At 64.8% G+C, this 56020-nt stretch carries 55 protein-coding genes (2 of these 55 cut by a window edge); 21 read left to right on the top strand and 34 right to left on the bottom strand.

From position 1 onward, the window contains the following. The 4 genes from rpoD to PVE73_RS09960 form a co-directional block, all read right to left on the bottom strand. Window positions 1-97: the 5' portion of an RNA polymerase sigma factor RpoD gene (gene rpoD, locus PVE73_RS09975; protein WP_277366788.1), read on the bottom strand. It extends 1916 nt beyond the left edge of the window; only the first 97 of its 2013 coding nucleotides appear in the window; its start codon is at window positions 95-97; its stop codon lies beyond the left edge, outside the window. A 302-nt stretch (window positions 98-399) separates the two neighbouring features. Next, a complete protein-coding gene (dnaG, locus tag PVE73_RS09970; protein ID WP_277366787.1) occupies window positions 400-2325 on the bottom strand; it encodes a DNA primase in 1926 nt (641 codons plus the stop codon). 132 nt (window positions 2326-2457) lie between these two features. Further along, entirely contained in the window at window positions 2458-3384 is a 927-nt protein-coding gene (locus PVE73_RS09965) for an aminoglycoside phosphotransferase family protein (protein WP_277366786.1), read from the bottom strand. Between the two features lie 190 nt (window positions 3385-3574). Continuing rightward, window positions 3575-4024, bottom strand: coding sequence for a GatB/YqeY domain-containing protein (locus PVE73_RS09960; protein ID WP_277367405.1), 450 nt, complete (start codon window positions 4022-4024; stop codon window positions 3575-3577). A gap of 290 nt (window positions 4025-4314) precedes the next feature. Here PVE73_RS09960 and carA point away from each other — a divergent pair, with 290 nt between their 5' ends. Beyond that, complete coding sequence (gene carA / locus PVE73_RS09955) at window positions 4315-5514, top strand: glutamine-hydrolyzing carbamoyl-phosphate synthase small subunit (protein ID WP_277366785.1); 1200 nt, start codon at window positions 4315-4317, stop codon at window positions 5512-5514. Window positions 5515-5770: 256 nt separating this feature from the next. On the opposite strand, the gene PVE73_RS09950 is transcribed toward carA, so the two are convergent. From PVE73_RS09950 to PVE73_RS09935, 4 genes are all read right to left on the bottom strand, one after another. Further along, window positions 5771-7429, bottom strand: coding sequence for a VWA domain-containing protein (locus PVE73_RS09950; protein ID WP_277366784.1), 1659 nt, complete (start codon window positions 7427-7429; stop codon window positions 5771-5773). Window positions 7430-7519: 90 nt separating this feature from the next. Beyond that, window positions 7520-8035, bottom strand: a complete 516-nt coding sequence (locus PVE73_RS09945; protein ID WP_277366783.1) for a DUF2937 family protein — start codon at window positions 8033-8035, stop codon at window positions 7520-7522. A gap of 40 nt (window positions 8036-8075) precedes the next feature. Further along, window positions 8076-8957 (bottom strand): neutral zinc metallopeptidase, encoded by an 882-nt coding sequence (locus PVE73_RS09940; protein WP_277366782.1) that lies wholly within the window; start codon window positions 8955-8957, stop codon window positions 8076-8078. A 138-nt stretch (window positions 8958-9095) separates the two neighbouring features. Next, complete coding sequence (locus tag PVE73_RS09935) at window positions 9096-10274, bottom strand: MFS transporter (protein WP_277366781.1); 1179 nt, start codon at window positions 10272-10274, stop codon at window positions 9096-9098. Between the two features lie 198 nt (window positions 10275-10472). Here PVE73_RS09935 and PVE73_RS09930 point away from each other — a divergent pair, with 198 nt between their 5' ends. Continuing rightward, on the top strand, window positions 10473-11372 hold the full coding sequence (locus PVE73_RS09930; protein WP_277366780.1) for an NAD(P)-dependent oxidoreductase: 900 nt from the start codon (window positions 10473-10475) through the stop codon (window positions 11370-11372). 11 nt (window positions 11373-11383) lie between these two features. On the opposite strand, the gene PVE73_RS09925 is transcribed toward PVE73_RS09930, so the two are convergent. Next, on the bottom strand, window positions 11384-11740 hold the full coding sequence (locus tag PVE73_RS09925) for a hypothetical protein (protein ID WP_277366779.1): 357 nt from the start codon (window positions 11738-11740) through the stop codon (window positions 11384-11386). A 34-nt stretch (window positions 11741-11774) separates the two neighbouring features. Further along, window positions 11775-12581 carry a helix-turn-helix transcriptional regulator gene (locus PVE73_RS09920; protein WP_277366778.1) on the bottom strand — a complete coding sequence of 269 codons (807 nt, stop codon included), beginning with the start codon at window positions 12579-12581 and terminating at the stop codon, window positions 11775-11777. A gap of 89 nt (window positions 12582-12670) precedes the next feature. Here PVE73_RS09920 and PVE73_RS09915 point away from each other — a divergent pair, with 89 nt between their 5' ends. Then, a complete protein-coding gene (locus PVE73_RS09915) occupies window positions 12671-13447 on the top strand; it encodes a methyltransferase domain-containing protein (RefSeq protein WP_277366777.1) in 777 nt (258 codons plus the stop codon). Between the two features lie 57 nt (window positions 13448-13504). On the opposite strand, the gene PVE73_RS09910 is transcribed toward PVE73_RS09915, so the two are convergent. The 3 genes from PVE73_RS09910 to PVE73_RS09900 form a co-directional block, all read right to left on the bottom strand. Next, window positions 13505-14503: a squalene cyclase gene (locus tag PVE73_RS09910; RefSeq protein ID WP_277366776.1), complete on the bottom strand. Its 999-nt coding sequence runs from the start codon at window positions 14501-14503 to the stop codon at window positions 13505-13507. A 2-nt stretch (window positions 14504-14505) separates the two neighbouring features. Further along, on the bottom strand, window positions 14506-15117 hold the full coding sequence (locus tag PVE73_RS09905; RefSeq protein ID WP_277366775.1) for a LysE family translocator: 612 nt from the start codon (window positions 15115-15117) through the stop codon (window positions 14506-14508). 84 nt (window positions 15118-15201) lie between these two features. Then, a complete protein-coding gene (locus PVE73_RS09900) occupies window positions 15202-15963 on the bottom strand; it encodes a glycoside hydrolase family 108 protein (RefSeq protein WP_277366774.1) in 762 nt (253 codons plus the stop codon). Between the two features lie 224 nt (window positions 15964-16187). Between PVE73_RS09900 and PVE73_RS09895 the strand changes: the two genes are divergently transcribed. The 4 genes from PVE73_RS09895 (at window position 16188) to PVE73_RS09880 (ending at window position 22735) form a co-directional block, all read left to right on the top strand. Beyond that, window positions 16188-16538 carry a helix-turn-helix transcriptional regulator gene (locus tag PVE73_RS09895; protein WP_277367404.1) on the top strand — a complete coding sequence of 117 codons (351 nt, stop codon included), beginning with the start codon at window positions 16188-16190 and terminating at the stop codon, window positions 16536-16538. Between the two features lie 129 nt (window positions 16539-16667). Further along, window positions 16668-17486, top strand: coding sequence for a MipA/OmpV family protein (locus PVE73_RS09890; protein ID WP_277366773.1), 819 nt, complete (start codon window positions 16668-16670; stop codon window positions 17484-17486). Between the two features lie 218 nt (window positions 17487-17704). Then, window positions 17705-21199, top strand: a complete 3495-nt coding sequence (carB, locus tag PVE73_RS09885) for a carbamoyl-phosphate synthase large subunit (RefSeq protein WP_277366772.1) — start codon at window positions 17705-17707, stop codon at window positions 21197-21199. 1125 nt (window positions 21200-22324) lie between these two features. Next, the gene (locus tag PVE73_RS09880; protein WP_277366771.1) at window positions 22325-22735 is read left to right on the top strand and encodes a hypothetical protein; all 411 of its coding nucleotides are present in this window, start codon (window positions 22325-22327) and stop codon (window positions 22733-22735) included. Here PVE73_RS09880 and PVE73_RS09875 read toward each other — a convergent pair. Both PVE73_RS09875 and PVE73_RS09870 read right to left on the bottom strand, forming a co-directional pair. Beyond that, window positions 22720-23523, bottom strand: coding sequence for an ABC transporter permease (locus tag PVE73_RS09875; protein ID WP_277366770.1), 804 nt, complete (start codon window positions 23521-23523; stop codon window positions 22720-22722). The genes PVE73_RS09880 and PVE73_RS09875 overlap by 16 nt on opposite strands. Beyond that, the gene (locus PVE73_RS09870; protein WP_277366769.1) at window positions 23520-24539 is read right to left on the bottom strand and encodes an ATP-binding cassette domain-containing protein; all 1020 of its coding nucleotides are present in this window, start codon (window positions 24537-24539) and stop codon (window positions 23520-23522) included. The genes PVE73_RS09875 and PVE73_RS09870 overlap by 4 nt, the downstream gene beginning before the upstream one ends. Before the next feature lie 190 nt (window positions 24540-24729). Here PVE73_RS09870 and PVE73_RS09865 point away from each other — a divergent pair, with 190 nt between their 5' ends. Then, window positions 24730-25494 carry a hypothetical protein gene (locus PVE73_RS09865; RefSeq protein WP_277366768.1) on the top strand — a complete coding sequence of 255 codons (765 nt, stop codon included), beginning with the start codon at window positions 24730-24732 and terminating at the stop codon, window positions 25492-25494. 7 nt (window positions 25495-25501) lie between these two features. Here PVE73_RS09865 and PVE73_RS09860 read toward each other — a convergent pair whose 3' ends face one another. After that, window positions 25502-26191 carry a lytic transglycosylase domain-containing protein gene (locus PVE73_RS09860; protein WP_277366767.1) on the bottom strand — a complete coding sequence of 230 codons (690 nt, stop codon included), beginning with the start codon at window positions 26189-26191 and terminating at the stop codon, window positions 25502-25504. A 168-nt stretch (window positions 26192-26359) separates the two neighbouring features. On the opposite strand from PVE73_RS09860, the gene PVE73_RS09855 reads away from it, so the two are divergent. Together PVE73_RS09855 and PVE73_RS09850 are read left to right on the top strand one after the other, a co-directional pair. Next, the gene (locus PVE73_RS09855; protein WP_277366766.1) at window positions 26360-26908 is read left to right on the top strand and encodes a methylated-DNA--[protein]-cysteine S-methyltransferase; all 549 of its coding nucleotides are present in this window, start codon (window positions 26360-26362) and stop codon (window positions 26906-26908) included. Between the two features lie 212 nt (window positions 26909-27120). Next, a complete protein-coding gene (locus PVE73_RS09850; protein WP_277366765.1) occupies window positions 27121-27351 on the top strand; it encodes a hypothetical protein in 231 nt (76 codons plus the stop codon). Window positions 27352-27411: 60 nt separating this feature from the next. On the opposite strand, the gene PVE73_RS09845 is transcribed toward PVE73_RS09850, so the two are convergent. The 6 genes from PVE73_RS09845 to PVE73_RS09820 all read right to left on the bottom strand — a co-directional run bounded on the left by PVE73_RS09845 (window position 27412) and on the right by PVE73_RS09820 (window position 33383). Then, a complete protein-coding gene (locus tag PVE73_RS09845) occupies window positions 27412-28539 on the bottom strand; it encodes a sn-glycerol-3-phosphate import ATP-binding protein UgpC (RefSeq protein WP_277366764.1) in 1128 nt (375 codons plus the stop codon). Between the two features lie 2 nt (window positions 28540-28541). After that, a complete protein-coding gene (gene ugpE, locus PVE73_RS09840; protein WP_277366763.1) occupies window positions 28542-29390 on the bottom strand; it encodes a sn-glycerol-3-phosphate ABC transporter permease UgpE in 849 nt (282 codons plus the stop codon). A 10-nt stretch (window positions 29391-29400) separates the two neighbouring features. Next, window positions 29401-30285, bottom strand: coding sequence for a sn-glycerol-3-phosphate ABC transporter permease UgpA (gene ugpA / locus PVE73_RS09835; protein ID WP_277366762.1), 885 nt, complete (start codon window positions 30283-30285; stop codon window positions 29401-29403). Between the two features lie 63 nt (window positions 30286-30348). Next, window positions 30349-31671 carry a sn-glycerol-3-phosphate ABC transporter substrate-binding protein UgpB gene (ugpB, locus tag PVE73_RS09830; protein WP_277366761.1) on the bottom strand — a complete coding sequence of 441 codons (1323 nt, stop codon included), beginning with the start codon at window positions 31669-31671 and terminating at the stop codon, window positions 30349-30351. 133 nt (window positions 31672-31804) lie between these two features. After that, entirely contained in the window at window positions 31805-32413 is a 609-nt protein-coding gene (locus tag PVE73_RS09825) for a glutathione S-transferase family protein (RefSeq protein WP_277366760.1), read from the bottom strand. 97 nt (window positions 32414-32510) lie between these two features. Next, window positions 32511-33383 (bottom strand): EAL domain-containing protein, encoded by an 873-nt coding sequence (locus PVE73_RS09820; RefSeq protein WP_277366759.1) that lies wholly within the window; start codon window positions 33381-33383, stop codon window positions 32511-32513. A 275-nt stretch (window positions 33384-33658) separates the two neighbouring features. Between PVE73_RS09820 and PVE73_RS09815 the strand changes: the two genes are divergently transcribed. From PVE73_RS09815 to PVE73_RS09805, 3 genes are all read left to right on the top strand, one after another. Then, window positions 33659-34861, top strand: coding sequence for a pyridoxal phosphate-dependent aminotransferase (locus PVE73_RS09815; protein WP_277366758.1), 1203 nt, complete (start codon window positions 33659-33661; stop codon window positions 34859-34861). A gap of 126 nt (window positions 34862-34987) precedes the next feature. Further along, complete coding sequence (locus PVE73_RS09810; RefSeq protein ID WP_277366757.1) at window positions 34988-35923, top strand: bifunctional helix-turn-helix transcriptional regulator/GNAT family N-acetyltransferase; 936 nt, start codon at window positions 34988-34990, stop codon at window positions 35921-35923. Between the two features lie 209 nt (window positions 35924-36132). Then, a complete protein-coding gene (locus tag PVE73_RS09805; RefSeq protein WP_277366756.1) occupies window positions 36133-38139 on the top strand; it encodes an elongation factor G in 2007 nt (668 codons plus the stop codon). 351 nt (window positions 38140-38490) lie between these two features. Here PVE73_RS09805 and PVE73_RS09800 read toward each other — a convergent pair whose 3' ends face one another. Beyond that, window positions 38491-39381, bottom strand: a complete 891-nt coding sequence (locus PVE73_RS09800; protein ID WP_277366755.1) for a LysR family transcriptional regulator — start codon at window positions 39379-39381, stop codon at window positions 38491-38493. Between the two features lie 41 nt (window positions 39382-39422). Continuing rightward, on the bottom strand, window positions 39423-40397 hold the full coding sequence (gene trxB, locus PVE73_RS09795; protein WP_277366754.1) for a thioredoxin-disulfide reductase: 975 nt from the start codon (window positions 40395-40397) through the stop codon (window positions 39423-39425). Between the two features lie 259 nt (window positions 40398-40656). Between trxB and PVE73_RS09790 the strand changes: the two genes are divergently transcribed. Further along, window positions 40657-41130, top strand: coding sequence for an Lrp/AsnC family transcriptional regulator (locus tag PVE73_RS09790; RefSeq protein WP_277366753.1), 474 nt, complete (start codon window positions 40657-40659; stop codon window positions 41128-41130). 38 nt (window positions 41131-41168) lie between these two features. On the opposite strand, the gene PVE73_RS09785 is transcribed toward PVE73_RS09790, so the two are convergent. The 5 genes from PVE73_RS09785 to greA form a co-directional block, all read right to left on the bottom strand. Then, window positions 41169-41945 carry a glycosyltransferase family 25 protein gene (locus PVE73_RS09785; protein ID WP_277366752.1) on the bottom strand — a complete coding sequence of 259 codons (777 nt, stop codon included), beginning with the start codon at window positions 41943-41945 and terminating at the stop codon, window positions 41169-41171. 62 nt (window positions 41946-42007) lie between these two features. Next, complete coding sequence (locus PVE73_RS09780; protein WP_277367403.1) at window positions 42008-42709, bottom strand: glycosyltransferase; 702 nt, start codon at window positions 42707-42709, stop codon at window positions 42008-42010. Between the two features lie 661 nt (window positions 42710-43370). Continuing rightward, complete coding sequence (locus tag PVE73_RS09775) at window positions 43371-44129, bottom strand: glycosyltransferase family 25 protein (RefSeq protein ID WP_277366751.1); 759 nt, start codon at window positions 44127-44129, stop codon at window positions 43371-43373. Continuing rightward, window positions 44126-45214 (bottom strand): glycosyltransferase family 4 protein, encoded by a 1089-nt coding sequence (locus PVE73_RS09770; RefSeq protein ID WP_277366750.1) that lies wholly within the window; start codon window positions 45212-45214, stop codon window positions 44126-44128. Before PVE73_RS09770 ends, PVE73_RS09775 begins: the two co-directional genes overlap by 4 nt. An 8-nt stretch (window positions 45215-45222) precedes the next feature. After that, window positions 45223-45696: a transcription elongation factor GreA gene (gene greA, locus PVE73_RS09765; RefSeq protein WP_277366749.1), complete on the bottom strand. Its 474-nt coding sequence runs from the start codon at window positions 45694-45696 to the stop codon at window positions 45223-45225. 270 nt (window positions 45697-45966) lie between these two features. On the opposite strand from greA, the gene PVE73_RS09760 reads away from it, so the two are divergent. The 6 genes from PVE73_RS09760 to PVE73_RS09735 all read left to right on the top strand — a co-directional run bounded on the left by PVE73_RS09760 (window position 45967) and on the right by PVE73_RS09735 (window position 51621). Next, window positions 45967-47091, top strand: coding sequence for a PQQ-dependent sugar dehydrogenase (locus PVE73_RS09760; protein WP_277366748.1), 1125 nt, complete (start codon window positions 45967-45969; stop codon window positions 47089-47091). 115 nt (window positions 47092-47206) lie between these two features. Further along, a complete protein-coding gene (locus PVE73_RS09755) occupies window positions 47207-48094 on the top strand; it encodes a DMT family transporter (RefSeq protein WP_277366747.1) in 888 nt (295 codons plus the stop codon). Window positions 48095-48174: 80 nt separating this feature from the next. Beyond that, window positions 48175-48600 (top strand): DUF3775 domain-containing protein, encoded by a 426-nt coding sequence (locus PVE73_RS09750; RefSeq protein ID WP_277366746.1) that lies wholly within the window; start codon window positions 48175-48177, stop codon window positions 48598-48600. A gap of 121 nt (window positions 48601-48721) precedes the next feature. Beyond that, window positions 48722-49327, top strand: a complete 606-nt coding sequence (locus tag PVE73_RS09745) for an extensin family protein (RefSeq protein WP_277366745.1) — start codon at window positions 48722-48724, stop codon at window positions 49325-49327. Window positions 49328-49459: 132 nt separating this feature from the next. After that, on the top strand, window positions 49460-50227 hold the full coding sequence (locus PVE73_RS09740; RefSeq protein ID WP_277367402.1) for an extensin family protein: 768 nt from the start codon (window positions 49460-49462) through the stop codon (window positions 50225-50227). A gap of 77 nt (window positions 50228-50304) precedes the next feature. Further along, window positions 50305-51621: a hemolysin family protein gene (locus PVE73_RS09735; protein WP_277366744.1), complete on the top strand. Its 1317-nt coding sequence runs from the start codon at window positions 50305-50307 to the stop codon at window positions 51619-51621. 82 nt (window positions 51622-51703) lie between these two features. Here PVE73_RS09735 and PVE73_RS09730 read toward each other — a convergent pair whose 3' ends face one another. Beyond that, on the bottom strand, window positions 51704-52303 hold the full coding sequence (locus PVE73_RS09730; protein WP_277366743.1) for an NAD(P)H-dependent oxidoreductase: 600 nt from the start codon (window positions 52301-52303) through the stop codon (window positions 51704-51706). 135 nt (window positions 52304-52438) lie between these two features. On the opposite strand from PVE73_RS09730, the gene PVE73_RS09725 reads away from it, so the two are divergent. After that, on the top strand, window positions 52439-52801 hold the full coding sequence (locus PVE73_RS09725; RefSeq protein ID WP_277366742.1) for a helix-turn-helix domain-containing protein: 363 nt from the start codon (window positions 52439-52441) through the stop codon (window positions 52799-52801). Between the two features lie 9 nt (window positions 52802-52810). Here the strand turns inward: PVE73_RS09725 and PVE73_RS09720 are convergent, their stop codons facing one another. From PVE73_RS09720 to PVE73_RS09705, 4 genes are all read right to left on the bottom strand, one after another. Continuing rightward, on the bottom strand, window positions 52811-53203 hold the full coding sequence (locus PVE73_RS09720; protein ID WP_277366741.1) for an acyl-CoA thioesterase: 393 nt from the start codon (window positions 53201-53203) through the stop codon (window positions 52811-52813). A gap of 137 nt (window positions 53204-53340) precedes the next feature. Further along, on the bottom strand, window positions 53341-54264 hold the full coding sequence (locus tag PVE73_RS09715; protein ID WP_277366740.1) for an NAD(P)-dependent oxidoreductase: 924 nt from the start codon (window positions 54262-54264) through the stop codon (window positions 53341-53343). Then, a complete protein-coding gene (locus PVE73_RS09710; RefSeq protein WP_277366739.1) occupies window positions 54261-55079 on the bottom strand; it encodes a glycosyltransferase in 819 nt (272 codons plus the stop codon). The genes PVE73_RS09715 and PVE73_RS09710 overlap by 4 nt, the downstream gene beginning before the upstream one ends. 38 nt (window positions 55080-55117) lie before the next feature. Beyond that, a protein-coding gene (locus PVE73_RS09705) for an NAD-dependent epimerase/dehydratase family protein (protein WP_277366738.1) crosses the window boundary here: on the bottom strand, window positions 55118-56020 show its 3' portion. 318 nt of this gene lie beyond the right edge of the window; the window shows 903 of its 1221 coding nt (coding positions 319-1221); its start codon lies beyond the right edge, outside the window; the stop codon is at window positions 55118-55120.

Here is a 56020-nt window from a genome sequence, read left to right as displayed (position 1 = left end):
TGATCATTTTCTTGACTGCGTCGTCGGAAAGGTCGAGCAGAGGACCGTCGGTGCCCTCGCGTTCGATCTCGACCTCTTCCTTTTCCTTTGTCGCCATGCTCTGCCTTCTCCAACCGCCCTTGCAGTGGGCTCAGCCACATTCAAGCTCGGCTTTCCGCCGCCTTGCGCCTGCCCAGGCTCTATGCGCCCTGTGTTAAAGCCCGATTAACCCTGACATTTATGGCGGCCTTGCCGCCTTTCCACTTCATGTGGTGTCTTGTTTCCACCATGCGGATCCATGCGCGGGACCCGGTCGAATCGACGTGATTCCTTTAAACTCTGTCGAGGTCAAGCCGCTCTGCCATGATTCGCGCCAAAAAAGCGAATCACGGCTTTTCCGGAGTTCGCCCTGGGGACAAATCAAGACCGGCCCGCACGCCCGGAGAGGATACCGAAACCCTCGATGAGCGCCTCCGTCGCCTGCACATTGCGCAGTTGCGCCTGTATCTCCACAAGGTGGCGATAATTCTCTTCTGTCGGCTCGTTGGCCAGCGCCTGCTCGGCTGCCTTGAGCTCCCTATGTAGGGTCCCGGCACTGCGGTGCAAGTGGAGCGCCTGAAGAAACGCCTCGCGCGCGTCCTCGAAGGCGGCCTCGGGCAGAGCCGGCCAGAGATTGGCCCGCCGCACCAGCGCCTGCGCCCGCTCCAGCACCTCCCCCAGCCCCGCCGCCGCGATCGCGGCCGATAGCGCCTCGCGCTCATGCGCCACGTCATGGGCGACGGCGTCGAGCAGGGCGGCGCGCAGGCTCTTCAGGTCGGGGCTGGCGAGCGACAGCTTGTCCATCTGGTCGAACTGCTCGTCGATCAGCGCCGGGTGGTTGACGAGCGCGACGATGATCGCCGCCTCGCGCAGCGGCATCACGCCCGCCGCGCGCTTGACGAGCGCCGACCGCGCCAGGCTTTCGGAAACGGCGAAGCGGCCCGCCGCCGCGCCATGCCGCCCCTGCGCCCCGCCTGCCCTGTGCGGAAAACCGCCGCCGCGCTGCCGGCCGCCCGGCTGCCGGCTCGAGCCGAAGAAGCTCTGCACCCGCTCGCGCAGCTCCTGCGCATAATGCCGGCGCACGTTCTCGTCGCGGATGCGGTTTGCAAGCTCGCGGAAGGTCTGCTCCAGCTCCGCGCGCCGCTCCGGCGTATCGAACACGCGGCCCGAGGTCTCGCGCATCCAGAGAAGGTCGGCGAGCGGCCGCGCCGCCGCCATCAGCGCGTCGACGGCCTCCCTGCCCTCTTCCCGCACGAGATCGTCCGGGTCCTTCCCCTGCGGCAGCAGCGCGAAACGCAGCGAGCGCCCCGGCTGCACCAGCGGCAGCGCCAGGTCAGCCGCCCGCCAGGCCGCGCGCAGGCCCGCATTGTCCCCGTCGAAGCACAGCACCGGCTCGCCCGTCATGCGCCAGAGGAGTTCGAGCTGGTTCTCTGTGAGTGCGGTGCCGAGCGGCGCCACGACATTCTCGACACCCGCCTGGGCGAGCGCGATCACGTCCATATAGCCTTCGACCGCGATCACCGGCCCGTCCTTGGCCGCCCGGCGCGCCCGCGCGTGATTGTAGAGCACATTGCCTTTGTGGAAGAGCTCCGTGTCGGGCGAATTGAGGTATTTCGCGGGCACGTCGGAGGAAAGAGCCCGCCCGCCGAACGCGATCACGCGTCCCCGCGTATCCTCGATGGGGAACATCACGCGGCCGCGGAACCGATCGTAGGAGACGGGGATATCCGGCCCGACGACCACGAGCCCGCACGCCTCCATCTGCTCCTTCGCGACGCCCCTCCCCGCCAGGAATTCCTTGAGCGCGTTGCGGCTGTCCGGCGAAAAGCCGAGGCGGAACGTCTGCTGCGTCACCGAGGCGATGCCGCGACCGCGCAGATAGGCCCGCGCCTCGGCGCCCTTGGGCCCCTGCAGGCAGTCTTGGAAGAACTGCGCCGCCATCTCCATGACATCGGTGAGGCTGGCGCGCTCCTTGTCCTTCTTCTCCGCCTCGGGGTCGCGCGCGGGCATCGGCACGCCCGCCATCTCCGCCACCCGCTCCACGGCCTCGGGAAAGCTGATCCCGTCCAGTTCCGAGAGGAACCGGAAGTGATCGCCCGATACCCCGCAGCCGAAGCAGTGATATCGCCCCTTGCGGTCCTCGCAGTGGAAGCTCGGCGTCTTCTCGCCGTGAAAGGGACAGCAGGCCCAGAAGTCCCCGCGGCCCGGATTGCTCTTGCGCTTGTCGAAGGTGACGCGCGTGCCCACCACCTGGCTGATGGGCACGCGGTCCCGGATCTCGTCGAGGAAACTGTTGGAAAAGCGCATCTGGTCCGGCTCTAGAGCATATTGCAGCCAAGTGGAAGCACGTGGCACCCGCCAAATGCGGCACTCTATTGTGCTGATCCTATAGCCAACCTGCTCTCCTGTCGCACCCCGTCTTTGCCGGATGCCCGCTATTCACAGTGCGAGCCCGCTCGCGTTCTCCGCGTGATCGGCGAGCACCTCGTCGATGACCTTCCACGATTTCTCGATCTCGGGATGACCGGCTCCCGCCATGCCGGCGGCCAGGATCAGCGCCTTCCACAGCGCCCAGCCCCTTCCCCGCGCCCAGGTGTCCTCGTCGAGCCCGAGCGCGTCGCGGAAGACCGCCCTGCTCTCCCCCTCGAAAAGCGTCCAGGCGATCGTCAGGTCGCAGGCGGGATCGCCCACGCCGGACGTGCCGAAATCGATCACGGCGGAAAGCCGCCCGTCCCTCACGAGCAGGTTGCCCCAGGCGATATCGCCATGGAACCAGACCGGAGCCCGGTCCCATCGGGATGCGAGCGAGGCCTTCCACACATCCGCCGCAGCGGCCGTGTCGATCCGTCCGTCGAGAAGGTGGAGCGCCCGCCGCGTCTCCGCGTCATAGACCTCGGGCGACGCGCCGCGAAAGAAATTGTGCGGCCCCGGCAGCGGCCCGCCGACGGCGTCGATCCGTCGCAGCGCGTTCAGAAACGCCGCAAGCGCCGCCGCGAACGCCTTCAGATCACCGATTCGCTCCCTTCTGGCCGGCTCCCCCTCGATCCAGCGATAGACGGACCATGGCCAGGGGAATCCCTCGCCCGGCACGCCGCGGGCCAACGGCTCGGGGATGGAAAGAGGCAGGTGGGATGCAAGCTTCGGCAGCCAGTGCTGCTCCTTCTCCACCTGCTCCACATAGCAGGCAGCACTTGGCAGCCGCACCGTCATCTCACGGCCCAGGTGGAAGGTGCGGTTGTCCCAGCCGCCATGCTCGACCGGCCAAATGGAAAGGTCGGCCCAATGCGGGAACTGCGCGGCCACCAGCCTGCGCACGAGCGAAACGTCGATCGGGATTTCCCTGGTTTCAGCCGGCGGAAGAGACATGTCCAGCGCTCGCCCTTGCGATTGACGCGATGCTGTTGCACCAATTCACGCGCCCGGCCAGAAACCGGCGCTCACCGGGCATCGAGCATGACATACCCGAACCCCGCGGAGGAAGCCCCGAACCGCGGCGGACGAACAGGTTCCGCAGCGGTGGCTGGGCGAATCGGGCCGGCTACGCGGGGCGGAGCTTCTACTGCAGCATGCCCTTGACGATGCCGCTGGCCTTGCCGAAGTCCACCTGACCGGGGAATTTCTTCTGCAGCTCGTTCATACAGCGGCGCATGTCGCGCAAACCGCCGGCACCGACTTCCTGCACCACCTGGGCGCAGACCTTCTTCATGTCGTCCTCGCCGAGGGGCTTCGGCAGGAATTCGGCGATGATCCCGATCTCCTGGCGCTCCTGCTCGGCAAGCTCCAGCCTGTTGCCTTCCTCGAAGCTGCGGGCCGATTCTTTCCGCTGCTTCATCATGCGCAGCAGGATCTCCAGAATCTCGTCGTCGCTCACCGGATCCTTGCCGGCGGCGCGATTGGCCACATCGCGGTCCTTGAGGGCTGTCTGGATCAGCCGCAGCGTTGAGATTCGCCGCTTATCCTGTTGTTTTACTGCGTCTTTCAGAGCCTGTGCGATTTTCTCGCGCATGGCGATTATCTCCCGTCGCGTCCGCGACCATAGCGCCGGCACATTCGCGAAGCAAACCCTTTCTTCCCAGCTAAGTCGCTGGAAGAATTGCGATAAACAATCGCCATGGTTTGTCGGATGGGCAATTGACCGCATCCCGGCCATTCTCTATTGTCCGCGCCTTGCATCGACATTAAATGTGGCGCGCGGACGAAGGTTGCGGCATGGCCGTCGCAGCCGGCAATTCGTTGCGCGATATGGCCCAGCGCGGACCATTTTTCAAGTCCCGGCGAGAGTATGAGGAGAGCGACATGGCATCGACCGCGCCCTGGAGTGAAGTCAGGCCGACGGCAGTTCTGGTTCTGGCCGACGGCACGGTGATCGAGGGCCGCGGCCTTGGCGCCACCGGATCGGCGGTTGGCGAGGTGTGCTTCAACACGGCGCTGACCGGCTATCAGGAGATCCTCACCGATCCCTCCTATGCCGGGCAGATCGTCACCTTCACCTTCCCGCATATCGGCAATGTCGGCGCCAATGGCGAGGACATCGAAGACCTCAACCCCGCGGCGCGCGCGGGTGCGGTCGGGGCCATCTTCAAGGCCGACATCACCGATCCGTCCAACTACCGCGCAGGCGAACATCTCGACCAGTGGCTCAAGCGCCGCGGCATCGTGGCGCTTTCGGGCGTGGACACGCGCGCGCTCACCGCGCTCCTGCGCGACAAGGGCGCCGCCAACGCCGTCATCGCGCATGCACCGGACGGCCGCTTCGATCTCGATAGGCTGAAGGAGGAGGCGCGCGACTGGAGCGGCCTCGTCGGACTCGACCTTGCCAAGGCGGTCACGTCCGGCCAATCCTCCACCTGGACGGAGACGCCCTGGATCTGGAACGAGGGCTACGGGGAAGCCGGCGAAGCCCCGCTCCACATCGTCACCGTCGATTACGGCGTGAAGCGCAACATCCTGCGCATGCTCGCAAGCCTCGGCGCCAAAGTCACCGTAGTGCCCGCGACGGCCGCGGCCGAGGACATCCTGGCCATGCGGCCCGACGGCGTCTTCCTCTCCAACGGCCCGGGCGATCCCGCGGCGACAGGCGAATATGCCGTGCCGATGATCCGCGAACTGCTCAAGACGGACATCCCGATCTTCGGCATCTGCCTCGGTCACCAGATGCTGGCGCTGGCCCTCGGCGCCAGGACCGTGAAGATGCATCAGGGCCATCATGGCGCCAACCACCCGGTCAAGGATTTCACCACCGGCAAGGTCGAGATCGTCTCCATGAACCATGGGTTCGCCGTCGACAGCGACAGCCTGCCCGACGGCGTCGAGGAGACCCACGTCTCCCTCTTCGACGGCTCCAATTGCGGCATCAGCCTCGTCGGCCGGCCCGTCTTCTCGGTGCAGCACCACCCGGAAGCTTCCCCCGGCCCGCAGGATTCGCACTATCTTTTCCGCCGCTTCGCCAATCTGATCCGCGAGAAGAAGGGCGAACCGGCGCTGGCCGAACGCTGAGTGTGGGGTTCGACGGCCGGGTCCCCCGGGCTGTTCGACTCGGATGATTGGGGACATTGCCCCCTCTCTTGCAAATTCTAAGGACTTGGGCGTTGCCCAAGCCCAAGAATTTGCTTTCTCCCCCGGTAAGGCTGGTTCCGGCGATATCTCCCCCTGGCGGGGGAGAAAGCGATTTCAACATCTTAGCTGGAGCAAAGCGGAGGCTAAGTGTCAGAAATCGCAAGAGAGAGGGCATCCCACCCACCACTCACCTGAGTTAGAACGACAGCCTGAGCTTCGTGATCCCGTCGCGGATCTGCTCGAAGATCTTGGTCAGTTCCGTGCGCGAGGGCGAATCGAAGAACTGCCCCGGTCCGCTCGCACAATCCTTCAGCATCATGCCGGTCTTCACGTCCGGCTCCTCCAGCCGGATCGTGTAGATGGTGACGTCGTCGTCCGGGTCGCCATTGTCCTCCCGCTTGGCGTTTTCGCACACATCGAGCGTCTTTTTGTTCATCTCCTCCGTCACCGCGCTGTTGCTGCGGTACGTCGTGAGCCGGTCGCTGATCAGATAGCCGAAGCTGCTGTAGGCGGAGCGGAAATCGTTTCGGCTGCTCTGCACGCCGAAGGTGTTCGAGCCGTCGGTGAGCACGATGATGATCTTCTCCACGTCCGAGGCATAGTCCTTGCCTTGAGCGAATGGCTCCTGTGGCGAGAGAACGCGCATGCCCCAGGCCACGCCCTCCATGATGTTGGTGTTCCCATTGGCCCCGAGCGCGTTCACCCTGCTCTTCAGATCGGCATAGTCGTTGGAAAGCGGCGTGATGGGATCCATGTCGCAGCCATAGGAAGGTCCCCGCCCTCCATAGGTGCTGATGCTCACCTTCGACCATCCCTCGGGGCCGACATTGAGGCCGATCAGGTTTGTCTTTCCTTTCCTGGCTTCCGCGGCCGCGTTGTCCAGCCCGTATTTCTTGAGCTTTGCTTCCATATCCCGCGGCTCCGTCCCCAACGCCGGGGCCTGGGAGCTGATGTAGCTGTTTGGATACGAATACCACCAGTCACCGCTGGGTTCATCGATGGCGAAGGCCGGCACGAACAGGCTGTAGGGGTCGCTCGCAACCGCCGGAGTGTCCTCGACGTCGTGCTTGCTTTGGCTTGTGGAAGGCGAAAAGCGCGTCTCGACACAGCCCTTCCAGTCCTGTCCGAGATGATGAGCGATCTCGAAGCGGCTGAGGCCGCGAAGGAACTCCGTCTGAGGTATCGGGCTCACGCCCTTCAAGTCGAGCCAATCCACCCCCGTTCCGGGAATGATCTTCCCCTTGCTGTCGAAGTCCGGCCCGAACTGCGCCCCCACATTGACGAATGTCGCGAAGGGCACGAGCGCGAATTTCAGCCGCTCCTTGTCCGTGATGCGCGACGACAGGTCGTCGATCAGCGTGATCACCGCCTCTTTCATCGCCTGCAGCTTGCCGCCCCGCATGGAGCCGGTCGTGTCCAGAACCAGGGCGATCTCGTAATGGGCAAAGGCCATGTCGGCGGTGGAGGAAGCGGCAATGTTGGCCTCGTTCCAGCCGAAGATGCCGCCGAAGGAAAGCGGCGCGGGCGCTTCGGCCGTCAGCGTAACCGAGGTTCCGTTTCGCGTCACATGCATGTTGGTGAAGCTGTGCGCAAGATTCCCCGTCAGGAAGGAGGCGGCAATGGTGCGCGCCTCCGTGTCCGAGATGTTGTCGCCCCGCTGCGCGACGGCGAGCACGGCCGAATCGAGTGCGTTCTGCAGTTCCGTGTGGATTCGGCTCATATTGGCGTAATCGATGGCCAGCCCCACCGCGCCGATCAGCGGTACGGCGGAAAACGCCATCATCATTGCGAAATTGCCCCGGCGGTCGCGCCCGAAGGCGGCCAGCGTCTCACGCAGCTTTTTCAAGGATTGCATCGCCCCGCAACTCCATTGCCGCGGGCGACGCTATCAAAGCTGCCTTAAGGGCCGCTTAGCGGGACGCTTCAATTTGATTCTAATTTTCCGCTATCGGTTCACGCGCGTCGCCTTCGCAGCGCGCTTGCGCCGGAACGGAAAAGTGACGAGCCGGTAGAGGCCGAGGCCGAGGAGCAGCCCCACCGCGGTCCACACCAGGCCATGCGAGGTGAGCGGCACGGCAGGCTCGAAGTCGCGCATGGCGCCGGCGAACACTCTGCCGTCCGGATCGGCGAGCACCGCCATCGGCCGCAGCACCGGCGGCAGTTCGGCGAGCCGGGCCGACTGCCGCTCGAGATGCTCCGCGCGCGCGATGACCCTTCTCATGGATCGGGCGCGGTCGCGCACGAAAGGCTCCTGCGCATTGTCCTGCAGGGCCAATGCCTCCTCGCGATCGAGCGCGTTGCGCAGCGCATCCGCGTCGAAATCGGCCACCACATGGGTGAGTTCCTGCCGGGCCCCTTCGAGGCGCTGGCGGTATTGCTGTGCAAGCTCGGGCGCCTGTGAGGTCGCCATGCCTGCGACCAGGGAGGTCAGGACGGCGGCAATCGTGCCGGGTCTTACCATGGTGGATCTCCCGCAAGATCGGATCGCGCCGTTGCCGGGGTCAAATCGGTCCGCTGAACGTGTCGCAATCGGCGGGATTGCCGCTCTCGAACCCGCGCCTGAACCACCGGCTGCGCTGCTCGGAAGTGCCGTGGTTGAAGCTTTCCGGCACCACATAGCCCTGGGTGCGCCGCTGCAGCGTGTCGTCGCCGATCTGGAAGGCCGCGTTCAGCGCCTCCTCGATGTCGCCCTGCTCCAGAAGCCCCTTCTGCGCCGTATGATAGCCCCAGACGCCGGCATAGCAGTCCGCCTGCAGTTCAACGCGCACCGACATGGCGTTCGCCTCTCCCTGGCTCAGATTCGCGCGCATCCGGTTGAAGCGGGGCAGCACGCCGGTGAGGTTCTGCACATGGTGCCCCACCTCGTGCGCGATCACATAGGCCTGGGCGAAATCGCCCGCCGCGTCGAAGCGGCGCGCCAGCTCGTTGAAGAAGCTGAGATCCAGATAGACCTTGCGGTCGCCGGGGCAGTAGAAGGGCCCGCTCGCCGCCGAGGCGAAGCCGCAGGCCGACTGCACCTGGCCCGAGAAGAGCACCAGCGGCGGTTCCTGATAGGTGGCGCCTTCCGACTGGAAGACCTGGTGCCACACATCTTCCGTATCGGCGAGCACGACAGCGACGAACTGCCTTTCCTCGTCATTGCCGGTCTGCTGCACCGTCTGCTGCCCGGTGCCCTCGTCCAGCATCTGCAGGGGATCGATGCCGAGCGCCCTCAGACCGAAGAAGAGGATGACGAGAATGATGATCGTTCCGAGACCGCCGCCCCCCGTCCGTCCGCCGATCGGAATGCGGATGGGCCCGCCCCGCCGCATGCCGGACAGGCCTCCGCCGGCCCTCCGGCGGTCCTCGATATTGCTGCTCTCGCGGCGGCCCCTCCAGCGCATGCCTCACCTCTGCCGTTTCGCCGTTGAACCACTTCTGGCGGCATCCGGGCGGGAACGCCACCTTCCGAATGGTGTATGGCGAATGCGAGGTTAATGGAAGAGGATCATGCCGTCACGACAACTTCCCGGCACCCGGCCTCAAGTGCCCGCCGCCAGCGGCTCGGCCGAACTGCGCCGCCTCGCCGCAAGCAGGAGCAGCGCCGCCACCGTGAACACCGCGCCCACGATCCCAAGGCTCCCCACGCCCGCCACCTCCAGCGCCCTCCCGCCGATCAGCGTCCCGAAGCCGATGCCGAAATAGATGGCGGAAGCGTTGAGCGCCAGCGTCAGATGCGCCACGTCCGGTGCCGCACCCACGAGCCGGCTTGCCTGTGCGGGCGGAAAGGTCCAGCCCACGAAGCCCCAGGGCACCATCAGGGCGATGAGAAGCGGCCCGGCCACCCCGTCCGGCGCCCATCCCGCCACCGCCGCCAGGATCAGCGCGAAGGTCATGGCGGCAAGCATGGAAAAGGTCACCACCCTGGTCGGCCCCAGCCGGTCGGCGATCCGTCCGCTGGCATAGTTCCCCAGGATCGCGCCCGCGCCGTAAGCGAGAAGCACGAAGGGCAGCACCTCCCGCGAGAGGCCGGCGCCCTCGATCGCCAGCGGCCCCAGATAGGAGATGATGGCGAAGGCGCCCGTGAGATAGAGGAAAGTGACGGCGATCGCCGGCAGCACCCCCGGCCGCCGCACCACCATCACGCGCTCGAGGAGCGTTGAGGAAGCTGTCGAAAGCCCGTGCGGCAGCCGCAGCCAGAGAGCCGCGAGGCAGAGCGTGCCGATCACCGCAAGCGCCAGGAACTCGCCGCGCCAGCCGACGAACTGCGCGAACATCGAGCCCGCCGGCGCGCCGAGCGCCACCGCGAAAGTGGTGCCGCCGACGACAGCCGAGATCGCCGCCGCGCGCCGCTCCGGCCCTGCGAGAAGCACGGCCGTCGCCTGCGCCGTCGCGGCGAACAGCCCCGCCGCCGCGCCCATGACCACCTGTGCCAGGAACAGCGGCAGCATGCTCGTGCTGGCACCGGCGGCCACATTGCCGGCAATGAAGAAGAGGAGCGCGATCCCGATCACCCGCCGCCGGTCGAGCGCGCCCGTGAGCGCCGAAAGCACCGGCGTGCCGATGGCATAGGCGAGCGAAAAGGCGGAGACGAGATAGCCGGCCTGGGCCACCGAGATCCCGGTGTCTTCCGCGATCAGCGGCAAAAGCCCCGCGAAGACGAAGGCCACCGTGCTGGTGGCGAACGCCCCGAGCGCGAGCAGGAAGAGACGTCGGTCCATCGGCCGCTCCTTTGTTCAACATTCATTGAACTACAATATTTGTTGAACTAGAGGACCAGGAGCGCTCCGTCAAGATTGGAGCACGGGCCTCCTGCCACGGTCCTGTCAGGTGTAATCCCCGCCCCGCTTCATCAAGAGCGCCCCGTGACGTCTTCCCCGTTTGCGAATAGTCTTCGCCCGAACATCGTGGAGGACGCAATGGACAAGGAACGGATCGGTTTCATCGGCGTCGGCCTCATGGGCCACGGCATGGCCAGGAACATCGTGGAGAAGGGCTGGCCGCTCACCGTGCTCGCCCACCGCAACCGCGCGCCGGTGGAGGACCTCAAGTCTCGCGGCGCAGCGGAAGCGGGAAGCCCGCGCACGCTTGCGGAGGAAAGCGACATCGTCATCCTCTGCGTCACCGGCAGTCCGCAGGTGGAAGCGGTGGTGAGCGGGCCCGACGGCCTCGCCTCCGCCGGCAAGCCGCTGCTCGTCTGCGACTGCTCCACCTCCGACCCCTCCTCCACCGTCAGGCTCGCGGCCGATCTCTCGGCGAAGGACGTCACGCTGATCGACGCGCCGCTCTCCCGCACCCCAAAGGATGCCGAGGAAGGCACTCTCGACGTCATGGTGGGTGGCGACCCGGCCGCGGTCGAGCGCGCCTGGCCGGTGCTCGAGGCCTTCTCCCAGCGCATCATCAGGACCGGCCCTGTCGGCACCGGCCACACCATGAAGCTGCTCAACAATTTCCTGGCCATGGGCTACGCGGCCATCTACGCCGAGGCGCTGGCGCTCGGCGCCAAGGCCGGCATCACGCCGCAGGTTTTCGACGGCGTCATCCGCGGCGGCCGCATGGATTGCGGCTTCTACCAGACTTTCATGCAATATGTGCTGGAGCGCGACCGCGACGCGCATAAATTTGCCCTGGCCAACGGGCTGAAGGACATGAGCTATCTCGCCGCCTTCGCCAATGCCGCCGGCATGGCCAACCCGGTGGGCGCGGCCGTGCGCAATTCCTTCGCGCTCGCCGTCGGCGCCGGCCGGGGGGAAGACTACGTACCCATGCTGTCCGACATCGTCGCCGAGATGAACGGGGTCGCGCCGGCGGGCACGTGACGTCGCCGCGCTCACTCATGGCCCGCGTGGTCGCTTTCCCAATGGAACTTGTGCAGGATCCGGTGGATGATCGGCGTGACGATGATCCCGAAGGCGATCACGAAGACGAGCCCGGAATAAAGCGCATAGAAGCTGGCGAACAGCTTGCCCGCCACGCTCGCGGGCACCTCCACCAGCCCCAGCCCGCCGAGCACCGAGGCCGAATGCAGGAACGCGTCCGCCGGTCCCAGCTCCTCGAGCCAGCCATAGCCCGCCATGCCGATGCCCATCGAGCCGATGAGGACGGCAAGCACGATGCCCATGTGCCGGAGAAGGCGCAGGCGGAAGGCGCTCCGGGAGATCGGCGGCTGGTTGCGGCGCTCATACATCGCGCCAGTCTACACCGCCGCTGATTAACGCTTGCTACCCACCCGCCCCATCCGCCGCCGGCACCAGCATGGTGAGCTTCAGGTCCGGATGGCCGGCCAGCGCGAAGGTCACCTGCTCGTAGCGCAGGAAGCCGTCCGCCGGATGGTCGAAGGTCCGCTCCCCGCCTTCGCGCCCGAGCACCCAGTGCTCGTTCCAGAACCGCGTGAAATCCGGGCTCCGCTGCCTCAGCTCCTCGATGAGCCCCCGCACGGCCGGGTCCCCCATACGCCCGCTCACATCGGCGCGGAACTCCGCCGCCACCCGCCGCGCCCGCGCCTCGTGATCGCGGATCAGCCGGCGTGCCGCCGGTTCCAGGAAGATGAAGCGCAGCAGATTGCGGTCGCCCGGGCGGTCGAGCCAGCCGGTGAACAGCCGCTCCGCCGCCCTGTTCCAGGCGCGCGCCGTCCAGGTGTGATCGAGGAGATAGGCCGGAGCGCTGATCGTCCCCACGGAGGCGATCACTGCCGCCGGCACGGGCTCGCGCCCGCTCCCGCCCTGCTCGGGGTCGCGCCTGTTTGCCAGTTCGAAGAGATAGGCCCGTTCCGCGCGGCCGAGCCTCAGCGCGCTCGCGAGCCTTGCTAGGGCGGCCGCCGAAAGCGCCATCTCCCTGCCCTGCTCCAGCCAGGTGTACCAAGTCACGCTCAGTCCGCAGAGCTGCGCGACCTCCTCGCGCCTCAGCCCCGGCGTCCGGCGCCTGCCGGCGGCCGGCAGGCCGATATCGGAGGGCTTCGTCTTCTCGCGCAAGGCGCGGACGAAATCACCGAGCTCGCGCCGCTGTTCAAGAGATCTGCCTGCCATCATGGTACCGATTCATACCAGTATAAATTTGCATCTGAAACTGGTGTCTTTACCCTGCTAAGGAACAGCAGCATCAACCGCAGGAGAGAACCATGTCGGGCGAAAAGAGCCACGAAACGCTTGTGGGCGGTCAGTTCGGATCGCGCGCCGAAGCCTATCTGAAAAGCGCCGTGCATGCGCAGAGCGAGGATCTGGAGGCGCTCATTGCCATGGTCCGCGGGCGCCCGGATGCCCGCGTGCTCGATCTCGGCTGCGGCGGCGGCCATGTCGCCTTCAACGTGGCTCCCCACGTGCGCGAGGTCGTCGCCTACGACCTGTCGCCGGAAATGCTCGAGATCGTGGCCCGCGCCGCGCGCGATCGCGGCCTTTCCAACGTGGCCACGCAACAGGGCATCGCCGAAGGCCTCCCCTTCGAAGATGCCAGCTTCGACGTGGTCGCAAGCCGCTTCAGCGCGCATCACTGGCGCGATCTCGACGCCGGCCTGCGCGAGGCCACCCGCGTCCTGAAGCCCGGCAGCATCGCCGTCATCGTGGACACCGTCACGACCGGCATCCCGATCATCGACACGTTCTTCCAGGCGATCGAGCTCCTGCGCGACTGCTCCCACGTGCGCAACCATTCGCCCGCCGAATGGCAGGCGGCACTCGCCCGCGCCGGCCTCCTCGCCCGCTCCTCGCGCCGCTTCCGCCTGCGTCTCGAATTCCGGTCATGGGTCGAGCGCATGAACACGCCCAAGGTGCAGGTGGAGGCGATCCGGGCCCTGCAGACCTCAGTCTCCGCCGTCGCCACGCGTCACTACGAGACCGAGCCCGACGGCAGCCATACGATCGACGTGGCACTTTTTGAAGCGGTGAAGCCACGGCGGTAGACGCACGCCAAATGGAATCGCAGCTTACCTGAAGATTCTTAGAGCGCGGCCCGGCCCTCACACCTGAAGGCCGGATTCCCCGTAACGTTCCCACCACCGGAGCACCCGCATTGCCCGCAGTGTCACCCAGCGCGAGGGCTTGCCCGGCCCGTCGTTGACGTCGAACCACGCCCGCCCCGGGAGGCTCCAGTCAAGAGGCCAGGTGCCGTCCTCCAGGCGTCTGGAACGAAGATGGTTGATCGCTTCGCCGAGCCGCGGATCGGGATCGGCCCCGGTCACCATCGCGGAGGAGCGGAAATAGTCGAGAGCCCGCAGGACGTCGTAGCGCCAGCGGTTCGGATGCAGGAATAGCAGGAACCGCTCGTCCGCCGGTTCGCCCGTGCCGAGACGCCGGAAGAGGCTGCGCTTGAGCAGATACTCCTCGCCCGATCTGCGCGCCTGCCGGGTTTGTGGCGTGCCGCCAGTAGCTCTCTCGTATCCAAGGAGCCCTTCCAACACATTGATCGTGCTATGGAATGAGGAACGCACCGAGCCGTTGGCCCTCTCGCAGTTCCAGCCTCCGTCTGCCTGACGCTCCCCGACCAGCCTGTCGACAATGGACGAGACGTCGACGCCGAAATAGGCGCCGTCGGCGACGGTCCGGCCGTTGATGCACTCCTCGACCTCGCCCTCCCAATAGGGCTGTCCGCCCTCGTCCCAGCGGGAGTTGGCGCCGATCGATTCGACGGTCCGCCTGGCCCTGTCGGAGGCGGGATCGAGCCCGAACTCCCGAAGCTGCGTCAGCGAAAAACACGTGGCCGTCCACGGCTGTCCCTGCTCCTTCCACTCGCGCGGATCGAAATTGGCCGGGACGAAGGAGCCGCCCGCCCACTGCCCGTCCTCATCCTGGTATGAGAGCAGCCTGGCTCCCCAGCCTTCGGTCTCCACCTTGCTCCGCTCCGCCTGCCATGCCGGCTCCGGCGCGTCGGTGAGGTCGCGCATCACCTGCCACCGGATCGACGGGTCGGAATCAAGCAGCCAGTCGATCACTGCGCCGGAATCGGTCGTGGACGGCATGCCTATCGCTCCGTCAGTGCCAGCTTCGCTCCGAGCGCCAGAAAGGCCGCGGCGAAGGTGCGGCGCATCCAGGCGAGCACCTTCGGCCTCGAGATCACGTGGTTGCGGATCGCGGCGGCGAAAAGCCCGTACCCGGCGAAGATCACGAAAGTCGCGGCCATGAACACGCCGCTCATCTCCAGCATGCGCGCGAATGCGTTCGGCTCCGCGCTGCTCACGAATTGCGGCAGGAAGGCGAAGAAGAAGATCGAAAGCTTCGGATTCAGGATATTGATCAGGATTCCGGAGACGATCACTTGCCCATCCGAGCGCGGTGCGCTCTCCGCCTCCACCGTCAGCGTGCCGTGCTCCTTCAACGTCTGCCAGGCCATGTAGAGCAGGTAGGCGACGCCCAGATATTTGATGGTCTGGAAGGCGATCGCGCTGGTATGCAGAAGCGCCGCCAGGCCCGTGATCGCCGCCGCCATATGCGGGATGATGCCCAGCGTGCAGGCAAACGCGGCCACCACGCTCGCCCGCGCGCCGCGCGACAGACCGGCGGCGAGCGTATAGAGCACACCCGCTCCCGGCGAGACGACCACGATCAGTGTCGTCAGAAGAAATTCGATGCTCATGCCGCCGCCACACCTCCGGTTGCGCGACGTGCATCCTATGAAGAGCAGGCCTGGGAGACAAGCCGCGCGTGCCCTCTGCCCGCCTTAGGATTCGTTGCGGATGCGTTTGACGATGTTGCGAAGACCTGCCGTTGCGCAGGCCGCCATGATGGCGGCGAACGCATATTTCACCGGCGCGTAGCTCGTGACGGTGGCAGCAACTCCCGATATGGCGCTGCCCATCGAACCCCGCGCCTCGGAATGCTTCGGCATCGAGGTTGATTTCGCGTCGCTCTGCTGCGCCTTGGGTGTCGGAGCATTGGCTGGCGTGCTGTCGGATGCGGGAGCGGGCTTGTCGTCGGCCAGCACCAGGGCGCGTTTGCGCACCCGCTCGACGCGGGCGAGCCATCCCTTGCCGAAGGTGGAAGCGGTGGACAGGCCCTGCAGCCAGGTCTTCCGCGCGTCGCAAAGGTCGTTGACCACGTCTTTCGGGGGCTGCGCGGTGAGCGCGGCAAGCGTATGCGCACCGACAATGCCGTCCTCGTGCACGTTTACCACGCTCTGCAGCATGCGCGCCGCGCGCACCGGGCCGGAATTCACCGCGAAATCGAAGGTCGCATAGTCCACGCCGCCGGGAAGGCTGTCGCCGTCGATCCTGCTCCAGAACTCTGTCCGGTAGATCTTGATGGCCTTCTTCTTGGTCAGTTTCTCGACATCCTGCGGTGTGGCGGAACGGCCCTCCCATGCCGAAAGCGTCGCGAGGGTTATGCCCATATTGGTCGCGCCGCCCGGATCATGGGGATCGTTTACATAGCCACCCTCTTCCTCAAGGACATATGGTATGACTTGATTAAAATCAACATCCATGATCGAAATCCACTTAGAATATAAATATATCTTTAAAGATGAACTTTATAGTACTCCACCATTATCATGTTTGACATGGCAGAAATGTCAAGCTTCCTTTACGGAACCTTCGGAAAAGCTCCGCCATGGACGGATACTGGACGAACGGTCGCGGTTGTCCGCACGCGCGACCCACCTGAAAGCATCGGCTTGCATCGCTGTCCGGATTGATTACCTTGAGGGGCATCATGTTGCTGCATCCGTCGACCGATGAGATCAATCTGGCCACGGTTCTCGCCGCCCTCGGCGATCCGACCCGGCTTGCCATCCTCGGCGACCTCGCCCGGCAGGACGGCCGGGCGCTGACCTGCTCGCATTTCACCGACCTCACCTCGAAGTCGAACCTCACCTATCACATCGCCAGGATGCGCGAGGCCGGCATCGTCCGCGTGGAGCCGCGCGGCACCTCCCGTCTCATCACCCTGCGCCGCGCCGATCTCGATGCCCGCTTCCCCGGCCTGCTCGATTCGATCGTCGCCACGGCGGTCGCGCTGCCGCCGCCCGAAAGGCATGCCGCCGCCGAAGACCGGCTCTAGATCCGCGCACTGCTCGGCCTTCCGCCCTTGCTCTCCTTTTGAACCCGGCTAGTATCGGCTTTAATCAATTTTTACCCATCCGTGGGCTAAGCCCCGCAACCTGTACTGCGTTCATAGCTGGAGTTCATTTTGTCCAAGCGTCTTCTGCTCACCGTTTCGGGCACCATTCTTCTTGCCGGTTTTTTTCACGCCGCTCCCGTCGAAGCCCAGGAAAAGAGGCATTTCTGGTCGGGCGACTGGTCGCTCACCGTGGGTGCCGCCGGCCTCGTGGCACCGAGCTTCGAAGGGTCCAAGGACTGGATCTTCAAGGTCTCGCCGATGATCTCGCTGAGCCGGCAGGGCTCGGCCACCCGCTTCTCCTCGCGCAACGACAATCCCTCCTTCGGCTTTGTCGACACCGGTGTGTTCCGGGCGGGTGTCGTGGGCAAGCTCGTCTTCAAGCGCGACGGTGATACGGACGATGATCTCAAGGGGCTCGATCCCATCCGCTTCGGCGGGGAGGTCGGCGGCTTCGCGGAAATCTACCCGACCGACAATATCCGCATCCGCGGCGAGGTGCGCCGGGGCATCCGCTCCCACGAGGGTGTGGTGGCCGACGTGGCCGTCGACGTGTTCGACGATCTGACGCCCACCGTCCGCGTTTCCGGCGGCCCGCGCCTCTCCTTCGCCTCGGCCGAGTATTTCGATGCCTATTACGGCGTCAGCGCCGGCGAATCCGCACGCTCGGGCCTTCCCCGCTATAGCCCCGGCGGCGGCGTCAAGTCGGTCGGCGCGGGTGCCGCAGTCACCTGGAAGACCACGGACAAGATCACCACCAGCGTCTTCGCCGAATACGAACGCCTGCTCGGTGCGGCCGCCGATTCCCCGCTCGTGGAACGGCGCGGCTCGCCCGACCAGGTCACGCTCGGCCTCTCGGCCACCTATCGCTTCGATTTCTCGCTGGACTAGGAGCTTCGCCTTCTCCCTTCCGGAGCCTGGGCGGCGGCAATCCGCGGCCGCCCGCTCCTCCCGTTGTGAGGAGGGTGTGGGTGCGGCGCTTTTGGGGTTCCCTGCGCGCGAAGACTTGCCTATAAGGCGCGCCTAGCCTGACAAAAGACTTCTGCGCTGCGCCGGCCGGGCTCGCCCGTTCCGGTTCGTTGCGCAAGCGCCACGAGAACGGACCATCCATGCCCAAACGCACCGACATCCAGTCGATCCTGATCATCGGGGCCGGCCCCATCGTCATCGGCCAGGCCTGCGAGTTCGATTATTCCGGCACCCAGGCCTGCAAGGCGCTGCGCGCGGAGGGCTACCGCGTCATCCTGGTCAACTCCAACCCGGCCACCATCATGACCGACCCGGAGCTGGCCGACGCCACCTATATCGAGCCGATCACGCCCGAGGTGGTCGCCAAGATCATCGCCAAGGAGAAGCCGGACGCGCTGCTGCCCACCATGGGCGGCCAGACGGCGCTCAACACCGCCCTTTCCTTGCGCCGCATGGGCGTGCTGGAGCGCTACGGCGTGGAGATGATCGGCGCCAACGCCGAGGCCATCGACAAGGCCGAGGATCGCGCGCTCTTCCGCGAGGCGATGAGCCGCATCGGCCTCGAGACGCCCAAATCCATGCTCGCCAACGCGACCGAGGTGAAGGAGGCCGACCGCAGGAAACACGAGGCCGAGCGCGCCGGGATCCGCGCGAAATTTTCCGGCGCCGAGCTCGACGCCGCCCTCGATGCGCTCGAAGCCGACTGGCAGCGCGGCGAAGGCGACCGCAAGCAGCGCTACATGAACCACGCCATGGCCGTCGCCGCCCAGGCGCTGGACGAGGTGGGCCTGCCCGCCATTATCCGCCCCTCCTTCACGCTGGGCGGCACGGGCGGCGGCATCGCCTACAACCGCACCGAATTCTTCGACATCGTCTCTTCCGGCCTCGACGCCTCCCCCACCACCGAAGTCCTCATCGAGGAGTCCGTCTTGGGCTGGAAGGAGTACGAGATGGAGGTCGTGCGCGACCGCGCCGACAACTGCATCATCGTCTGCTCCATCGAGAACGTCGATCCCATGGGCGTCCACACCGGCGACAGCATCACCGTCGCCCCCGCGCTCACCTTGACCGACAAGGAATACCAGATCATGCGCAACGCCTCGATCGCGGTGCTGCGCGAGATCGGGGTGGAGACCGGCGGCTCCAACGTGCAGTTCGCCGTCAACCCGGCCGACGGCCGCATGGTCGTCATCGAGATGAACCCGCGCGTCTCCCGCTCCTCCGCGCTCGCCTCCAAGGCCACCGGCTTCCCCATCGCCAAGATCGCGGCCAAGCTCGCCGTCGGCTACACGCTGGACGAGCTTGAGAACGACATCACCGGCGGCGCTACCCCCGCCTCCTTCGAACCCTCCATCGACTACGTCGTCACCAAGATCCCGCGCTTCGCCTTCGAGAAATTTCCCGGCGCCGAGCCCATTCTTTCCACCGCCATGAAGTCGGTGGGCGAAGTCATGGCCATCGGCCGCACCTTGGCCGAGTCCCTGCAAAAGGCCCTGCGCGGACTTGAGACCGGCCTCACCGGCCTCGACGAGATCGAGATCCCCGGCTACGACGCCGAGGGCGACCCGTCCGAGAACAAGAACGCCATCCGCGCAGCCCTCGGCACGCCCACGCCCGACCGCCTGCGCATGGTCGCCCAGGCGCTCCGCCTCGGCCAGTCCGTGGCCGACGTCCACGCCATGTGCCACATCGACCCCTGGTTCCTGGAGCAGATCGCGGCCATCGTCGCGATGGAAGCGCGCATCCGCGAGCACGGCCTTCCCTCCGATGCCGCCAATCTGCGCATGCTCAAATCCATGGGCTTCTCCGATTCCCGCCTCGCGTCCTTGGTGAAGAAAGACGTGGAAGAGATTCGCAAGATTCGCGAATCTCTTTCCGTCCATCCCGTCTTCAAGCGCATCGACACCTGCGCCGCCGAGTTCGCCGCCCCCACCGCCTACATGTACTCCACCTATGAGACGCCCTTCGCCGGCGCCCCCGCCGACGAGGCCCGCGTGTCCGACCGCAAGAAGGTCGTCATCCTCGGCGGCGGACCGAACCGCATCGGCCAGGGCATCGAGTTCGACTATTGCTGCTGCCACGCCGCCTTCGCGCTTGCCGATGCCGGCTTCGAATCCATTATGGTCAACTGCAACCCGGAGACGGTCTCCACCGACTACGATACCTCCGACCGCCTCTATTTCGAGCCCCTCACGCCCGAGGACGTGCTCGAAATCCTCCGCGCCGAGCAGGCTGCCGGCGAGCTCGTCGGCGTCATCGTCCAGTTCGGCGGCCAGACGCCGCTGAAGCTCGCCGATGCGCTGGAGAAGGCCGGCATTCCCATCCTCGGCACCGCGCCCGACATGATCGACCTTGCGGAGGACCGCGACCGCTTCCAGAAGCTCCTCGTCAAGCTCGGCCTCAAGCAGCCGAAGAACGGCATCGCCTTCTCCGTGGAGCAGGCGCGCGTCGTCGCCTCCGAGCTCGGCTTCCCGCTGGTCGTGCGCCCGTCCTACGTGCTTGGCGGCCGCGCCATGCAGATCATCTGGGACGAGGCCCGCCTCCAGTCCTATCTGCTCGACACCGTCCCCGGTCTCGTGCCGGAGGAGATCCGCCAGAAATACCCGGCCGACAAGACCGGCCAGATCAACACGCTGCTCTCCAAGAACCCCCTCCTCTTCGACACCTATCTGTCCGAGGCCATCGAGGTGGACGTCGACTGCCTCTGCGACGGCCAGGAGACCTTCGTCTGCGGCATCATGGAGCACATCGAGGAGGCGGGCATCCACTCCGGCGACTCGGCCTGCTCCCTCCCCGTCCACTCGCTCTCCCCCGAAATCGTCTCGGAGCTGGAGCGCCAGACCACCGCGCTCGCCAGGGCGCTGAATGTCGGCGGCCTCATGAACGTGCAATACGCCGTCAAGGACGGCGAGGTCTACGTGCTGGAGGTCAACCCGCGCGCCTCGCGCACGGTGCCCTTCGTGGCCAAGACCATCGGCCGCCCCATCGCCAAGATCGCCGCCCGCGTCATGGCCGGCGAAACGCTCTCCCAGGCCTTCGCCGCCTACGGCACCCTGCCCGACATCCACGATCTCGGCCACATCGCGGTCAAGGAAGCCGTCTTCCCCTTCGCCCGCTTCCCCGGCGTCGACACGCTGCTCGGCCCCGAGATGAAGTCCACCGGCGAGGTCATGGGGCTCGACCGCGACTATGCGCTGGCCTTCGCCAAGGCCCAGCTCGGCGCCGGCGTGGACCTCCCCCGCTCCGGCACCCTCTTCGTCTCCGTGCGCGACGAGGACAAGCCGCGCGTGCTGCCCGCCGTCCGCCGCCTCTCCGACCTCGGCTTCCGCATCCTCGCCACCGGCGGCACCGCCCGCTACCTGCGCGAAAACGACGTCCCCGCCGAAAAGATCAACAAGGTCCTCGAAGGCCGCCCCCACATCGAAGACGCCATCCGCAATCGCCAGGTGCAGCTGGTGTTCAACACGACGGACGGCCAGAAGGCCGTTTCCGACTCAAAGTCCCTCCGCCGCGCGACGTTGATGCAGAAGGTGCCCTACTACACCACCATGGCCGGCGCCGACGCCGTGGTCGAAGCCATCGCCGCACTCAAGGCCGGGAGTTTGGAAGTGAGGCCGCTGCAGGGGTATTTTTAAAGACGCTTTGGAAGCGATCCCTTGACCGGGCGACGAGAAGCCCCTCTCTTGCAAATTCCAAGGGCTTGGCTTCGCCAAACCCAAGAAATTGCTTTCTCCCCCGCAAGGGGGGAGATATCGCCCGCATCGGCGCTGACGCCAGACACCAGCCTCGGCAATTTGCGGAAGCCATGCGGCCAGCCCTATCTCCCCCCTGGCGGGGGGGAGAAGGCGATTTCTTAGGTTTAGCTGGAGCGAAGCGGAGGCTAAGCCTTAGAAATCGCAAGAGAGGGGGCCCCTGCGCCGGCAGATCAAACACCGCGCCCCGAGACAACCCCTCACCCGCTTCACGCCACATACGCCTTCATCAGCCCATGGTGACGAGCGGCGCGGCGCTCACCCTGATCCGCACCTGCCCGCAGCGGCATCCGCCTTCCCGTGGAAGCTTCCAATCGCGCATGTGAGTCTCCGTCGTCCGTGTCCGCGGCGACCATCCCACACCATGGCGGGCGCATCACCTGCGTTCGCGGAAGAAGCGCGCGCCGGGGCATCGCAGCCCTATCACAGAATGCCCGAACGGGGATAAATTCACCCCGATTTTTCTCGCCATCAAAAAAATTCCTTCGTGAAACAGAGCCTTACCGCATTTCCGATCTCTTTTTCCTGGCCATTTTCTCCCCACCCCGCCGATCCCCCTTATCATCCTCCCCATCGCTCTCGCGGGAACCGGGTCCGGACCGGGGATCAGGGAGGGCGGCGGAAACCTCCCTCCCCAGGATCGGAACCTGGGGATCCGAGGGCCCGCGACAGGCCGGCGGTGCCGGGGTGCTGGGTCAGAGACAGCATCTCGGAAAAACCAGGCACCGGGTTCCAGACGGTGCCGGGAAACCGCGGAGAAGCCGCTAGGGTTCTCCTTCGGCCCGGCAGAGACCACCCCCTTCATCGGGTGCAGCCGGGAAGGAGAAGGGTCCGAGTGACCGGCCGAGGTCGGGACAGACTCCGGCGGGGCGCATTGGGAGCGCCTTTTTTTAATTTTGTGGCGTGAACAGTGCGCCCCGCTTCCCAATCCCCTTCAATGGCCAGACGGCGAAAGCCGGGCGTGGTGCCGATGAAGCACGCCCCGCCTGAACACCCCAAGGAGACGAGATGGAAAACATCGAAGAGATCATCGACACGTTCAACCGGCTGAGCCGCCTTGTGCCGGCCTCGCCGCTGGAGGCGCCCTTCGCGCCGCCCGTCTGGCCGCGCGCGGAGATGGAGGTGATGTTCCGCCTGCTTGCCGAGGAGGCGGGCCTGCCGCAGCGCTGTCCCGGTCGGGCCTGCCAGCGCGCCAGATGCTGCAAGGGCGGGCCCGGCGGCGGGCAGACCTGCCTCGCCCTGTGGACGGACGCGGATGTCAAGCGGCTGAACACGGCCTATCTGGCGCTCGTGCTCGCCTGGATGAACGAGCTGAAGCGCCTCTGCGAGCGGGCCGACATGCTGATGCCGGACGAGCTTGCCGAAATCGACGCGCTTCTGCAAGGCGACGATGCCGCAAGCGCTCAGTTGCGCCGGTAGAGCCAGAGCACCACGGGAGCCAGCAGCACCGTGAGCAGCACCGGCGCAAGAAGCGCAAGCAGAACCTCGCCCATGGTGGCCGTGCCCGCCATCAGCCCGCGCAGCGCGGTCGTCATGTGCGAGACCGGATTGTTCACCACGAAGGCCTGCAGCCAGCCGGGCATGGTCTCCGGCCGCACCATGATGTTGGAAGCGAAGACCAGCGGGAAGATGAAGGTGAATCCGATGGTCATCACCGTCATGGGCGTGCGGATGATGAGCCCCAGCACCAGGAAGATCCAGCCCGTGCCGAAGCCGATGGCGAAGAGTAGCAGGAAGGAGAGGAACACGCCCCAGACGCCTGCCTCCGGCCGGTAGCCGAGGACGAGGCCTATGCCGAGGATGATCATGCCGGCGATCGCGTGGCGCAGCACGTCGCCCACCATCAGCCCGGCAAAGGGCGAAAGCTGCCAGATGGGCAGCGACCGGAAGCGCTCGAACAGGCCCTTCGAAAGGTCCGTCGAAAGCCCCATGCCGGAATAGACCGAGTTGAAGACGACCGTCTGCACCAGGATGCCCGGCAGGAAGAACTGCAGATAGTCCCCCGGCGAGCCGGCGAGCGCGCCCCCGAACACGAAGGTGAAGAGCAGCGTGAACATGAGCGGCGTCATGATCAGGTCGAAAAGCTGCTCCGGGACGTGCTTGAACTTCAAGACCGCCCGCCAGCCGAAGACGAGCGCGTTGGAAAAGGCCGAGGGCCGCCGGGGCGGCCGCACCTGGGTCAGCAATGCGGGGCTGGTGGCGCTCATTGCGCGGCCTCCTTCCGGTCCTGGTCCTCGTCGTCGGCCGGCTGGCCCGTCAGCGCGAAGAACACCTCGTCGAGGCTGGGCGAGCCCATGGAGAAATCGGCGATCTCGATCCCGGCGGCGATCAGCGCGGCCAGCGCCTCGTTCGCCTCCTTCGCAGAAGCCGTCATGACGGAGAGCTCCGCCCCCTCCGCGCTGCGCTGCACGGTGCTGCCGAGTCGCGCCTCCAGCAGCGCGGCCGCCCGGTCCGCTTCGGCGGAGTCGGCCGGCGCCACATGCAGGAAGCCGGTGCCGATCGCCGCCTTCAGCTCGCGGCTGGTGCCCTCGGCGATCTTGCGTCCATGGTCGATCACGGCGATGCGCGCGGCAAGCTGGTCCGCCTCCTCCAGATACTGCGTGGTGAGCAGGATCGTCACCCCCGTCTGCGCAAGCGCGCGGATCATGCGCCACACGCCCTGCCGCGCCTTGGGGTCGAGCCCCGTGGTCGGCTCGTCGAGGAAGAGCACGCCCGGCGTGACCACCAGCGAGGCGGCGATGTCCAGCCTGCGGCGCATGCCGCCGGAAAAATCCTTCACCTGGCGCCTGCCCGCGTCCGAAAGGTCGAAGGCGGAAAGCAGTTCGTCCGCCCGCGCCTTCGCTTGCCCGCCGCGGAACCCCCACAGCCGTGCCAGCAGGATGAGGTTCTCCCGGCCCGTCAGGTCCTCGTCCAGCGAGGCGAACTGCCCGGTCATGGCGATCGAGGCGCGCACGGCCTGCGGCTCCTTGGTGAGGTCGTGCCCCATCACCCTGGCCGAGCCCGCATCGGGCGCGAGCAGCGTGGCGAGCATGCGGATCAGCGTCGTCTTGCCGGCGCCGTTCGGGCCCAGGATGGCGAAGATCATGCCCCGCGGCACGTCGAGGTCGATGCCGTCCACCGCCTTCACCGCACCGAAATGCCGCACGAGCCCGCGCGCCGAGATGGCGGGCGGCAGGGCCTTCTCCGCCGAAGGCAGGTCTTTCACCGGTGCCGTATCGTTCATGGCAGCCTCTTTGGATGACCGTTCTGTTGAAGACGGTGCTGCCCGGTGCAATCCGACAGCGAGCGCGCCCCATACACCACTCCGGCCATTTTTTGAAGAAGCCCGCCCAAGACTCCTGTCATCTCCGGCCGCGGCGGAACATGGTCCGTCCTCCCCTCGTTCGATGGGAAAAGACGAGGGAGATCGTACCATGGCCCGCTCCGACGAACGCAAGACCGAGATCCTGGAGGAAGGCGACATCTTCTTCCTGTACCGTCCCAAGGTGAACGAGGACGATCCCGGGGGCGCCGGCGACGTGCAGCGCTTCGAGATGGTGCTGCGGCCCGCGGGCGGCGACCACGTGCGGCTGATGGTGGTCGGCCGCAAGCGCCTGCCCGACGCGGACCGCCACGAACGCTTCTGGGGCTTTGTGGAGATGGTGGCCGGTTCGGCGAAGAAGATCGAACCGGAACTGCGCGGCGAGGAATACGAGACGAAGACGCGCGGAGAGCAGGAACAGCCCGCAGCCCGCCCGGCCGGCGAAGGCGTCTACGTGCTCTCGCTGGAGGACGGGCAGATGCACCTCTCCTACAAGCTCGAGCTGCCCGAAAAGCCGGGCGAGGTCCAGAAAGCCTTCCGCATCGCGCCCGAGGCGAGTTTCGCCCTCTCGGTCAAGAACCCGGAGAAAGGTAGCCCGGCCAATGCCGGTCTCTCCGAGGAGGACGAGGCAGACTATCCCAAGAAGTTGCAGGAGGAATTCCGCGGCCGCCGCTTCGCCCGCGAGGATGCTCGTCTCCTCGATTATGAGGGCGCGGAGTTCATCCTGGTCGGTGCGCGAAAGAACCCGGAAGAGGAATACGGCCTCGAGCTGGAGGCGGAAAACGAGGATTACGAGCACGCCGAGGCCATTCGCCGGCTGCGCATGGTGCGCTCACGCCACCCCGTAAAGCCTCTGTTCGAAGGCCGCTGGGCGTGAACCGGCCTCAGTTCCTCAGGCCGGTTTCCCTCAGCAACCCCTTGGCCTTCGCATCATAGTAATAGCCGCTGGCGTAGAAACGCACCGCCCTGTCCTCATTGCCGCCTGCGGTGATATAGGCGCCGCGCAGATATTTGACGGCATATTTGAGGTTTGTCTCCGCGTCGAGCAGCCCGCTCGCCGGCCCGCGATAGCCCATGGTCTGCGCCGTGTCGTGGCGGATCTGCATGAGACCCCAGTAGATCCGGTTGCGTGCGGAGGGATCGAAGTTGCTCTCGCGCTTCACCACGCGGCGCACCAGCCGCTCCGGAATCTCATAATGCGCGGCGTATCTGGCGATCAGTGCATCGAGCTCGGGGCTGCGCGCCGCCACCGGCCGAGCCTTCCCGCTCTCCTCCAGCGCAGTCATCGCAGCAGGTTTGCCCCCGCCCGGATCGGCATAAGCGGCCACATTGACCGCCGCCGCTGCTTCCCTGCCGGGCCGTGGACTGGGCGTTACCAAGGCCGTGACGCCGGAAATCTCGGCATCCTGCTCGGCCGCGAGGCTGTTGGAGACGACATCGGCATCCGCCTCGGCCGATGCTGCACCGTCGCCCAGCGCCAACGGCGCCGCGCCGTCACCCGCAGTGCTGCATCCCGCAAGAAATGGAATGAAGAGAAATGCGCAAAGGCCGACGGCTCGGATCAAGGATGGCAAGGTTCCGCAAGCTCCCCGTTTCACTTTGCCTCCGCGCCCCGCCGTCTGCATAGCCGATCCGCGCGGGCCGTTCAATCGCGTTTCGATCCACTACGATAGAACAGCTCTGTTCTTGCTTTGTACTTAAAATGGCGCTATCCTCCTCCCGGATCACGTGAGATCGTCCGGATGTCCTTCCACCACATCTTCGAAACCGCTTTCGGCTTCTGCGGCATTGCGTGGAACGAGCACGGCATCTGCCGTTTCATGCTGCCGATGAGCGCGCCGGGCCCGGCGGAAGGACGCATGGTCGGCCGGCTCTCCTCATCGTGCGCGGCCGAGCCTGCCGGCTTCGCGGCAGAAGGCGTGGCGGCCGCGCGCCGCTATTTCGATGGTGGACGCGAGGATTTTTCCGCCTTCCCCGTCGATCTCGACGGTGTCGATCCCTTCCGCCATGCCATCTACCAGGCGGCCCGCCGCCTCGGTTACGGGGAAACCACGACCTATGGCGGGCTTGCCGCCGACGCAGGGTTTCCGCAGACTGCACGTGAAACGGGTGTCGCGCTCGGCCGCAATCCGGTGCCCCTCATCGTTCCCTGCCACCGGATTCTGGCGGCCGGCGGCAGGCTCGGCGGCTTCTCCGCGCCTGGCGGCACTGCCACCAAGCAGAAGATGCTGGCGCTCGAGAACGCCACCTCCCCCGATGTGGTGCCGGCGCAGGCCTCCTTCGCCTTTTGAACAGCCTGTCCACAAGGCGTAGAGCCTCCCGTGCTTCCCGCATATTCATGCAGGATAAGGCTTGCAGACGAATCGCTCTGCGGATTAATCTTAAGTTGTGATTCGTGATCGTCCCATCGTCCCGGGCGTCATCCTGTTTCCGTATTTGTCGCGTGTTTGGTGATCCACAACGGCATGCACCGGCTGTCATGCCTTCTGCCAAAGGGGAAAACATGCGCTCCATTTCGGAGGATAACCTCAAGACCCGCCTCACTGACCGAACTCAACTCCTGATTGCCGTGCGGAAGATGCTGGACCACGGCATACCGGAAGAGATGATCCCCGTGCGGCTTACCCGCGCCTTCTATGTCGATATGGACGAACTCAATTCCGTGCTCGACATGATGAAAAAGGCAGGTGGCGAGCCGGCGCCCAAAGAGCAGGAAGCCTACAAGGCCGCGTAGAGAGATATATGGACGGCATGCCCTGGAACGGACCGGGTCCGGGGCCTTTCGCCCGAGACGTCAAACGTCCGCCACGATTCTCAAGGGCGATGCCTGGCCTGTGACGGATGCATCGTCCGGCAGCCGCTTCCCCGTCGCGGGATCGAACAGATGCACCATTCCCGGCTGGATCAACAACGGCAGCCGGTCGCCGGGATTGACCGGCGTGATGCCTGGAAGCCGCGCCACCATTTCGCCTCCGCCCTGGTCGAGCTCGCCATGGGCCAGCGTGTCGGCTCCCAAGGTCTCCACCGCGCTCACTTCGAGGAAAAGCTCGGCATCCGCCTCTGGCACCAGGGCCAGGTGCTCCGGCCGGATGCCCAGCACCACCTGTTTCCCCTCTTCCGGCAGGCGCAGGCCCTCGGGCTTGATGATCGCGCCGTTGACAAGCCGCAGGCCGAGACTTTCCATGGCCTCCGCTGGCAGCATGTTCATCGCCGGCGACCCGATGAAGCCCGCCACGAAGGTTGTGGCCGGGCGTGAATAGATGGCGATCGGCGTGTCGATCTGCTCCGCCACGCCGTCATGCATCACGACGAGCCGGTCGGCCAGCGTCATCGCCTCCACCTGGTCGTGGGTGACATAGACGGCCGTCGTGCCCACCGAGCGTTGGAGCTGCTTGATCTCCAGCCGCATCTGCACGCGAAGCTTGGCATCTAGATTGGACAGCGGCTCGTCGAGCAGAAAGGCCGCGGGATCGCGCACCAGGGCACGCCCCATGGCGACGCGCTGGCGCTGGCCGCCGGAAAGCTGGCGCGGCCTGCGGTCGAGGTAAGGCTTGAGCTGCAGCATATCCGCCGCCTTCTCGACGCGTGCGCGAATCTCCGCTTTGGGCAAGCCGGCGATCTTCAGTCCGTAAGCCATGTTGTCGAAGACCGACATGTGCGGGTAGAGTGCATAGTTCTGGAACACCATGGCGATGTTGCGTTCGCCCGGCTCCAGCCGATTCACCACGCGCCCGCCGATGTCGATCTCGCCGCCTGTGATCGTCTCCAGCCCCGCGATCATGCGCAGAAGCGTGGATTTCCCGCAGCCCGACGGGCCTACGATGACGATGAACTCGCCATCGACAATGTCGAGGCTCACGCCATGGATCACCTCGGTCTTGCCGTAGGATTTCCGGACGTCGCGAAGTGCAATCTGGCTCATACCTATTTCTCGCTTTCCACGAGGCCTTTGACGAATAGGCGCTGCATCAGAACCACCACCAGGACGGGCGGCAGCATGGCAAGCACCGCCGTCGCCATCACGACATTCCAGTAGGGCGCCGCATCGGCCACGTCCGCCATGCGCTTGATGCCCATCACGATCGTGTAATGGCTGGGATCCGTCGTCACGAGCAGCGGCCACAGATACTGATTCCAGCCATAGATGAAGAGGATGACGAAAAGCGCTGCGATGTTGGTCCGCGACAGCGGGAGGAGGATGTCACGGAAGAACTTCATCGGCCCCGCACCGTCCACGCGCGCCGCCTCGGCCAATTCGTCGGGCACGGTCAGGAAGAACTGCCGGAACAGGAAGGTGGCCGTCGCCGAAGCGATGAGAGGGATCGACAGCCCCGCATAGGAATTCAAGAGGTTGAGATCGGCCACCACCTTGAAGGTCGGCACGATGCGCACCTCCACCGGCAGCATGAGCGTGATGAAAATCGCCCAGAAGGCAAGCTGGCGAAAGGGGAAACGAAAATAGACGATGGCGAAAGCCGAAAGCAGCGAAATCGCGATCTTGCCGATGGCGATGGTGAGCGCCATGATCAGGCTGTTCTTCATCATCAGCCAGAGCGGCGGAACGCCGGAGGTGGAGACTCCGGAGAAGAGCACCTCGCGATAGTTCTCAAGCGTGTGGCTGCCGGGGAGAAGCGGGACTAGGCCGGACATAAAATCCGTCGGGCCATGGGTGGAGGCGATGATCGCCACATAGACCGGAAAGGCGACGATCACGACACCGGCGATCAATACCAGGTGCGAGAGGAAATTCAGAAGAGGCCTGTTTTCGACCATTTTCCGCTCCTCAATACTGGACCCGGCGCTCGATCCAGCGGAACTGGACGAAGGTGAGCGCGATGACGATGGCCATGAGCACGACGGACTGCGCGGCGGAGGAGCCGAGATTGAGGCCGATGAAGCCGTCCTGGAAGACCTTGTAGACGAGGATGTTGGTCGACTGGGAGGGCCCGCCCTCGGTGGTGGCGTGGATCACGGCGAAGGTGTCGAACATGGCGTAGACCACGTTGACGACCAGCAGGAAGAAGGTGGTGGGCGAAAGGAGCGGAAAGACGATGGTGAAGAACCGCCTCACCGGCCCTGAACCATCGATCGCCGCCGCCTCGATCAGCGAATGGGGAATGGCGGCGAGCCCCGCCACGAAGAAAAGGAAGTTATACGAGATCTGCTTCCAGCTTGCGGCGATCACCACCAGGATCATCGCGTCGGTCGCGGACACGGCATGGTTCCAGCGGTATCCGAACATCTGCAGCAGGTAAGGCAGAAGGCCGATGGTCGGATTGAAGAGAAACCACCACAGCACGCCCGCGACTGCCGGCGCCACGGCATAGGGCCAGACCAGAAGGCTCGTATAGACCCTGGAACTGCGGATCGTGCGCTCCACCGCGAGCGCCAGGACAAGGGCCGTGACGAGCGACAGGGCCGCAACGCCGATGGCGAAGACCGCCGTCACCTTGAGCGAATTGAGGTAGAGCGGATCGGCGAAAAGCTTTTCGTAGTTCTGGAACCAGACGAAGCTCGTCTTCAGCCCGAAAGGATCCTCCCGCAGGAAGGACTGGCGGAAGGCCTGCGCGGCGGGCCACAGGAAGAAGATGAAGGTGACGGCAAGCTGCGGCAGAAGAAGCCCGTAGGGCAGCACGCGGTTACCGAAGATTGTGCGCTTGGTCTGCATGGAAACTCGGCAAGACGGAAGCCCGCGCGAGCGCGCGGGCTTCGTGAAAGGAACAAGCTCAGCCTAGCTGTTGGTGTCCTGGAACTCGCGCAGCAGCGCGTTGCCGCGTTCCACGAGCGCGTCGAGCGCCTCCTGGGCCGTCTTCCTGCCCGCAAGAAGCGCCTCGAACTCCTCGTCGATGATGTTACGGACCTGTACGTAGTTGCCGAAGCGCAGGCCCTTCGAATTCGGGGTCGGTTCATGAAGCGTGATCTGCTTGATGGCGACGTCCGAACCGGGATTCTTCTCGTAATAGCCCTGGCTTTGGCCGAGTTCGTAGGCCGCCTTGGTGATCGGCAGATAGCCCGTGAACTGATGCCAATCGGCCTGGACTTCCGCGGAGGACAGATAATTGAAGAAGTCCGCCACGCCCTTGTACTCTTCCTGCGGCTTGCCCTGCAGGACCCACAGGGTGGCGCCGCCGATGATCGAGTTCTGCGGCGCACCCTCGACATCGTCATAGTAAGGCAGCATGCCGTAGCCGACCTCGAAATCCTTGGCGTTGGCGATCACCGCCGCACGCCCGGCCGACGAGTTCATATACATGGCGCATTCCTGGGCGAAGAACTTCGGCGGGGCGTCGCTGCCGCCTTCCGGGCCGGCGTACTGGAAGATGCCCTCGTCCTGCCAGCGCTTCAGGTTCTCCCAATGCTTGACCTGCACCGGGCCGTTGAGCGTGAATTCCGCGTCAAGCCCGCCGAAACCGTTTTCCAGCGTGCCGATCGGCTGGTTGTGCCAGGCCGAGAGGTTCTCAAGCTGGATCCAGGAAATCCACCCCGTCGTGAAGCCGCAGGGCGCCGCGCCGGATTCCATGATCTTCTTGGAGAACTCCTCCACCTCCGCCCAGGTCTTGGGCGCCTGTTCCGGGTCGAGCCCGGCCTTCTGGAAGGCGTCCTTGTTGTAGTAGAAGATCGGCGTGGAGGAATTGAAGGGCATTGACAGCATATTGCCGTCGGTGTCGGTGTAATAGCCGGCGACCGCGGGCAGATAGGCGCTCGGATCGAAATCCGCGCCCGCATCCTTCATGAGCTGGTAGACGGGATAGACGGCGCCCCTGGCGGACATCATGGTGCCCGTGCCCACTTCGTAGACCTGCACGATGTGCGGCTGCTGGCCCGCGCGGAACGCCGCGATGGCGGAGGTCATGGTCTCGGCATAGTTGCCTTTGTAGACCGGCACCACCTCGTATCCGCTCTGCGACTTGTTGTAGCCGGCGACGATCTCCTCGAGCTTGGCGCCAAGCTCGCCGCCCATGGCGTGCCACCACTCGATCCTGGTCTGGGCCTCGGCGTTCACCGGCAGCGCGAAGATGGCGGCGGAGGCCGCCAGAAGGAACATGCGATTCATTGGGATCTCCCTTATTGCCATCGACTCGATGGAGGAGCCCCTTTTGAAGGCGTTCTATAACGTCTGGATGACAGCGCCGGAGAGGGCTGTGGAGCTTGGCCGGCCGCCTGGAAACGGGCCGGCACTGCCGGATTCAGCCCGCGGAATCCATCGGCACGTGGCCCGAATCCTGAGCGACACGCGCAAGCCAGGCCGAGACCGCGGGAAACCGCGGAAGGTCGAAACCGCCGATCTGCGCGTCGTGCGTATAGGCGTAGAGCGCGATGTCGGCGACGGTGAGGCCCTCCCCTGTCAGGAACGGCGTTTGCGATAGCTGCCGCTCCATCACCCCCAGAGCGCGATTGCCGCCTTCGAGTGCCGCAGCCATCCTCTCGGGCGTCGCCTGCGCGGCCCGCTCCGGATATCTGCTGAGCGCCCGCCGGACCGCGACATAGGGCTCGTGGCTGTACTGCTCGAAAAAGAGCCACTGATGGACGAGCGCCCGCTCGTAGGGATCGTCGGGCAGGAAACGCGTGCCCTCGGCGAGATAGAGCAGGATCGCGTTGGATTCCCAGATGAACCTTCCGTCGTCGAGTTCCAGCAGCGGCACCTTCCCGTTGGGGTTCATGGCGAGGAAATCGGGCTTGCGGGTGGTGCCGTCACGCGAGCTTGTCTCCACGTGCTCGAAGGGAATGCCGAGCTTCGCGAACAGAAGCCTCGGCTTGTAGCAGTTCCCGCTGTCCGTCATTCCGTAGAGTTTCATCGCGCGCTCCCTTTTCGCTGTTTGGATAGCGCGGCGTTCCGCCCTGCACGAATGAATAGTTTTGCTGGATCGATCAGCGGGATTGAGCAGAGCCCCGTCAGTTCGCGCGGGAACGCGCGGCAAACAGTGGAACCACCCTTTCGCCGGAGGCGAACAACCCCTCGATGTGGAGAGGATTGAGGTCGAAGATGGAGCCGGCGAGCTTCGGCCGGCCGAGCAGATAGCCCTGCACGAAATCCGCGCCCGCCTGCATCGCGACCCGGAGCTGTGCCGCCGTTTCGATGCCCTGGATGAGCACCTGCCGCCCTTCGCGCTGCAGCGCATCCACGAGCGAATTGAGAAGCTTCGCCGCCATGGCGACCTCGGCGATGCGACGGAACCACCCGCCGTCGATCTTGACCACCTCGGGATCGAGCAGCCGCACGCGCGACAGCGTGGAGCGCCCGACGCCGAAGTCGTCGACGGCGATGCGAATGCGGTGTTTCCTGAGCTCGGCGGCGATCTGCGTCATCAGCCCCTCGTCCGCCGTCTCCGCGATTTCGCAGACCAAGAGCGCCGGATCGACGGAGATCTCGTCCAGGAATGCCGCGATGTCGGCAACCTGTGCCTTGGCGGCCTTGAGCCCGAAATCCGCGTTCGCATAATGCTTGACGAACAGCATCAGCCCGTCCACCCCGATATTGGGGTAGTTGCGCAGATGGAGCGTGTGGCAGAGATTCTCCACGAACAGCCTGTCCTCCGCCGCCGCCACGTCGGCGAAGAAAGCTCGCGTCGCGACCGGCTGCCCTTCCCTTTGCGGGCCGGCCAGTCCCTCCACGCCGCAAGGCTGGAGCCCATCCGCCGTGTTGCAGAAGATGGGCTGGTAGAGCGTCTTCAGATAATAGGGCCCGTAGCGGCCGGTCTCGATGCCGACCTCATCGACATTGATGGCGTCGTCTATGCGCCGGGCCAGATCCTCAGCGTCCGTCATGTGCCGACCTGGCGCCCCTTCGCGCGCAGGATCGAGCGGAAGAGCTGACAGCTCCGAATCATATGAACCTTCCGTCCTGCGCGTTTGTCGCGCCCCTGTTCTCCAATGGGCGGGACACTTGCACCGGACGGATTGAACCGCCGTTAAAAAAAACGAGCGCATTTTTAGCGACTGCGTAAAAGCGCGTGCCCTTGCGATTTCCGGCCCGATCAGACATTAAGGCGTGTCTCGCCGAGGCAGGCGGAGACCAGCAATTTCAGTGGAGAAACCAGCTCATGGCTTTCCTTGCCGATGTCCTTTCACGCGTTAAGCCCTCCGCAACCATCGCCGTCACCCAGAAGGCGCGGGAGCTCAAAGCACAGGGACGGGACGTTATCGGCCTCGGCGCGGGCGAGCCGGATTTCGACACGCCGGACAACATCAAACAGGCGGCTATCGACGCGATCAAACGCGGCGAGACGAAGTATCCGCCGGTCTCCGGCATCCAGCCGCTGCGCGAGGCGATCGCCGCGAAGTTCAAGCGCGAGAACAATCTCGATTACGACTGGAGGCAGACCATCGTCGGCACAGGCGGAAAGCAGATCCTTTTCAATGCTTTCATGGCCACACTCAATCCGGGGGACGAGGTGGTGATCCCCACCCCCTACTGGGTGAGCTATCCGGAAATGGTCGCGATTTGCGGCGGCACCGCCGTCTTTGCCGAGACGAGGCTCGAGGACAGCTTCAAGCTCAAGCCGGAAGCGCTGGAAAAGGCGATCACGCCGAAGACCAAGTGGCTGATCATGAACTCGCCTTCCAACCCATCGGGCGCGGCCTACACGCGCGAGGAGCTGAAGGCCGTGGCCGACGTGCTGCTCAAGCATCCGCAGGTCTGGGTGCTGACCGACGACATGTACGAGCACCTGACCTATGGCGACTTCGCCTTCAACACCATCGCCGAGGTGGAGCCGCGTCTCTATGAGCGCACGCTGACGATGAACGGCGTCTCCAAGGCCTATGCCATGACGGGCTGGCGCATCGGCTATGCCGCAGGCCCGATCGAACTCGTCAAGGCCATGGACATGATCCAGGGCCAGCAGACCTCGGGCGCAGCCACCATTTGCCAATGGGCTGCTCTGGAGGCGTTGACGGGGCCGCAGGATTTCATCCCGCGCAACAAGAAGATCTTTCAGGAGCGTCGGGATCTGGTCGTGTCCATGCTCAACCAGGCCAAGGGGATCAACTGCCCGGTGCCGGAGGGCGCGTTCTATGTCTACCCGTCCTGCGCCGGCACGATCGGCAAGAAGTCGCCGTCCGGCAAGGTGATCGAGAACGATGCCGATTTCGTCTCCGAACTGCTGGAGGCGGAAGGCGTCGCGGTGGTGCATGGCTCTGCCTTCGGTCTAGGACCGAATTTCCGCATCTCCTATGCGACCTCGGAGAAGCTCCTGGAGGAGGCCTGCAGCCGCATCCAGCGCTTCACCGCAAATCTCAGATAAGCGAGCCCGGCAGGGCAGCGTCTTCAATGCCGCCTCGGCAAAAGCCGGGGCGGTTTTTCTTTACAGCAGCGATTTACTTGACTTAGTCAAATATGTGTTTGACAATGGCAATGGAGGACATTTGCCATGCGTCATACCCGAGTTCCCGCGGACGAACAGGTTTCCGCCGTCCGCCGCTTCAACCGCTTCTACACGCGCCAGATCGGCCTGCTCGAGGAAGGCCTGCTCAAGAGCGAGTTTTCGCTGACGGAGGCGCGGATCCTCTTCGAACTTGCGCATCGTGACCGCCTTACGGCCACTGATCTCGGCAGCGAACTGGCCCTCGATGCCGGCTATTTGAGCCGCATTCTGAGAAAGTTCGAGGAGCGCGGCCTGCTGGAGCGGAGGCCGTCGCCCAGTGATGCACGCCAGGCGCTGCTCACGCTGACGGACAAGGGCCGGCACGCTTTCGAACCGCTTGACGAGGCGTCGCGGCAACAGGTTGCCGGCTTGCTTGCCGCCCTGCCCGCGGGCGAACGCGACAGGCTCGTGAGCGCCATGAACACGGTCGAGCGGTTGTTGGGAACGGTGCCCGAGCCCAGGGTGCCCTATCTTCTGCGCCCGCTGCGGGTCGGCGATCTCGGCTGGATCACCCACCGCCAAGGGTTGCTCTATCATCAGGAATATGGCTGGGACGAGACCTATGAAGCGCTGGTCGCTCAGATCCTCAGCGAATTCGTGCGCAAATTCGATCCGCGCCACGAAGCCGCGTGGATCGCCGAGCGGGACGGCGAGATCGTCGGCTCGGTCTTCGTGGTCAGGCAGTCGGATGAAATTGCAAAGCTGCGGCTGCTCTATGTGGAACCCGTTGCCCGCGGCCTCGGCATCGGCCAGCGTCTCGTCGGTGAGTCCATCACCTTCGCCCGCGGCAAGGGCTACAGGACGCTCATGCTCTGGACCAACGACATCCTTGCCTCTGCCCGCCGCATCTATCAGGCAGCCGGGTTCAGGCTCGTCGCGGAAGAACGCCATCATTCCTTCGGAAAGGATCTCGTCGGCCAGACCTGGGAACTGGACCTGTGATCGCGCGCAGCTCTGCGCGAAGCAAGCCTGCCGCCCCCGGTGGCCTGAAGCCGTCTTCTCCTTTTCGGCGCGCGTTTCTCCCCTTGCCCGCAGCCGCAACCCGTGTGACGATGGCCCTTCCTGATGCCGTCGCACGGCACAGGCAAGTGCGACGGTCGTAGGGGGCCGGCCGCCGCTCATGGGAGGACGCGTGAGAGGAGGTCGGCAACATGGGCAACCGAGCCGGAGAGAGATACAAAGGGCCGAAATGCATCGCCATTCTCGGCCCTCTCGCCAGCGGTAAGACAACGCTTTTCGATGCGGTTCTGGCGCGCACGGGCCAGAACACGGGACAAAACGGCCCGGACACGCGGAACCATGCCATGAGCGTGGAAGCGAGTTTCGCCACCATGAGCTTCATGGGCGAGAGCATCACCTTCGTCGATTGCCCCGGCTCCGTGGAATTCGCGGGAGAGGCCGCCCCGGTGCTCGCCGCCGCCGACGCAGCGGTTGTCGTGGTGGACGCTGACGATCATAAGCTGCCGATGCTGCAGCTCATCCTGCGGCGGCTCGACGAAATGGGCGTGCCGCGGCTGCTGTTCCTCAACAAGATGGACAAGAGCGCGGCCGGTGTGCGCGAGATGCTGAAGACCCTGCAGCCGGCAAGCAGCGTACCGCTGCTTCTGCGCCACATCCCGCTGCGCAGCGACGGCGTCGTGGTCGGCTCGATCGATCTGGCGCTGGAACGCGCCTACATCTACCGCGAGCACGCCGAAAGCGAGATCGCCCCCATTCCCGACGACGAAAAGGCGCGCGAGCTCGAGGCGCGCTTCTCGATGCTCGAAACCCTGGCCGACCACGACGACCAATTGATGGAACAGTTGCTGGAGGAGATCGAGCCGCCGCGCGACGCGGTTTTCGACGACCTGGCGGCGGACCTGCGCAGCGGCCTCGTCACGCCCGTCCTGATCGGCACGGCGGAACGGGGAAACGGAATCTTACGGCTCTTGAAGGCGATCCGGCATGACGTGCCTGACGTGACGGAGACCCGCAAGCGGCTCGGTCTCGACGGCGGCGACGGCACGACGCTGCAGGTGATGAAGACGATCCACACCGGCCACGGAGGAAAGATCTCCGTCTCCCGTGTGCTGTCCGGCAGCATTTCCGACGGGACGGAATTGCCGGGTGCCGGGCGGGTTTCGGGTGTCTATAGGCTTGTCGGCCGCGAGCAGACCAAGCTTGCCTCCGCCGAGGAGGGAGAGACGGTTGCGCTGGGCAAGCTCGACGGCGCCCGCACCGGCGATACCCTCTCCACCTCCAAGGGACCGGCCGACCAGCTTGCCAAGCCGACGCCTCCGCGGCCGGTCTTCGCGATGACCGTCAGCCCGCGCGACCGCAAGGATGAAGTGAAGCTTTCCACGGCACTGCAGAAGCTGCTGGAGGAAGACCCCTCCCTCGTGATCGAACAGAGCCAGGACACGGCCGAGACAGTCCTTGGCGGCCAGGGCGAGATGCACCTGCGCATGGCGAGGGAACGCCTGGAGGGCAAATACCAGGTCGCAGTGGAGATGCGCACCCCTTCCATCCCCTATCGCGAAACGATCCGGAAGCCGGTCACGCAGCGCGGCCGCCACAAAAAGCAATCCGGCGGTCACGGCCAGTTCGGGGACGTCGTCCTCGATATAAGACCGCTTCCCCGGGGCAGTGGCTTCGAATTCACCGAATCCATCACCGGCGGCGTGGTGCCCAGGCAATATATCCCTTCGGTGGAAGCGGGCGTGCGCGATTCGCTCAAATCAGGCCCCCTCGGCTTCCCGGTGATGGATATCGCCGTGAACCTGGCAGACGGCTCCTACCATTCGGTGGATTCTTCCGACATGGCCTTCCAGCAGGCAGCACGCCTCGCCATGAAGGAAGGACTGGCCGCCGCCAGCCCCGTCCTGCTCGAGCCGGTCCTCAAGGTCGAGGTGGACACCCCTTCGGATGCCACCGCCCGCGTGACGGCGATCATGTCGCAGCGGCGCGGGCAGATTCTCGGGTTCAACACCCGCACGGACTGGCCTGGATGGGACATGGTGGAAGCCATGGTGCCCGAGGCGGAAATGGGAAACCTCATCGTCGAACTGCGCTCGGCAACCGCGGGCGCGGCAAGCTATCGCGCCTCCTTCGACCACATGGCCGAACTGACCGGCCGGCTGGCCGATGACGCGTTGAACAGCCGCGGCAAGGCCGCCTAAGGGGCGCGCGGAACCGATCTGGCCCGACATCGACGCCTGCGCGAGGGGCAAAGGTCGCCGGGAAGCAATCCGCGTGATTCCCGGCTCCGCCAGCAGATGCGTTCGGAAAGACGCGCTGCGGAACTCCTGAACTGCAGGCAAAAAAAAGAGCCGGATCAAGGAGATCCGGCCCAGTTGTTGGAAGTGCCATTTAAGGCGAAACCTCCAGAGGGGAACACTCGCCGGGGGCTAATGGGAGGAGAACGCACCCCAGCGAGTGATCAAGATATGAGCAATGGTTGCTCAAATAACAACCGCGGGATTTTGCATCCCAGCCATGCATTTTTGCAACCCTCGAAAAACTGCCCCTCTTCAGTAGCTCCAGCTGCGTGACTTGGAGATCAGGAAGTCACGAAAAACCTGCAGCTTGGCCTGGTTCTTCATGGTGTCGGGATAGCAGAAATAGGTATCGAAGGACGGCACATCGGTTTCCGGTAGAAGCTGCACCAGACCGCTTTCGCTGCCCACCACATAGTCGGGAAGGATGGCAATCCCGGCGCCGCGCTGGACGGCCAGTTTGATCGACAGGATATTGTTGATCTGCAGTGCCGCGGCGCGTTTCGAATTGTCGAGTCGCCCTGCCGTTTCCAGCCAGTTCATATCGCTGAGATGCGGCGGCACCGTTTCGCCGAAGATGACGATTCGATGCCGGTCGAGGTCGTCGATCGAGTTCGGCTTGCCATGGCGGTTTATATAGGCCGGCGAAGCATAGAGATGGAAATGCACCGTGAAGAGCTTGCGCTGGATGAGGTCGGGCTGCTGCGGCTGACGCATCCGCAACGCGCAGTCCGCCTGTCGCATTGTGAGGTCCAGTTCCTCGTTGTCGAGGATGAGCTGGAGCTGGATATCCGGATAGAGCTCGCCGAACTCCGGCAGCCGCTCCGTCAGCCAGCCATTGCCCAGGCCGACCGTGGTGGAGACCCGCAGCACGCCTGAAGGCCTGTCCTTGACCTCCGAAAGGCGGACCTTCACCGTCTCGAGCTTCATCAGCACCTCATGCGCGGTGCGATAGAGCATCTCGCCCTGCTCGGTCAGCACCAGGCCGCGCGCATGGCGATGAAAGAGGCTGACGCCGAGTTCCTGCTCGAGCGCGCTCACCTGTCTCGAAATGGCCGATTGCGACAGATGCAGCGTCTCCGCCGCATGCGTGAAAGATCCCGCCGCCGCAGCGGCATGGAAAACACGTAGCTTGTCCCAGTCCAACGCCGAGTTCCCCTCGTTTTAAGGCGTCAACCGAAGAGGCTCTATTCCGCGGCTTCGCGGTGCATCTCCAGTTCCGCCAGATATTTCTCGGCTTCGAGCGCCGCCATGCAGCCGAGACCCGCCGCGGTCACCGCCTGCCGATAGACATCGTCCGCCACGTCGCCGGCGGCGAAGACGCCCGGCACATCCGTGCATGTGGAGTTCGGCTCGGTCCACAGATAGCCGTTCGGCTTCTGCTTGAGCTTGCCCTCGAAGAGTTCGACCGCCGGCGCATGGCCGATTGCCACGAACACGCCGTCGATCGGAAGCTCGCGTACCTCGCCCGTCTTCACGTCCTGCACGCGGATGCCGGTGACGGAGGGTGGCAGCGGCGGCTTCGGCGTCTCGCCGACGATCTCATCCACCACCGTATCCCACATGACTTCGATATTCTCCTTCTGCAGGAGCCGCTCCTGCAGGATGCGCTCGGCGCGGAACTCGCCACGGCGGTGGATGACGGTCACGCGCTTCGCCAGATTGGCAAGGTAAAGCGCCTCTTCGACGGCGGTGTTGCCGCCGCCGATCACCACCACGTCCTTTCCGCGGTAGAAGAAGCCGTCGCACGTGGCGCAGGCGGAAACGCCGAAGCCCATGAATGTCTTCTCCGAAGGCAGGCCGAGCCACTTCGCCTTGGCGCCGGTGGCGATGATCAGGGCGTCGCAGGTGTATACCGTGCCGGAATCGCCCTTGAGCCGGAACGGCCTCGCCTTGATATCGGCTTCGACGATGAGATCGTTCACAATCTCAGTGCCCACATGCTCCGCTTGCAGGCGCATCTGCTCCATCAGCCACGGCCCCTGGATGGGTTCGGCAAAGCCGGGATAATTCTCCACCTCGGTGGTGATCGTGAGCTGCCCGCCCTGCTCCAGGCCGGCCACGAGCAGCGGCTTCAGCATGGCGCGTGCAGCGTAGATGGCGGCCGTATAGCCGGCCGGCCCCGATCCGATGATCAGAACAGGTGCGTGGCGGGTGGTCATGGCATCGCGTCCTTTCATGCGTTCGGGGCCGTATGCGGGACACACAGCCAGGTTGATCTAAGTATTCCACACGCCTTTGCGCAAGGCGAAGAAAGGTTTTCCAACAGGTTGCGGGCGAACGGAGGCGCTTTCCGGAACAGGTTGGCTGCGCGAAATCCTCTCTCCCGCGCATCTTCCCTTGGCGGCGGCCGCAGCTTGACGTAAATTTGTTGCGCAATTGCGACAGATTCGTGCGCGAACGGCGCAAAGGGGCTCCCGCATGCCATTGAAGGCCGACCTTGACGCCATCGACTGGAAAATTCTTCGCGAGTTGCAGAAGGACGGCCGCATCACCAATGTGGAGCTCTCGAGCCGGGTGGGCATTTCTGCGCCTCCCTGTCTGCGCCGGGTCCGCAAGCTGGAAGAGAGCGGTGTCATCAAGGGGTATCGCGCCCTCCTCAACAGTCCGGCTCTCGGCTTCGACGTGGTCGCCTTCTGCCTTGTCGGGCTGCAGCATCAGTCGGAGGCGGAGCTGAGGACCTTCGCCGAGCGGGCGCGCAACTGGCCCATCGTGCGCCGCGCCTGGATGGTCTCCGGCGATTCGGACTTCATGCTGCATTGCGTCGCGACGGACCTCGGCACCTTCCAGACCTTCGTGATCGAGGAGCTGACCTCCGCGCCCAATGTCGATACGGTCCGCACCGCACTGACGATCCGTCAGGTGAAGGACGAGGGACTGGTGGCGATCGGGTAAGCCGACATGGCACGTTCCAGCATCAGGAATGCGGCGGCTCAGGCAAACTTCACGAACACCCACTTCTTGTCCGTCAAAAGGACCGATGCTCCTCTTTGGACAAACCCTGAAAACTGCAAAAACGGCCTCTTTAGCTCCCGCCAGAATTTGCGGATCCCCCGCGGTTTGACAGGCGGCCTTTCGTCAAGCAGGTCGCTTTCGATGCCGAGGACCATGGACGGCCGCCCTATATAGGAATCCTGAACACAAACAGCCGGGACCAGTTGGAACGTCGTCAGAGACGTTGCCGAGGACAATCCTGAATTGAACATGAAATGATCGACCGGAACCTCCAGGCGTTCACTCAGTGCGAGCAGCCTTTCCGCCCCTTTCCGGGCAACGATATATCCTCCGGTACCCATGTGGCTACTTCTGAGCCGGTGAAGGCTTCTGCCGCTGATGACGGCTGCTACGCCTTTATCAACACGAGTGCGGCAAAGTCTCGTCTCCAGCTTCACAACATCAGCCTCCGTTGGGACCCAGTCCCCACGGCAAAGCAGAGAAGCCGCATCCGGCGCTAAATGCAAATCGTCTTCCAGGACGACTGCATGGGGAAGCGCCTCGTCGACAACCCGCTTCCAACAATCCCTATGGCTCAGGAAGCAAGCCGTAGCGCCTGGGGGTAAGCTCCCCCACCGCTGCACCTCGCCCATCGAGAGTTGCATACCGTCTACCGCAGGGATACGCGTGAACGGCAGGTCAAGCCCGTCGAGGATCTCCGTCATGCGCCGTAGGCGGTCGGGCCGCCGGTCGAGATTGATGAGGAAGAGCTTCATCTTGAATGCAGCAGGCTGGACCTTCGTTCGCACCGGTCACGCCACCAGTGGCACCGATAGCATCAAATCGGCTTCCAGTTCGGATCGATCTTGTCCGCCTCCGCGCGCCACAGATCGCCATAATCGACGTCCTGCCAGTCCTTGAACCAGGGTCCGCCGTTGGTGAAGTGGACCGCACTCGGCGTGCCGCTCTCCGGCTTCTCGCTCCAGCCCTCGAGCCAGTTCCACCGTTCGGGGATGCCGCCGATTTCCTCGTCCTTCGCCCACTGCATGCGGTGCAAGTACGCGCCGGTCTCGCGGTTGATCACCTCCGGTGTCAGGGTTTTCGTGGAAGGATGCTCGCAGTTGAAAAGCATAAAGGACGACCAGTTCTTGCGGGGATAGGTGGTCTGCACCTTGCCGTCCATCTTCACGGTGGCCTTCGGGGTGTAATCGTGCTTCACGCACATCACGGCCTTGGAAGGATCGCGGTATTCGAGCAGCTTCGCCACATCGTCGAGGAACAGGAAGTCGCAGTCGCAGAAGAGCGCCCAGCCCTTGTAGCCGGCAAGCCACGGCGTGAAGAAGCGGGAATAGGTGAACTCGGTGGACGCGAGCGGATCGATCTCGCGCGTATACGCGCCCCTTTCCACCAAGTCGGAAAGCTTGATCGGATGCACCTCGACAGGAACGCTCGCGCGATCCAGGATCGTTTTCTCGGCAACGTCATAGGCGATCGGCTCGCGGGAATCCCAGCCGATATAGATGTCGAGCTTCGTTTCCATCATCCCTCCTTGCGAATGTCTGCGTCTCGTGTCGTTCTTTGAAGGCCAAACGCGAATGTCGCGTTCCGCGACTATCCGCTCGATCCAGGCCCGCTCGTGATCCCAGGCATGCTTCTGCCAGCCCTGCCAGCTGAAGCCTGCGATCTCGACGTCCCACTCATCCGCGGGCAACCTTTCCAGCGCATATCGAATACCGACATATCCGGTGCTTGGGAATATGCGCTGCTTGGTCGAATCCTCAGGCTCTATGCCCAGATCGCGGCAGCTCGCTTCGTAGAAGCTTGGCGGCAGAACGGCAACAGCCTTACCAGCTTTGCCATACATCATCAGCCCGTCCCAGGTATATTCGGCACGACGTCCCTTGAGGCGGGAAAGCAGCTTCGGCTTCTGAAGATATTTTTCCACCGTGATCGGGTGATTGACCAGGAAGACGAGTTCTGCCGCCTGCACGATCGGCGAGGTGGGATAATCGGGATTTTTCAATCGCCGTTCCATCGGCTTGCCGGTGTTGGAGACGAACAACCAGTTCGTCTTGGTGCCGCTCATTCCGAAGGAGGTCTTAGGCTCGTTGAAGCGCACGACGTGATCGCTGGCATTCACGCGTTCCGTCATGTCGAAGAGCAGTGGCCCGTTGCCAACGATGAACAATCTCTTTTTCTTCTTAGCCATGCGGAATCGACTCTCCCGGCTTCTGCCGGCTCTTTAGAACATCGGTTGCCCTGACTGCAAACCGATAACGCGCCCTGTGAAACTCCCTCCCCAGGGTCTCGCTTAGCGATTTGCCCTTCCTCTGCACAGTCGTCCCGCCAAGCGTCGCCGCCACTTCGCGGACGGAAACCGGCGTCGAGCTCAAGACTCGAACGCCGTGCAGCCAGCGCATCTGGATAGCCGTATCCACAGGCCTGTCGAACTCGTCGGTAAAGGCGAGAAGCCTGCGCGCCGCTTCGCGGCCGACAAGCTGGGCCTGCATCCCGAGTCCCACCATCCGTGGCACGAAAAGCCGGCTTTCACCAGCCTGCGCCAGCGCCTCACCGTGCTCCCGCGGCTGCTTGGGAAAGCGCAGGAAATCCGCCGTCGCAGCGCGTTCGAGCCCGAGATCCAGCGCATTCCCGAATTGCGGCAGCAGTTCCACATCGTCTTCGATGACCAGCCCGGCCTCGAGCCCGTGCTCTATGACCATCTGCCACGCCCTGCGATGCGAGAGAAAGCAGGCGACTTCGGTTCTGCGCAGGGAAAACGGATAATACGGCCGGTGTAGCCTCGACCTGTAAGTGCGGGCGATCTCCGCGTCCGAGAGCGTCTCGGCGTCAATGGCATTGATCACGGTGACGGGCATCGGCAGGGCCTCGCGCAGGCGCTCCACCTGCGGCGCACGCCCACGCGCCCGCGCGAGATGGATGATGAAGGCGGCAGCCCTCAACGCCCCCTCTCCCAAAGGTCTTCATAGACTTCGCGAAGTGCCGCGGCCTCGCCGGCAAGCGCGAAGCGGCCCGCGACATGCGCGCGCCCGGCTTCTCCCTGCCGCGCCGCAAGGGCTGGATCGGCCAGATAGGGCTCAATGGCCGCGGAAAGGGCCGCCCCATCACCCGCCGGCACCACCATGCCAGTCTGTTCAGGAACGATCAGCTCGGCATAGGCGCCCGCATCGCTTGCCACTACGGCGGCACCCGATGCCATCGCTTCGAGCGGAGTGAGGCCGAAGCCCTCATTGCGCGAGGGCGCCACATAAAGGCTCAAGCGCCGGTACCATGGCCGCACGTCCGGCACCTCGCCAAGGAAACGGATTCGTTGCGACAGCCCCGCTTTGTGCACGCGGTGCTTCAAGTCCTCTGCGAAGGCGTGGTGCTCCGCCGTTGCCCGGCCGAGAATCACCGCCGTCCAATCCGGATAGCGCGGCAGGAGTTCGATCATCGCATCGATGAAGAGGTCCGTGCCCTTCTGGTGGCGGATGCGACCGAAGCAGCCGATCCCGTACTGCCCCGGCAGGCCCGTTGCCGCCCATATGTCCTCCGGGTCGCGCGGCGGGTGGAAGAGCTTCGTATCGACCCCGTGCATGATCACCCGATGCGGCACCTGGAGGAAAGAGCCGGAGCGCGCGCTGGTTGCCACTACCGCATCCATGCGGCGGATGAGCCAGCGCGTGAAGGGCTTGTGACGGCGCTGCGCGGCCGAAGTGAACAGCAGGCGAAGCGGCGCGCGGAAGACGTCGCGCAGCACGAGGCCAGCCACCATTTCGGTGTTGCGGCGGGCATGCCAGATGCGGAAGGGCTTCCGCTCGGGCCGCGCCAGCAGCGCGGGGAGCTGCCACCAGCGCATCCTGGGAAGATCCGCCGGAAGGCCCGGCCCGAACGTGACGATGGCAAGCTCGCGCGCCTGCAGCGGCACGAGCTGGACGATCGTGCTGGTGACGCCGGAGAGGCGGCGCTTCAGATTGGGCGCCACCACCTCCACCCGCCGCATGTCGATCGGGCCGGCGGCGGCAGCCTGGCCGGCTTGAGCGGCCATGATGCGTCTCAGCCGTACTGGACCCGCACGACCTCGTAGCCGCGTGCGCCACCCGGTGCGTTGACCTCGACGGAATCGCCCACGCCCTTGCCGATAAGCGCCCTGGCGATGGGCGAAGAGATGGAGATACGGCCGGACTTCACATCAGCCTCCTGGTCGCCCACGATCTGGTAGGTCTTTTCCTCTTCCGTGTCCTCGTCAACGAGCACGACCGTGGCGCCGAACTTCACCGTGTCGCCGGAAAGCTTGGTCACGTCGATCACCTCGGCCCGTGCGATCAGGTCCTCGAGTTCGCCGATGCGGCCTTCGTTGAGGCTCTGGGCTTCCTTGGCCGCATGATACTCGGCGTTCTCGGAAAGGTCGCCGTGCGCTCGGGCTTCCGCGATCGCTTCAATGATGCGCGGCCGCTCTTCCTGTTGGCGCCAGCGCAGCTCTTCCTTGAGCGACTCGTGTCCAGCCAGGGTCATTGGGACCTTGTTCATTTCACACCACCTTCCTGACCTCATGTGCCGCTTCTGGTCGCGGCGGCACACAAAAAGAAAACGGTCCGAAAGCCAAGGCCACGGAACCGCTTCGTTCGACTCCAGCGAAATATAGCAATGTCGTCCGCTTTTTCACGCGAATTTTTATTTGGCGCAGGATTTCCACCGGCGAGGGCCGGCGCCGCATCGCGCGGGTGCTTGCTGTGACTTGGATGAAGGCGCAGCCAACCTATGTGAATGGAGCGGGGTGCATCAGCAACGGAGACCGACATGCGGAGACTTGCCCTATCCGCCTTGGCAACGGCCGTCATCACGACCGGAGCGCAGGCGCAGATTTTCGAAGCGGAGGGGATGCGACTGCGTGCCGAATCCCTGACGGAAGGACTCGAACATCCCTGGGCGGTCGATTTCCTTCCCGACGGCGCCGCCATCCTCACCGAGCGCCCGGGGAGGATGCGCATCTTCGCCGATGGCGCGCTTTCCGGTCCGGTCGAAGGCGTTCCCCAGGTGGCGGCCTTCGGCCAGGGCGGGCTCCTGGACGTGATCGCCGCGCGCGATTTCGAGGAAACGGGCACCATCTTCTTCTCCTATGCGGAGCCCGGCGCAGGCGGCGCGGGCACCGCCATAGCCCGCGCCACGCTCGTCCGCGAGGACGGCAGCGCCCGGCTCGAGGACGTCCAGAGGCTGTTCACCCTCGAACCGAAGACGAGCCGAAGCCAGCATTTCGGTTCACGCATCGTCCATGCGCCGGATGGAACGCTCTTCTTCACCATCGGCGAGCGCGGCGACAGATCCCGCGCGCAGGACGCCTCCGACCCTGCCGGCTCGGTCCTGCGCATCAACCCCGACGGCAGCATACCGCGAGACAATCCTTTCGTGGGGCGTGAAGACGCCGCCCCGGAGATCTGGTCGATCGGACACCGGAACCCTCAGGGCGCCGCCTTCGATTCGGTGACGGATTCGCTGTGGATCGTCGAGCACGGCGCACGCGGCGGCGACGAGGTGAACCAGCCGGAGGCCGGGAAGAACTATGGCTGGCCCGTGATCTCCTATGGCCGTCATTATTCCGGCGGCAGGATCGGGCGCGGGACGGAGGCGCCGGGCTACGAACAGCCGAAATACTATTGGGATCCCTCCATCGCCCCCTCCGGCATGGCCGTCTACCAGGGGTCGATGTTCCCGGAATGGGCGGGGGATTTCCTCGTCGGTGCGCTGAGCTTCGAGCTCGTCTCCCGTCTCGACCGCGACGGCACGGGCGAGATCATCGGCGAGGAGCGCCTCTTCAAGGGCGCCTTCGGACGTATCCGCGAGGTGGCGGCGGCCCCGGACGGGTCGGTCTGGCTTCTGACGGATGAGGACAACGGCCAGATCATCCGCATTTCCCGCGCCGAGTAGCAGCAGCGCGAGGGCCGGCTGCTTCCTGGCCCATATCTTAGTTCCTGTTGGCCCCGCGTGCGCGCGCGGTTGCGTCTGCTATGACCTGCGCGACAAAAACGGCAGATCTTCTCGAGTGACCCGCCTCCAGGCCAACATCCTTCTGCTCCTTGCCGGTGCCATCTGGGGCATGGGCTTTGTCGCCCAGTCGACCGCGATGCAGGCGATCGGCCCGTTCCTCTTCATCGGCCTGCGCTTCGCGATCGCGTGTATCTTCATGCTGCCCTTCGCGCTGCGCGAGGGAAAGCGGGCACAGAATGCTCTTTCCGCCGCCGATTGGCGTGGCTTCGCCTGGATCGGCGTCATCCTCTTTCTCGGCATGGCGGCGCAACAAGTGGGGCTGCTTACCACCACCGTCACCAATTCGGGTTTCCTCACCGGACTTTATGTCGTGATGGTGCCGTTCCTGGGCGTGCTCGTCTTCCGCCAGAGACCGCATGTCATCGTCTGGCCGGCGGCGCTGACGGCGCTGGCCGGCATATGGTTGCTATCCGGCGGCGGTGCGGTGGCGCTGAAGCCCGGCGACTGGCTGACGATCCTCTGCGCTCTCTGCTGGGCATTCCAGGTCTTCTTCATCGCGCGCGCCGCCTCCGGTACGGGCCGCCCGGTCACGCTGGCGGTGATGCAGTTTGCCGTGACGGGCGCAATCGGCCTTGCTGTTGCCCTCGCCGTCGAGCCCATGGAGGTGCCTGCGATCACCATGGCGCTGCCGGAAATCCTTTATGCCGGCATCTTCTCCGGCGGCATTGCCTTCACGCTTCAGGTGATCGGACAACGCTACACGACCGCGCCCCAGGCGGCGATCTTCCTTTCGACCGAGGCGGTCTTCGCCGCTCTGTTCGGCGCCGTTTTCCTGGGCGAGAGGCTGCCTTCCGCCGGTCTGGCCGGCTGCGCCCTCATCCTCTCCGCCATCCTCATGGTGGAGTTGGTCCCTGCCCTGCGGGCACGGCGCGCGGCATCCTGAACGGCCGGTCCCAATTCCGCCGCATGCATCCGGTGAAGGATGCGCTATGATGGCGCGACCACAGGCTGCGGAGCATCCACATGAAGGACCCCGTGGAGAGGGAATGGGAACTTTCGATCGGCGTCGACACGGTGCGCCTCCTTGCAGAGAAGGCACGCGCCTTGAGCGCCGCCGTGAACGAAGACTACGAGGACGGAAAGGAGCACGAGATAGAGCTCGGCTCGGATGCACGCGAGAAGCACAATCACGACGGGCTGGCGGAAGAGGAGGAGGAGAATCTCACCGAAGAGGAATTCCGCGAACTCGTCGCGGATCTCAATGTGGACGAGGTGGCGGAACTGATTGCCATCGCATGGATCGGCCGCGGCGATTATGAGCCCGAGGAATGGGCACAGGCAGTGGCCGATGCGCGCCCGCGTGTAAACAAGCGCGTCGCCGGCTATCTGCTCAGCGTCCCCATGCTGGGCGATTGGCTCGAAGACGGGCTCGCAGCCATCGGCGCCTGACCGCCGCCGCCCCGCCAATGGCCGTTCCCCCGCCGCTGTCCAGGCTTTCCGGTCTCGCTTGCCTGTGCCTCTTCGCGGAATCGCAAGCGCGAGAGATATCGAATTGCCCGGAGAGGCGCCCGTGCCGCAATCGCGCACAGACGCGTTGCGGCAGGAAACACCGGTCCCGAGGCCCGCGCCGGACGGTCTTCCGGCAGCAGAGAGGGCCTGCCGCAAGGAGCTTCGCAAGCTGGGGGTGAAGTTCAAGGAGTCACCTGCCGTCGCAGCGCCGGGTGGCTGTTCCCTGCCCTTTCCGATCGAAGTGGCGCGCCTTTCCCGAGCGATCCGTATCGAATCGCCTGCCACGCTCGACTGCGGCACCGTGCTGGCGGCTGCCCGCTTCTTCCAGACCGCCGGCATGACACTGGCGGAAAAGCATTTCGGCACGGGCATCGCAACCGTGGAACAAGCGTCCGGCTATGTCTGCCGGCCGATCAACGGGGCTGACGACCTTTCGCAGCATGCGTTCGGCAAGGCGCTCGACGTCTCGGGTGTCGTTCTCGCCGACGGCACGCAGATCGAGGTGCGCGACCATGGTGGCCGCGGAGAGGCAGCGCGATTCCTGAAGGATTTGCGTGCTGCTGCCTGCGGTCCGTTTTCCACGGTTCTCGGCCCGGGTACCGACGCCCACCATGCGGATCATTTCCATTTCGACATCAAGGAACGGCGCACGCCCTATTGCCGGTGAGCGCCCCATTTCCGCCATAGGTTTCAACGCACCCGCTGAGTTTTCATTTACCATTCTCCGTTAGCTTCGTTTCGACCGACGAGCCGAGCGGAGAAGCGTAGCGTGTTCGAGTGCAAGCGGCCGCGTCCGCGACTGCTCCGCCTGCCCCAGGTTGCAAGAGGCGCGCTTGCTGTTCTGACGCTCGCTGCCGCTTCGGCTTGCTCGGTTGACGGCGTGCTGCGCCCCGAGGTGGATGTCGGCATGCAGACGGCCGCCGTCACCGGCGGCGGTCTGCAGAACCTCGTCCCTTCCAACCCCATGATGATGAGCTATCCCATGGTGACGCTGCCGGAGGCGCCGGCGGCAACGGTCATGCCTGCCGAGGAGGCGGAATGCCGCCGTGAACTGCAGCGGCTCGGCGTCACCTATCGCGATCTGGCGCCCATCGACGACGGCGGCGCATGCCGCATCGACCATCCTGTCGAGGTGAGCGGCTTTTCCGGTGACATCACGTTGAAGCCGGCGGCGACGCTCACGTGCCAGATGGCCCTGACCGTCGCCCGCTGGACCAGGAACGAGCTCGCCCCGGCCGCCCGCAGGCGGTATCTGTCCGGAATCGGCACCATACGTCAGGGCTCCAGCTATTCCTGCCGCCGCATCCGCGGCACCAGCGTCGCCTCCGAGCATTCCAAGGGAAACGCGCTGGACATCATGAGCGTCACGCTCGAGAACGGCCGCGAGATCGATGTGCGCCGGCCAGGTTTCTTCGCCTTCCGCCAGCGCGGTTTGCTCAACACGGTCCGCGCGGAGGGATGCGACTATTTCACGACGGTGCTGGGCCCCGGCTACGATGCCGACCACAAGGACCACTTCCATTTCGACATCAAGGCGCGCCGGAACGGCTATCGCGCCTGCCGGTAGCGGGACCGCGCGCAATCGCATATCCTGACGCGGGGCAGTCTCTGCTCCGCCACAATGTATCCAGCCCGAGCCCATCAATGCTCTTTGTCGAACTCGCGGTTCTCTTCATCCTCATCCTTTTCAACGGCTTCATGGCCATGTCGGAGCTCGCGGTCGTCTCCGCCCGATCGGCGCGGCTCAAGGTGCGTCGCGACGATGGAGACCGCGGCGCGGCACGCGCCCTGGAGCTTTCGGCGGACCCCGGCCGTTTTCTTTCCACGGTGCAGATCGGCATCACCCTTGTGGGCGTGCTTTCGGGTGCGATTTCGGGTGCCACCATCGGCGTGCGGCTGTCCGGCTGGCTCACGGACCTCGGCGTTCCTGCCGGCATTTCCAATCCTCTGGGCGTGGGCCTCGTCGTGGCCCTGATCACTTATGTCTCGCTGGTCATCGGCGAGCTGGTGCCGAAACAGATGGCCCTCAGGAACTCCGAGGCGATCGCGGCCAGGGTGGCCCCCTTCATGGCCATGCTCGCCAGGATCGCCCTCCCCCTGGTGTGGCTGCTCGACGTCTCCGGCCGCGGCGTCCTCGCGCTTCTCGGCCAGAACAGGGACGAGGCGCACCGCGTGACCGACGAGGAGATCCGCACCCTCATCGCGGAGGCCGAGCACACCGGCACGATCGAGACGGAAGAACGGCACATGATCGCCGGCGTGATGCGGCTGGCCGACCGCAACGCGCGCGCCATCATGACGCCCAGGGGCGAAGTGGATTGGCTGAACCTCAATGCCCCGGCCGAAATCATCGAGAAGACCCTGCGCGAAACACCGCATACGCGCCTGCCGGCGGCGGAGGGCTCAGCCGACCGGCTGGTCGGCGCCGTGAAGACCCGCGATATCCTGGTGGCCTATCTCAGCCAGGAAACGGTCGATCCGCGCGCCTTCGTTCTTCCGGCGCCGATCGTGCACGATTTCGCCGACGCCCTCGACGTGCTCGCCACGCTTCGCCAGGCGGAAGTGCCGATGGCGCTCGTCCACGACGAATATGGCAGCTTCGAAGGGATCATCACGCCCGCCGACATCCTTGGCGCCATCGCCGGCATGTTCCGGGCCGATGTCGAGGAGGGCGAAGCGGACGTGGTGCAACGTGACGACGGCTCCTGGCTTTTGCCGGGCCTGATGCCTGCGGACGAGATGGCGGACCGGCTCGACCTCAAGCTGCCCGCGGATCGCGGCTACAGCACGCTGGCCGGCTTCCTTCTCTCCTACACGCAGGAACTTCCGACCACCGGCAAGAAGGTCGACGCCATGGGTTGGCGCTTCGAGATCGTCGATATGGACGGTCGCCGCATCGATCGGGTGCTGGCGACGAAGACCGACATGTCGGCGGGCATCGAAAACGTCGGCTGGGACTAGAGGCTTCCGGGACTGCGGCTGGGCGGCGCCGCAGGCAAGTCCTGACGGCCTCCAGACCCGGCTTTGTCCTTCGATTGCCCGATCACGCCGCCTTGGATGCTTCGGCGCTAGCGACCCGCGCTCGTTTCAGCGCCTGCGCCCACCAGATGAACTGATCGAGCATCCCGCGCGCGCCCTCATTCAGATGTTCGATCTCCGCAAGCGCCTTATCTCCGCGCAGGACCGTCAGATAGTCCGGAAGCATGATGTGGACGCCGGTGCGGATCGGCGCCATCTGCAGCTCGATCGCATGGAGCCGCAACTGCTCGACCGCGCGCGTGCCTCCTGCCCCGCCGTAGCCGACAAAGGCCGCGGGCTTGTTGTTCCATTCACTATACGCATAGTCGAGCGCATTCTTGAGCACGGCGGTCGGCCCGCGATTGTACTCGGCGGCGGTGAAGATGAAACCGTCAAGGGAGGCGACCTTGGCCTGCCAGGCCTGTGCAATCTTGTTTGGCGAAGGTCCGTAGGCAGGAGAGGCCGCATCCTCAAAGAAGGGAAGCGGGTAATCGCGCAGGTCGATCAACTCGACTTCCAACTCGCTCCGCTCCTTTGCCAAGTCATGGATCCACTCGGCCGGTTTGTCGGCAAAGCGGCCCTCGCGCGTCGAACCCACGATGATTCCGGTCTTCAGCTTCGTCATGATGTCTGTCCTCTCCAGGGATGGTATAAGAAGGATACCGACGCTATATTGGAAACCAGAAACGCCGCACAAGGAGGCACTTTTTTGAAACCCGGTCACTTGGAGTCGACTGCCCGCGCCGAGGAAGCCCCGGCAGTGGCCGAATCCAGCAATTATGATGCGTGCCGTCCGGTCCACGAGCTCTTGAGCCTCGTGGGCGACAAATGGACCATGCAGGTGGTGCGGCAACTCGGCAACGGCACGATGCGCTTCAACCAGCTGCGCCGCGCCATCGACGGCATTTCGCAGAAGATGCTGACGACGACGCTGCGCAATCTGGAACGCGACGGCTTTGTCACCCGCACGATTTATCCCACGATCCCACCGCGGGTGGATTACAGCCTCACCGATCTGGGCCGCGATCTTCTGGTGCCGATCAGTGCGCTGGGCGAATGGGTGGTCGAGAACCGCTACCGCATCGAGGAGGCAAGGACACGTTTCGACCGTCAGCAGGTGTGAAGGCGCCGCTTAGGCCTCGGGCGGCACCGGCGTGGGGCGGCCCGTCGCATCCAGCGCGACCATGACGAAGTCGGCGCTGGTGACCATCTCCATCACGTCCGAAAGATAGCGCTGCGCCCAGGCCTCGACCTTCAGCACGATCGAGGTGCGGCCGACCCTTTGGATGCGCGTGTAGACGCAGAGCGTGTCACCGATCTTCACCGGCTTGGCGAACGCCATCTCCTTGACCGCGGCCGTCACCACCCTGCCCCGGGCGCGCTCGGCCGCGCGGATGCCGCTCGCCGAATCCATCTGCGCCATCACCCACCCTCCGAAAATATCGCCCGCCGCATTGGCGTCGCGCGGCATGGCCGGAGTGCGAAGGGTGAGATCGCCTTGCGGCGCGGCGGGGGTCTCGGACATCGCGAACCTCTGATCGAATTTTTATTTCAATGACTTAGGACTTTTGCCGGAATCGAATCGTCAGGAGTTTGAATCATTTTCTGAAGCCGTTTAATCATTTTCTCGAAGTGAGGCCCGCGCGGTCATGGTGAGCCGTGTCAACCACTCGGGCGCCTGACGGAAACGTTGCATGATTCCAACAGCTCCAAAATACTCTCCTCAAGCAGCTTCCTGCCGCCGGGCCGCCAGCCAAGCGCAGCCAGCCGGTCGGTTCTCATGGCGTTCACCGCTCCCTTGTCGGCAGCCTCCGGAAGGGGATGCGAAGAGCCCAGCTCCCGCTTCACGATCGCCAGGATGTCGCGCCTGTCGACCAGAAGGTCCGAGACGTTGAGGATCACATCGTCAGGCGTCGGCAGTTCCAACACCAGCCGCACAGCCGCCGCCACGTCACGCCCGTGGACCTCGGTGCCCGCGCGCGGCGCGATCTCGCGCCCGGCGAGATAGTCGGCAACGAGCCCCGTCCATTTGTGCGGGCGTCCCGGCCCGCCGGGACCGTAGACACCGGTCACGCGCAGGCTGACGCCCTGAAAGCCTGGACCGCGGAGAGCGCTTAAGGCCTGCTCCGCCCCAAGCTTCACCTCGCCATAGAGCGTATCCGGCCGCGCCTCGACCGTCTCGCTGAACCACACGCCCGGCGAGTGCGAACCGTAAACCGCACGGCTCGACAGGAAGACGGTGCGGCGCACCCCCACCGTCTTCGCCGCAGCGAACAGGGCCGCGCTGCCGTCCAGATTACGCCGTCGGAAGCCCTGAGGATTGTTGCCCTCGCCGCCGCGATATTTGCCCGGCTCATGGTCAAAGGCGCCGTGTACGAAGAAATCCACCCCTTCGAAAGGCGCGGATGTGATGGCCTCCGGCTCCAGCGAAAGCGACGCAAAGTGCACCGGCTTCGAAAAGAAGCCATCGGCCGGCGGGCGGCGGCCAATGACCGTTACGTCATGGCCGGCCGCCAGAAGACTTTCGACGATGAAACGCCCGACATAGCCGGTGCCGCCGGAAACGACCGTGCGCGGCGTGCTCATGACCCTGCCGGATTTTCAAGACTGTTCAGATCGGGAATGCCCTCGCCGGAATGGAATGCATGCCAGAGGTCGATGAGCGGCTTGAGCTTGTCCGCCTTGGGATGGTCTTTCTCCCACGGCTTCTCGTACTGGTAGTGCACCACGGAAACCGACTTCCAGTCCCATAGCCCGGGCAAGTTGAACCAGACATATTGCAGCATGTTGAAGAAGACCGGCAGGCCGTGCCAATCGGGAAAGTAGCTCTGCAGGAAGGTCTGGTCCGTGCGCCGCCAGAAGGCTTCCGGATGGTCGAGGACGGCAAGCATCGACCGGAAGGTCGCCTCCGATGGCCGGGCGGTGAACACGCCGGAGTTCAGCCGGTGAAAGTCGGCCAGGCTTTCATAGACATTGGGTGCTGCCGAAAATTCCGGATAGGAAAACAGCCGGTCGATATTGCGCAGCACGATCGCGTCCGCGTCGATGAAGACCACCCGCTCGTATTCCGTGAGCTGCCAGAGGCGCAGCTTGGCGAAATTGTCGAGCGGCGTGTGAAAGGCGGGCTTGTTGCCCTTGGTGAAAGGCGCATCGGCGTGAAGCCTTACCCGCTGGTGCCGCTCGTTGAAGGCTTCCGACGTCGGCAGCAGTTCCGCCTCGACGAGCCGCGCGCCTAGGGATGCCAGCGGCGTCAGCGCGGTGGCGTCCACCCCGCCCGTGTGCATGACGACGATCTCGGCGTCGGTCCTTGTCCGCTGGAGCGAGCGCACCAGCGCCAGCGCGCCCACGGCGTAATCGGCATTGGTGACGAGGGTGACATAGGCGTGCCGGGCTTGGTTCATGAGCAAACGCGGCTATGCAGCAACATTCCGCCCCGCCCTCAACCGACGCTCTTCAGCCGCTTGCCCTCCGGATCGCGATCGAGCGTGGGCGCGATGTCCTTGGTCCAGGCGGAGACGGACGGGATACGGCTGCGGTCGACGCGGTAGGCGAACTTCTTCGCCACGTCCACGACTTCGGCCAGAAGCCCGTCCTCCAGCGTGGTGGGATTGAGGCCGAGTCGCAGGAACTGCTCGTTCCTCACCACCAGATCGTTCTCGGGCGCTTCCTTGCGCGGATTGGGCAGGTAGGCGACCTTGGCGCCCGTCAGGCGGGCGACGAGCTCCGCCAGATCGCGTACGCGATGGGTCTCCGTCATCTGGTTGAAGATCTTCACGCGGTCGCCGCGCTTCGGCGGATTGCCGAGCGCGAGTTCCACGCACCGGACCGAGTCCTGAACGTGGATGAAGGCCCGCGTCTGGCCGCCAGTGCCATGCACCGTCAGCGGATAGCCGATCGCCGCCTGGATGAGAAAACGGTTGAGCACCGTGCCGTAGTCGCCGTCATAGTCGAAGCGGTTGACGAGCTGCGGGTGCAGCCTGGTCTCGGGCGTGTGCGTGCCCCACACGATGCCCTGGTGCAGATCGGTGATCCTCAGACCGTCATTCTTGGCGTAGAATTGAAACAGGAGTTGATCCAGGCACTTGGTCATGTGATAGATGGAGCCGGGATTGGCGGGATACAGGATCTCCTGCATGGCCGTCTCACCCGAAAGGGTCTCCACGCCCACGGGCAGGTAGCCTTCGGGGATCGCGGCCCCGACGCTGGAATAGCCGTAGACCCCCATAGTGCCGAGATGCACGAGATGCGCGTCGAGATCGATCTCCACCAGCGCGTTGAGCAGGTTGTGCGTCGCGTTGACGTTGTTGTTGACGGTGTAGTTCTTGTGCCGGTCGCTCTTCAT

It is taken from the genome of Chelativorans sp. AA-79, assembly GCF_029457495.1.
In the GTDB taxonomy this organism is placed as follows: domain Bacteria; phylum Pseudomonadota; class Alphaproteobacteria; order Rhizobiales; family Rhizobiaceae; genus Chelativorans.
Note: the sequence above shows the minus strand (reverse complement) of the source record. Positions and strands in the feature narration are given on the sequence as shown.

Excerpts from the sequence above, each read along its gene's own strand:
- dnaG (WP_277366787.1), bottom strand. The coding sequence starts at position 2,325 with ATGCGCTTTTCCAACAGTTTCCTCGACGAGATCCGGGACCGCGTGCCC.
- PVE73_RS09965 (WP_277366786.1), bottom strand. The coding sequence starts at position 3,384 with ATGTCTCTTCCGCCGGCTGAAACCAGGGAAATCCCGATCGACGTTTCG.
- PVE73_RS09960 (WP_277367405.1), bottom strand. The coding sequence starts at position 4,024 with ATGCGCGAGAAAATCGCACAGGCTCTGAAAGACGCAGTAAAACAACAG.
- carA (WP_277366785.1), top strand. The coding sequence starts at position 4,315 with ATGGCATCGACCGCGCCCTGGAGTGAAGTCAGGCCGACGGCAGTTCTG.
- PVE73_RS09950 (WP_277366784.1), bottom strand. The coding sequence starts at position 7,429 with ATGCAATCCTTGAAAAAGCTGCGTGAGACGCTGGCCGCCTTCGGGCGC.
- PVE73_RS09945 (WP_277366783.1), bottom strand. The coding sequence starts at position 8,035 with ATGGTAAGACCCGGCACGATTGCCGCCGTCCTGACCTCCCTGGTCGCA.
- PVE73_RS09940 (WP_277366782.1), bottom strand. The coding sequence starts at position 8,957 with ATGCGCTGGAGGGGCCGCCGCGAGAGCAGCAATATCGAGGACCGCCGG.
- PVE73_RS09935 (WP_277366781.1), bottom strand. The coding sequence starts at position 10,274 with ATGGACCGACGTCTCTTCCTGCTCGCGCTCGGGGCGTTCGCCACCAGC.
- PVE73_RS09930 (WP_277366780.1), top strand. The coding sequence starts at position 10,473 with ATGGACAAGGAACGGATCGGTTTCATCGGCGTCGGCCTCATGGGCCAC.
- PVE73_RS09925 (WP_277366779.1), bottom strand. The coding sequence starts at position 11,740 with ATGTATGAGCGCCGCAACCAGCCGCCGATCTCCCGGAGCGCCTTCCGC.
- PVE73_RS09920 (WP_277366778.1), bottom strand. The coding sequence starts at position 12,581 with ATGATGGCAGGCAGATCTCTTGAACAGCGGCGCGAGCTCGGTGATTTC.
- PVE73_RS09915 (WP_277366777.1), top strand. The coding sequence starts at position 12,671 with ATGTCGGGCGAAAAGAGCCACGAAACGCTTGTGGGCGGTCAGTTCGGA.
- PVE73_RS09910 (WP_277366776.1), bottom strand. The coding sequence starts at position 14,503 with ATGCCGTCCACGACCGATTCCGGCGCAGTGATCGACTGGCTGCTTGAT.
- PVE73_RS09905 (WP_277366775.1), bottom strand. The coding sequence starts at position 15,117 with ATGAGCATCGAATTTCTTCTGACGACACTGATCGTGGTCGTCTCGCCG.
- PVE73_RS09900 (WP_277366774.1), bottom strand. The coding sequence starts at position 15,963 with ATGGATGTTGATTTTAATCAAGTCATACCATATGTCCTTGAGGAAGAG.
- carB (WP_277366772.1), top strand. The coding sequence starts at position 17,705 with ATGCCCAAACGCACCGACATCCAGTCGATCCTGATCATCGGGGCCGGC.
- PVE73_RS09880 (WP_277366771.1), top strand. The coding sequence starts at position 22,325 with ATGGAAAACATCGAAGAGATCATCGACACGTTCAACCGGCTGAGCCGC.
- PVE73_RS09875 (WP_277366770.1), bottom strand. The coding sequence starts at position 23,523 with ATGAGCGCCACCAGCCCCGCATTGCTGACCCAGGTGCGGCCGCCCCGG.
- PVE73_RS09870 (WP_277366769.1), bottom strand. The coding sequence starts at position 24,539 with ATGAACGATACGGCACCGGTGAAAGACCTGCCTTCGGCGGAGAAGGCC.
- PVE73_RS09865 (WP_277366768.1), top strand. The coding sequence starts at position 24,730 with ATGGCCCGCTCCGACGAACGCAAGACCGAGATCCTGGAGGAAGGCGAC.
- PVE73_RS09855 (WP_277366766.1), top strand. The coding sequence starts at position 26,360 with ATGTCCTTCCACCACATCTTCGAAACCGCTTTCGGCTTCTGCGGCATT.
- PVE73_RS09850 (WP_277366765.1), top strand. The coding sequence starts at position 27,121 with ATGCGCTCCATTTCGGAGGATAACCTCAAGACCCGCCTCACTGACCGA.
- PVE73_RS09845 (WP_277366764.1), bottom strand. The coding sequence starts at position 28,539 with ATGAGCCAGATTGCACTTCGCGACGTCCGGAAATCCTACGGCAAGACC.
- ugpE (WP_277366763.1), bottom strand. The coding sequence starts at position 29,390 with ATGGTCGAAAACAGGCCTCTTCTGAATTTCCTCTCGCACCTGGTATTG.
- ugpA (WP_277366762.1), bottom strand. The coding sequence starts at position 30,285 with ATGCAGACCAAGCGCACAATCTTCGGTAACCGCGTGCTGCCCTACGGG.
- ugpB (WP_277366761.1), bottom strand. The coding sequence starts at position 31,671 with ATGAATCGCATGTTCCTTCTGGCGGCCTCCGCCGCCATCTTCGCGCTG.
- PVE73_RS09825 (WP_277366760.1), bottom strand. The coding sequence starts at position 32,413 with ATGAAACTCTACGGAATGACGGACAGCGGGAACTGCTACAAGCCGAGG.
- PVE73_RS09820 (WP_277366759.1), bottom strand. The coding sequence starts at position 33,383 with ATGACGGACGCTGAGGATCTGGCCCGGCGCATAGACGACGCCATCAAT.
- PVE73_RS09815 (WP_277366758.1), top strand. The coding sequence starts at position 33,659 with ATGGCTTTCCTTGCCGATGTCCTTTCACGCGTTAAGCCCTCCGCAACC.
- PVE73_RS09810 (WP_277366757.1), top strand. The coding sequence starts at position 34,988 with ATGCGTCATACCCGAGTTCCCGCGGACGAACAGGTTTCCGCCGTCCGC.
- PVE73_RS09805 (WP_277366756.1), top strand. The coding sequence starts at position 36,133 with ATGGGCAACCGAGCCGGAGAGAGATACAAAGGGCCGAAATGCATCGCC.
- trxB (WP_277366754.1), bottom strand. The coding sequence starts at position 40,397 with ATGACCACCCGCCACGCACCTGTTCTGATCATCGGATCGGGGCCGGCC.
- PVE73_RS09790 (WP_277366753.1), top strand. The coding sequence starts at position 40,657 with ATGCCATTGAAGGCCGACCTTGACGCCATCGACTGGAAAATTCTTCGC.
- PVE73_RS09785 (WP_277366752.1), bottom strand. The coding sequence starts at position 41,945 with ATGAAGCTCTTCCTCATCAATCTCGACCGGCGGCCCGACCGCCTACGG.
- PVE73_RS09780 (WP_277367403.1), bottom strand. The coding sequence starts at position 42,709 with ATGGAAACGAAGCTCGACATCTATATCGGCTGGGATTCCCGCGAGCCG.
- PVE73_RS09770 (WP_277366750.1), bottom strand. The coding sequence starts at position 45,214 with ATGGCCGCTCAAGCCGGCCAGGCTGCCGCCGCCGGCCCGATCGACATG.
- greA (WP_277366749.1), bottom strand. The coding sequence starts at position 45,696 with ATGAACAAGGTCCCAATGACCCTGGCTGGACACGAGTCGCTCAAGGAA.
- PVE73_RS09760 (WP_277366748.1), top strand. The coding sequence starts at position 45,967 with ATGCGGAGACTTGCCCTATCCGCCTTGGCAACGGCCGTCATCACGACC.
- PVE73_RS09750 (WP_277366746.1), top strand. The coding sequence starts at position 48,175 with ATGAAGGACCCCGTGGAGAGGGAATGGGAACTTTCGATCGGCGTCGAC.
- PVE73_RS09735 (WP_277366744.1), top strand. The coding sequence starts at position 50,305 with ATGCTCTTTGTCGAACTCGCGGTTCTCTTCATCCTCATCCTTTTCAAC.
- PVE73_RS09730 (WP_277366743.1), bottom strand. The coding sequence starts at position 52,303 with ATGACGAAGCTGAAGACCGGAATCATCGTGGGTTCGACGCGCGAGGGC.
- PVE73_RS09720 (WP_277366741.1), bottom strand. The coding sequence starts at position 53,203 with ATGTCCGAGACCCCCGCCGCGCCGCAAGGCGATCTCACCCTTCGCACT.
- PVE73_RS09715 (WP_277366740.1), bottom strand. The coding sequence starts at position 54,264 with ATGAGCACGCCGCGCACGGTCGTTTCCGGCGGCACCGGCTATGTCGGG.
- PVE73_RS09710 (WP_277366739.1), bottom strand. The coding sequence starts at position 55,079 with ATGAACCAAGCCCGGCACGCCTATGTCACCCTCGTCACCAATGCCGAT.